Source organism: Chlorobaculum sp. MV4-Y (assembly GCF_025244685.1).
Classification (GTDB): Bacteria; Bacteroidota; Chlorobiia; order Chlorobiales; family Chlorobiaceae; genus Chlorobaculum.
In genome coordinates, this window is the sequence record NZ_CP104202.1 from 2017501 (window position 1) to 2073167 (window position 55667).

The window sequence follows — 55667 nt, forward strand, 5'->3', positions numbered from 1 at the left end:
TCGTTTTCGGCCACGCGGAACGGGTTGACCGCATAGACCATAATCTTGCTCTGATCGACGCCGGAAGCCCGCGCCATCTGGCCGAGATCCTCCTGGAGCAGCGCCGTGCTGCAACTCGGGGCCACCACGATCAGCTCCGGCTTGTAGTGCTTGTCAACCTGCTCGACCGTGCCGGGCAGACGCGAAGTGCCACGCGCCAGGTCCTGGCCGCGAACGACGCTGATGGAGAGCTTCGGGAACTCGGGCGTCCGTTCAAGCATGGTGTAGGTCGCCGTGATATAATCGTCACCCTGCGGGGCATGGTAAACGGTATGGACCCCTTTCATACTGTTGGTCACACGGCTGACACCGTGCAGCGCGGTCCCTTCATACAACCAGAAAGCTAAACGCATGATTCTTCGTTGGTTTTCGTCCTTGAATTTACCGTGAGCTGGGCATTACCCCTTCGAGCCACACCGATTCGTCGAACTCCGGCAGACTCTCGCGGCGCAGGAGTGGCGAAACGAACAGGTTGGCAAGAGTAAAGACACCCGACCAGCTGTGGATCGACATGAGCGTGAACTCCATGCTCCACTTCACAATAAAGCCGTGCCCGACGAACGGGTTGGCCGTCATGAGCGAGGTGACGATCATGTCGGGCCGCGTCTGTTTGATCTCTTCGAGCTGGCGATGGAAGTTGGGCTGCTCGACCACCTTGACACCTTCGAGCGCTTCGAGTTCGCGAGCGTGGAATTTCTTGTTGATATAGGCGCTACTACACTCCACAACCTCCGCGCCAGCGTTTTTGAGGAAGCGGGCCAGCGGCAGCTCCATCATGGTATCGGCGGTGAGGAAGATCTTCTTGCCCTTCAGCAGATCGGTCTGCGGCTTGATCTTCTGCCATGCAGCTTCGGCGCGGTCGGAGAGATCGACCTTGATACCGAACATGGCAGCGAGGTCTTCCCAGAAGGTCTTGGTGCCGTCGGGACCAAACGGAAAGAGCGAGGTGAGCACCTGCGAGCCGCGTTCGCGGTTCAGACGGGAGCAGACGCGCGACAGATAGGGCTGGATCGGCGCGAGCACCGTATCAGGGCCGATGGCCGGGAGCTTGTCGAAGCGGCTCTCAGGCAGGAAGCCACCCACCGGAATGCCGAGCTGTTCGGCTTCGGTGCGAAGATCGTCAGCCGTGATGTCGTTCACTGAACCGACGAACACCACCTTCTTGTCACCCGCCGGAGCTTCGGGGCAGAAGGGCACCAGCGCCTGAAGCACCGAGTCCTCCGCCTGCGTGAAGTTGAAGACGAGGCCGCTGGCCGGAACGAAGAGCACTGGCGTCTTGTCGGTGCTGAGATGGTGGGCCAGCCCCTTGAAGTCCACCTTCATCACCTCGGGAGTGCAGGACGATAGCAGGAAGATCACCGACGGGTTGTGGTCGCGCTTGATCTCCTCGATCACCGCCTCAAGCTGAGGCTCTGCCCTCGAAAGATCAGCCTCCTCGATCAACGCCACGCCGAATCGCGGTTTGGCGAAGATCATCATGCCGAGGGCGTTCTGGAGAAAGTGGGCGCAGGTGTGGGTACCGAGAATGAGGAAAAAGCTGTCCTTGATCTTCTGGTAAAGCCAGCCGACGCAGGCAAGACCGCAAAAACTGTGGGTTACGTTATCCTCTTTGAGAATCTGGCAATCGCTTGAAACCGGCATCATGGCAATATGACTTTATAGGATGGTGCTGGCTGCTCCGAAATGGCTCCGGGCGCGCAACCCTGAATTTTTTGAACCCGAAGATAAAAATATTTTTTCATTTATCCGGCTTAACAGCCTTGCGGGCCTCGACCGACGCCACCTTGTCTCCGATGGCTACCGCTTTATCGCGCCGGTCGTCGATCTTCATCACGGTGTAAACCCTCGCCACCCCCGCGCCGAAGCAGTGCTCATGCAGCTTCCGGGCAATGGCAAACAGCTCGTCCGCCGAACCTTCGACGATGGTTCCCATATCGCTCAACCGGAAAGGCAAGCCGCTCTCTTCAAGCAGCGATTCGAGTCCTGCAATCCAGGCGCTCAAACCGCTGCCCGCCGTACCGAGCGGTATCACCGTAATTTCGAGAAGGGCCATAAGGCAACCGGAATGAGATTGGACTAAAGCCCGTATATACTATAAGTTATCCATAAACCCCGGACTAAAGTCCGGGGCAATTGTTGAAGAGAGTTTAAGAGATTTAATTGCCAAAGTAACAACCCTGCGGACACTCAAACCTCTTCCATTCAATCGCCCCGGCTTTCCCACATTCAGACGGGTTTCAACCCGGCGGACATTCACTCTTACATCCTTATTCTGTTGCCCCGGCTTTCAAGCCGGGGGGGGGGGGGAGAGGGAAACAGAAAGCCAAAAAAATCCAGGCTTCAGCCCAACCTTTTACTTGAAGACCGTTTCGTCGCGCCCTGGCCCTACCGAAATGAAGGTCACTGGAACGCCGGTCGCCTCTTCGAGGAAGTTGACGTATGCCTGAGCGTTGGGATGCATCTCCGCGAAGCTCTTTGCCTTGGCATTCGAAGCCATCCAGCCCTTGAGCGACTTGTAAACCGGCTGCACACGCGACAGGGTCTGGTGCTCGGTCGGGAAGTCGAAAATCTCCTTACCGTCAAGCATGTAGGAGGTGCAGACCTTGATCTCCTCGAAGGTGTCGAGCACATCGAGCTTGGTCAGCGCTAGCTCGGTCACGCCGCTAACGGTGAGCGAATAACGCAGCGCCACCAGGTCGAGCCAGCCGCAGCGACGCTTGCGCCCAGTGGTCGCGCCAAACTCGCAGCCGATCCTGCCGAGCGCTTCGCCAATCTCGTCGTCGAGCTCGGTCGGAAAGTCGCCGTTGCCGACGCGGGTCATGTACGCCTTGCAAACGCCGATGATCTTGCCGACGTGGTTCGGCGCCACGCCGGAACCGGTGCAGGCACCGCCGGAGGTCGGGTTGGAAGAGGTCACAAACGGATAGGTGCCATGATCGACATCGAGCAGACAGCCCTGCGCGCCTTCGAGCAGCACGGTCTTGCCCGCCTTGATCTGGCGGTTCAGGTAGAGCTGGGTGTTGGTCACGTAGGGATCGATCGCCTTGTCGAACTCCTCGTACTCGCGAATGATCGCCTCGACGTCAATCTCCTCCTGCTCGTACACCTTGCTGATCAGCTTGTTCTTGGCAGCGAGGTTCTCACGCAGCTTTTCCTTCAGCACGTCGCGATTGAGCAGATCAACCACCCGGATGCCTTTGCGGGCGAACTTGTCCTCGTAGCTCGGGCCGATGCCGCGACCGGTGGTGCCGATTTTGTTATCGCCGGAGAGGCAGGACTCGCTCAGCGAATCGAGCCGTTTGTGATACGGCATGATCAGGTGCGCGTTGTGGCTGATGAACAAACGGCCTTTCACGTCGTAGCCAAGCTCTTCGACCTTTTTGATCTCATCCATGAGCGCGTTCGGATCGATCACAACGCCATTGCCGATCACACAGATGCAATCCTTGTTGAAGATACCCGAGGGAATGAGGTGCAGCACGACGGTCTTGCCGTCGAAGCAGATGGTGTGACCGGCATTCGCGCCGCCCTGGTAGCGCACCACGATGTCGTATTTGTCCGAAAGGTAATCGACCAGCTTGCCCTTGCCCTCGTCGCCGAACTGCGTGCCCACAAGCACGGTAGCAGACGCTGCCGGCCTGCTGAATGTTTTTTCTTCCACGTCGCTTGTTTTTACTGAGAAAAAGTATCGATCGAAGCCAGAAGCCTGTCCCGGCCACTGCCCGACAAAGACGAGTAATTTACAATAAATCTGGCATTCGATGCACAACTTTCAATCGTGCGCCGGGCCTTCGACTTTTCGGCCTGCTTCAGCTTGTCCCACTTGGTCAAGACGATGCCGAACGGACGCCCGCAATAGTCAAGAAACTCCATCATCTCAAGGTCGGACGCCATCCCCGGATGCCGCGAATCGACAAGCAGTACCACAAGAGCAATCTCATCACGCTTGACGATATAGTCCGTCAGCAGCTTCCCCCAGCTCTCACGCTCGCCCTGCCCGACCTTGGCATACCCGTACCCCGGCAGATCGACGAAGTAGAGATTGTTGTTGATAAGGAAATAGTTGATGAGCCGCGTCTTACCCGGCGTTGAACTGGTCTTCGCCAACCCCTTACGGGCGCAAAGGGAATTCAGCAGCGAAGATTTGCCGACATTCGACCGCCCCACAAACACAATTTCCGGACGACCATCGGACGGCAGCCCGTTCAAGCTGGAATAACTACAGAAAAATTCAGCGCTGGTGATGTTCATGAATGCGGGTGAAAGGTGAGGACGCAGCGGCAAATTCCGGGAGAAATGGCCGAGGCCTCATGCTGGTTGCCAAAAGAGTGAAGCTAAAAAACGTAGCGGTAAATCCCAATGGAATGAGGTTCTCCCCCCGTAGCAAGACAGCTATCGAGAGAAAATAAGTTTGTTCATGTGGCTTCCGAAATCGGTCGTTTATTGGCAGAATAGACTTTTGCCAACCGGACACCATCAAGCGCTTTGTGGCGGCGAACCGTGTTGTAGTCGTTGACCCAATGCTTCAGACCTTTGTAGAGTTCGAAACCATCGGCTGGTGGGTTCAGGTCAATGTACTCATACTTGACGCTCCCCCATTGCCGTTCGATGAAGACGTTGTCAATTGCTCGGCCTTTGCCATCCATGGAGAGTGCAGACTTGGACTCTGTGATGACGGCTTCGGCAAAGACCTCGCTGGTGAACTGGCTGCCCTGATCGGTGGAGAGATAATCGAAATTAGAATCAAATCGTAGAAATCCCGGATCGGAAACAAAATCGTGGTATTTTCGAACTATGCTTCTCATCGCAAAATTTTTTATTAAACAATTAAGGATGGCTCATTTAACTACTCCGCTCCCACCAACCAGCGCCATCAGCTTCCCGAAATCATTCACAACATCATACCTTACCTTATCCCGTTCAACCCGCTTATTGATCTCTTCAAAGAATTTCCGCGCACACTCGATTTTTGTGGCCTCGATGGTCCGCAGTTCCATACTCGAAATTGAACCCTTGGTCTCAGCTACAAAGTAGATGTGCTTGACAGCGCCTTCTCTGAAAGATATCGCCCAGTCCGGATTGTAGTCGCCTAACGGTGTGGGAATGAGAAATCCGCGAGGCAATTTGGCATAGACGACAACCTCGGCGCTGGTGTCCAGCTCTTTCACAAATTCCCGCTCAACCTTGGAGTCGGTGATCACGTAGTCATAGATGTGGTTCTTTAGCTTCTCGCTCGCCTTGGTGAAGTCCTGCTTGCTTTGGCCTGCGGTGAAAATATCGACATTGTGGGTCTCGGCAATGTTGTCGTAGCTCAGCCGCTCGATGATGATCGTGGCCTTCTGTTCATTGATAAGCCGTGAACCTTCGGCAATGAAATGCTCCGGGTTCTGTTTGAATTGCTTGAAAACCGCCGTCTGAACGCCGCTCAATATCTCGGCGACGGTCTTTCTTGTCAGCTGGGTGTTTTCGGCAATTTTCCCAAGCAGGTCATAGGTGACCATGGAATGCGAGGAAGTTCCAAACTCCGTAGATGTTTCTTTGATATCAAATCCTTGGCCTGCCTTTAACTGGTCATAGGTTGCTACCTTAGTCTGTTCCCCTTTTTGAACCGTATAGGTTAATGGGGTTACATGCAGATCTTTATCCAGGGTCTGAATGCTGTTTCGAATGAGTTCACTGGAATCGAACTCGACACGGTAGATCGCCTTCTGATTAATGCGATTCCAGAGCGCCTTGAACTCTTTTTTCTCGAAGTTGGCATTCAGCGGATTGGTCTTCGGCTTGCGATCATCACCCACGTCGGGCAGCTGGGACTCGCTGAAGACGCTGTCGATCAAGCCGAAAATCTGGTCCGCATGAGGGGCGAGCTCGGGCGGAAGCGCCGCCAGGGTCCCGTTGGCTTTTGCCTCGTGGTAGGTTTCGGCAACCTGATCCGTGTCATCGATATAGTCGTTCTTGAGCAGATACTTGTATATCTGCTTGGCCATGACCGGGGTAATTTCCACCGTACCGGTTTCCGTGGTTATGACCTTCCCGGTGAAGTAGGCCTCGTCCGCCTTGCGGGGGCGTGCAGAGAGGGAGTCGCTGATCTCACGCTGAAGATTCCCGACGAAGTCCTTGTAGCTCTCGCTTGCGACTACGGTCAGGATATTCACGTCATGGACCGTTGCCGGGTTGTCCATGCGATCCCCGAGCTGGTTGACGCTGATCCGCAACCCCCGGCCAACTTCCTGGCGGCGCGAGATCGTGTTGTCGCTGTGCTTGAGCATGCACATGACGAAGACATTGGGGTTGTCCCAGCCTTCGCGAAGGGCGGAGTGGGAGAAAATGAACCGGACCGGTTCCGCAAAGGAAAGCAGTCGCTCCTTGTCCTTCAGGATCAGATCATAGGCATCGACGTCATCGGAAAGCCCGGCTTCCTCTCCACGTGTCTTGAAGCTCGGATCGGTGAGCTTCTTGGTTTTCTTGTCGATGGAGAAGTAACCGTTGTGGGTGCGGCCCACTGGAATTTCATTCCAGTAATGATGAAGGCTGAGGGCTGAAGGCTGAATATCCCCTTTTTCATCCTTCAGCCTTCCTAATTCATCCTTCAGAAGCCGCTCGTACTCTTCTTCAAAAATCCTGGCGTATTCTCCCTGTTCATCGGCCTGACTGTAGTCCCGGTATTTGACCACCTCGTCGATGAAGAAAAGGGACAGTACCTTGATGCCCTGGGCAAAGAGAACCTGCTCCTTCTCAAGGTGCGCCCTGATCGCCTCCCGGATCTGAATCCGCCGGATAGCCATTTCCGTGATGTCGCCTGTTGCATCGCCGGCACTCAGCACATGGCCGTTGGTAAACTCCACGGTGTCCTTGTTGGCGTCGATTTGGGCGATGACAAAGCCGCGATATTGGTCCAGCTCGTTTGATTCAACGAACAGGTCTTTGCCGCGCTCCAGGCGTTTGACGATCCGCTTGATGCCGCCACCCTGGCGCACTTCCATCTCGATTCGGGCAACCGGTGCCTTCTTGGAAATTTCAATGGATTCCAGGTAGAGGTAGGCGTTGGTGCCAGCCAGACCTTTGACGTCGATGCCGCGCACCGCAATCTTCTTCACCAGCTTCTGGTTATAGGCGTCAAGGGCATCAAGGCGGTAAATCTTGTTGTGCGTGGTCCGGTGAGTGGCCGAGTAGCGCAGGATCATCAGCGGCTTGAACTTGGCCAGCGCCTCCAGCGTCTTTTGGCCCTCCATTTTCTGTGGTTCATCCAGGATCAGGATGGGGCGGTTGCTGCTGATCACATCGATAGGCTTGCGCGACTGGAAATCGTCCAGTTCATCATAGATGCGGCGGTTATCCTTTCCCGTGGCATTGAACGCCTGGATATTGATGATCATGACGTTGATGCCCGCATCGGAAGAGAAGCTTTCCAGATGGTGAAGCTGCCTGGAGTTGTAGGCAAAGAAGCGGATCTTTTTGCCGTAGCTCTCGGTGAAATGCTCGGCGGTAATCTCCAGCGACTTGAGCACGCCCTCACGGATGGCGATGCTGGGCACCACCACGATGAACTTGGTCCAGCCGTACCGCTTGTTCATCTCGAAGACGGTTTTGACATAGCAGTAGGTCTTGCCGGTCCCGGTTTCCATCTCTACGTCAAGATTGACCTTGCATCCGGCGCTGGACACTAGTTTGTCGGACAAGGGCAGATTCTGCCGCCGCTGCACGGCATGGATATTAGTCAGCAGCTGGGCATCGGTCAGCTGGAGATCGGAGTTTTTGAAGCCAGTCTGCTCAATATCCATTCCCGGCAAAGTCGGTCCCTGTGCCAACAGCTTTTTATTCACGCCCGGGTCAATCCTGTAGGCAATGCCCGAGGTATTCACCTGCCCGGCAAAACAGTCGACCACGGATTCCACCGCGTTGGTCTGATAGGGCTGGACTTTGAACTTCAGTTTCATGCCAAGCCCTCCTTATATCGATTTCACTTCAGTGCCCGGAGACATCTGTTTGAAGATCTGCTCCACGTTGATCTTGACGGCATCGGAGACAAAGCCGGTGTCACGGAACACAACCCGTAGCGGTTCAAACCGGGCCAGCTCCTTGACCAGGTCCTCATTCACGCCGGTATCGAAACAGGCGATTAAAGAATTCTCGTCTACGATGTAGACTTCGAATTCTTCAAAGGATGAAGGATGAGGGCTGAAGGCTGAACTAGTGGAATTTTCATCCTTTATCCTTCCGCCTTCATCCTTTTTGACTCTGACAATTTTCTTTGCAATTGGCAATGTCAAGTCCACGCCCCAGTCCAGCAACACCTGGAAGAGCAGGTCTTCGGGCTTGCGGTCCGGCTTGATGTTGTCGGTGAAAATCTTCAGCTGACCTTGCTCAATGGCGTCCGGCGTATAGTAGACGTCGGCCATGTTGGATGAATCGATCTTGAGGACGCGGAAGCCGATGTCCTTGTTCCACCCTTCATGACATTCGCCTTCAAGAATTTTCTTACCAGCCCGGCGGATACGTTCCTTGCTGATTTCGGCGATGGTTTTATAGCCAGCCTTGAATGCCTCGGACTTTTCGTCGCAGGGCTCGGGGAGCTGAACCATGATGAATTTCCGGTTCCCCCCGTCTTCGGCATTGAGTTGCATCACGGCATGAGCAGTTGAAGATGAACCTGCAAAAAAATCGAGAACAATATCATCTTTCTCTAAATTGGACAAATAAAGAATTCTCAATAGCAATTTTACTGGCTTGGGACCATCAAAGAACCCCTTGCCATCAAATAGCGTTTTGAGTTCTTGTCGCCCAACTTGATTGTGACCGACATCTTTGAAATTCCATATGGTAAGAGGTACGATTCCATCCTTTACATCGGTAAGAAACCTCTTAATCGAGGGGACATTTTCGCCATTTTCACCAAACCAAATACGATTATCTGAAACCATTTCAGCGAATTTTTCTTTTGAAACACGCCAACAGGCTCCATGAGGTGGGTTTACAATTCTTCCTGAAGGCGTTGTGATTGGAAAGTCGTATGCTTCAGAGTATGATTTTACAGACAGATCACTTGATTTCCAAGGACCACGGGGGTCATTGTCACGGTTCGTGTATCGATTATTTTGTTCATCGGTTCGTGGCAATAACTTGGGATACCACTTTTCTTTTACTTTTGCGTATACAAATATATGGTCATGGTTATCGCTAAACCATTTTGCATCGTTGGATGGAGCATACTTTTTTTCCCATATCACATTTGCAACAAAATTATCTGCACCAAAAATTTCATCACAAAGTTCTCTGATACTTCCAGCTTCACCATCATCGATACTAATGAAAATGATTCCATCGTCCCTTAAAAGATTTCTTGCAAGTTTAAGTCTTGGATACATCATCGAAAGCCAATCGGAATGAAATCTTCCATTTGCTTCAGTGTTTGCGACTAAACGATTTCCTGATGCATCTTTCTGATTTGACTTTAGTAAAAACGATTCAGTATTTTCCGCAAAATCATCCTCATAGATAAAGTCATTCCCCGTGTTGTATGGCGGGTCGATATAGATCATCTTAACCTTGCCGAGGTAGGTCTCCTGCAACAGCTTCAGCGCGTCGAGGTTATCGCCCTCGATGAACAGATTCTTCGTGGTATCAAAATCCACGCTCTCTTCCCGGCAGGGACGCAGGGTCTTGGCGATGGGGGTGTTAGCGGTAAGCAAGGCTTCCCGCTTGCCCGGCCAGTTGAGGTGGTAACGCTCCTGTGGGCCTTCGACGATATGCCCCGAAAGCTCCTGGCGAAGCAAGTCGAAGTCGATGGCATATCGTAAGGATGAAGGATGAGGGCTGAAGGCGGAATCTTTTTCATCCTTCATCCTTCCGCTTTCAGCCTTTACTTCCGTCACGCAGCCGGGAAACAGCTCGCGGATACGGGCGATGTTTTCCTGGGTCAGGTTCGGAGAGTGCATTTTCAGTTTTTCCATTTTGATCGTCCTTTAGGGTGTGACTGCCGCCCCGCTGGCAGACAGCGGACGGGTCAGATTTTCAAGTTCTTGTTTCAGGTCACGCAGCTCGGCGTTGATCTCGACCTTGCGGTTAAATTGTTTTTCTTTGCGGAGCCGGGCCTCGCAACGCTCTAGCTCCCGGTGCTTGAGCCGAATGCGCTCCATCCGTTCCACCCGCTTTTGCAGGTCTTCGCCCGGCCGTGCCGGGTACGGCATCAGGGGTAGAAGCAATTGGCCGTAGAGCGCCTCAAGGTCGAAAACCATTGGCAGGGGCTTGCGGGGCGTATCGGTGGCTGTCCAGTCGCTATCGAAATATTCGCTGATGACCCATTTGCTGGCATCCGCTTCACTCGGCCGTTTAAAAGCGGCAATGGGTTTTACTTTCCCGTCGAACCGAAGCTCAAAAATAATCGGGAAGGGAATGGCCAGGTCAATGCAACGCAGCACCTCGGGTTTGAGTTCGTCCCCCTTGAGAGCGATGCTAAAGATCTGGATTTCAGGCACGGCACGGGAAGGCTTCACGTTGATTGTTTCCGGGGCAAGCTTGTGCTGCCAGACAATCTGTTCCACCTGCCGGACAAACATCTGTCTGACTGCAGCGCTGGGGCTTCCGTGCTCGTAGATTTTGTTCTTGGGCAGCACGCGTCCTACAAAGGATGAAGGCGGAAAGATGAAGGATGAATTCACTCTGCCTTCCTCCTTCCGCCTTTATCCTTCAGCTTTACCTTTTTAGAGCAAGCAATCAAGATGGCGATGAGTTGGTTTGCTTCATCCATTAGCTCTGCGAGCTTAGACTCAGGAATAATCCCAGCTTCAACCAGCAATTCCATCCAGTAGCAGCTTTCTTCCAGTTCCTGCAATCCACCTTCAATCTTGCTAATGAACTCCGCATCGGAACGAGCGCGAGTGCCTTCCCGGTAGTGCGCCCCGACTGAAGTGCCAGAACGCAGAAGCTGTTTGCCAATAATCTGTGCTTCCGTGCTTTTAGGCAATGCCGAGTAAAGCCGGATAACTCGCAGGGCAAATTCCTTGGTTCTTGTTCTCAGGTCTTTCATTCCGCCTTCATCCTTCATCCTTCTGAATTACCAAGAAGGCGACGAGCTCGAAATCATCGAGCCCGGCAATGGTGTTCACCAGGGCAGTGGTCTTGCCGCCGGAGAACAGGCTGTCCAGATCCTTTTCCTCCTTGACGTCGATCATCGAACGAATGGCGGCACTTAGCAGATCGGAACAGGCCTTCATGTTCCGGCCTTCGTCCGTCTGCTGATTGAACAGGCGGCAGACGGCCTGAATGGGCTCCGCTTGTCCCTTGCAGCAGGTACGCACCAAGTCCAGCAGACGCTTGACCTCGGTATGGTTGTGAATCACTTCGCCTTCGCGGTTGATGTAGACAAGGTAGTAAGGATGCAGCCGGTTCTGCTGATTGATGTTGACCGCATGGTTGCGGTTGCGCAGGGCGAAGATGACGCCGGGGTGCAATCCCATTGCAGGCCGGGCTGGGACAACCGCATGCATGCCGTTGGGCACGTTGGCAAGGTCGCCATTGGTTTTGACGTAGTTCAGCAGATCCATCCGGAAGTCGTTCAGGCCAAGATCGGTGATGGATACTCCGGTTTTCAGGTCTTCCAGTTCGATCACCTCTTCCTGCAGCCGCCGGAGTTGCTCTTTCCGATACGATATCTCGCTGCTTTTTGCCGTAAGGACGTTATCGTCGCCGGTAGCCGTCACGTCGGCAATGATCATCCGGTTTTCGACCCGTTCCTTCAGGTTGATGTATTCATCCAGGGAAATATCGGGCCAGTAGTTCACCAGCTGGATGGTCTTGTTGATCGAGCCGATGCGGTCGATCCGGCCGAACCGCTGAATGATGCGGACCGGGTTCCAGTGGATGTCATAGTTGACCAGGTAATCGCAGTCCTGAAGGTTCTGCCCTTCGGAGATACAGTCGGTGCCAATCAGCAGGTCCAGTTCAGCTGGTTCATTGGGCAGCACCTGCTCCTTTTCCTTGGCGCGAGGAGAAAAAAGCGTCAGCAGCGACTGGAAATCATAGTTCTTTCTGAGGGTTGATTTCGGCGCATCCTTGCCGGTTACTTTTCCGGTGTGCAGCCTCTGTGTTGTTAGTAGGGTCTCCGCCAGGTTGTTGTAGAGGTAATTGGCTGTATCGGCAAAGGCAGTGAAAACAAGGACTTTTCTATTGCCGTCATTGATAGGGTTTTCAATCTTGCTGAGAATCAGGGCCTTGAGGTGTTGCAGCTTGGCGTCGTCCTCGGGTGTGACTTTTGCCATGGACTCCAGCAAGGCGTTAATGACTTCCAGATCAGCCTTCAAGTCGTGTTCCCACGAAGGAAGATCCATGTCCGCAAGGTTTATCTTCACCTTGCCGCCGATCTCGGCGTCATCCGGAACCGGGATATCGTCCTCTTCGGCTTCGAGGTTTGCCAGGCTATCGGTCCAGTCAGAGACACTGCCAGCATCGCCTGCAACCCTGAATGAATCGATTTTGCTCAGGGTCCGGGTGTGGTTGTCGTGCAGGCTTTTCAGGGTGAGCCGAAAAGCCTCAACCGAGCTTTCCAGGCGCTTGAGCAGATTGGTCGTCATCAATGCCTGCAGGCTTCGCTCGCGGTCTGCCTGCTTCAGCTTCCCTTTGCCACCTTCCACCTGCGTGTCGTACAGGTCTTCATATTTTTTGAGCCGACTGGGCAGGATGTAGCTAATCGGGGCATAGACGGCGAGCTTGAGCAGCGAGAGCTGTTCAAAGATCTCGTTAAAGCTCATGACATCCGTGCGTCCGGTCAGTGGCGAATGGAATGACAGGGGTTTGCGGCGCTCGGGAAACTGGCCTATGTCACTGGTGTCGTAGAAGGTCTGGATATGTTTGCGCGAACGGGCAATGGTGACGCTGTCAAGCAGTTCAAAGAAGTCAAAATCAAGGGCATCCAGAATGGCCCGCGCCGTGCGATCCTCGGGTGCCAGTTTTGACCACTGGTTGAAGATCGTTTGGGCATTGCGGAAGATTTCTTCCACTGATCTGCCCGTGCGCAGCTTCTTGCTGAGATTTTCAGAGTCGCCTTCGTAAGCCAGCGCGAGTTGGTTGCGCAGATCATTGAAGCGGTTATTGACCGGTGTGGCGGACAGCATCAGAACCTTGGTTTTAACGCCCTGGCGGACGACCTGGTTCATCAGTTTCTGATAGCGGGTTTCCCTGTCTTTAACGGCATCGTTGTTTCGGAAATTATGCGATTCATCGATGACGACCAGATCATAATTGCCCCAGTTAACGCGGTTCAGAGGAATGCCGAACGACTCTCCCGAGGTGCGGGACAGGTCGGTGTGGCACAGAACGTCATAATTGAAGCGATCCCTGGAGAAGATGTTGGTCGTCAGGTTGCTGTTGTAGTTCAGCCAGTTGTCAGCGAGTTTCTTGGGGCACAGCACCAGCACCGAGCGGTTGCGCAGTTCGTAATATTTCACAACAGCCAGAGCCGTGAATGTTTTACCAAGCCCCACGCTGTCGGCCAAGATGCAGCCGTTATAGGTTTCCAGCTTGTTGATAATGCCTATGGCGGCATCACGCTGAAAGTTGAAAAGCTTGTTCCAGACCAGCGTGTCCTGATAACCCGTGCGGTCGTTGGGCAGGACATCTTCGTCGATATCATCGAGAAAATCACTAAAGATGTTGTAGAGCATCAAGAAGTAGATGCGCTCCGGTGAGTTTTCCTGATACACTGATGCAATGTGATCACAGATGACTGTCGTAACATCCTCAAGCTTTTCAGGATCATTCCATATCTGCTCGAAAAGTTGCAGGTAAGTTGCCGTACAGTCCGGCTCATCAAACCGGTTCACAAGGTTTGAAATGGCATTTCCTTGCTGGTAACCCAAATCAACTGCGGTGAATCCATGAAGCGGCATGTATGCGGTATCTCCCTCCGATCCCTGAATGCACGCAAACTGCTGCATAGGTGCTTTCGACCTGTTTGATCGGAAAACGGCCTTTCGCCGCATCCACTCGGCGCATTCCCGTGCAATGGCTCGCTGGGTGAGTTTGTTGCGAAGCTGGATTTCAAACTCTGAGCCGTAAAGACTCTTTTCCCGGTTGGATTTGGGTATAAAAAACTCGCGATGCTCCTTCCGGAATTTGTCGGTTACCTCGTTGGGAACAAATGTTGGCGCCGTAAAGATGAACTCCAGCGACTCAATCTTTGAGAACTCAGACTTCAACGCTTCGTAAGCATAGATAGAAAAGCAGGAAGCCGCTATCCTGAGCTTGTCTTTGGGGCGGATTGAAACCTTCAGATCGTCGCCTAACAGGGTGTTGATGTTGTCAATGATCTTCATGAATAGGGGCTCATTTAGTCAACGCTTACAGGTTCCTATATAAGGGCGTCTCTAAAAAGTCGGAACAGATATAAGATGTTGAAAAAAATAGCTTTAACATACTTTCTATCCTGAGATATTCGTCTCTTGACGCCGTTCCTATCAACACGACTGTACTGCGATGAAAAACATCAATCCGCGTGGTCTTTTCGACGACTATTTTCTGCTCGAACGGCTGACAAAACTCAAAGATCCGCTCGTCAAGCTTGAAGCGCATATCGACTGGCAGCTTTTTGCTCCCATTCTCGAAGTGGCTTTCAACAAGCCAGCCAATCGCAAGAACATGGGCCGCCCGCCCCGTTCGAGCGGGTGATGACGTGCCCCGTCTATAAGACCACTTCTTCTTGGTAAAAATCCGTTTGCTGAACCATCAATTCTTCCGGTATCAGCCTTCCTGAAGAGCTGTGCGGGCGGATCGAATTGTCATCCTCCTGCCATTGCCCGATGATCTCTCGAATAGAGGTGTTGTCGACCGGTTTGCCCGGACGATTGAACACCAGTTTAACTCCATAACGATGCGCCCATGCATCAAGAGCTTTCCCGATGAATGCAGGGGCGTTATCGAATTTCCGACGCTTCCGTTCATCGGCCAACTCCCGTAATCGCTGGCGAATCGGTTCATGGGTATCCGGTTTGGGTTTGTCATGCCAACTTGTCTGGCTCAGCCCAATCAGCATACAGAGCTTTCTAAAACGCCGCCCGAAGTGTTCATGCAAGTGCCTTAAGCCGCTTGGCTTCACTGACCGTCATGCTGCCGTACTTCGATTTCCAGTTGTCAATCATCGCATCGCTGAGGCCGTGTTGACGATAAAGATCCTTGACCGGTATGCCGAAATCGGCCTCCTTCAAGGTGCTGATGATCTGTTCTGTACTGTAACGCCTGGTTTTCATGCGCGGAACCTCCTTGGTTGATTTGAATCATTTTTTCCACAACCAAGTGCTCCCGCTTTTTCAGGCTTACGTCCGATATGTGCCACGGAATAATTCGCAGTGTTCCTGACTTCGTACAGACTGATGAAGTAGTGATGCCCGGCAAACAAGTCTTCACAAAACCATGCGATCCCGATCAGCAAAGCTGTGATAACGGCAAACCGAAAGCCAAGATGCCAGGCGGCAAAAGCAATTGGTATAAAATAGAAGGCAAAAAAACTGAGCTCATGGCCAGAAAACCAGTCTAATCCGCTGATCAACACCACACCGGCAATGACGGCACCCTTTAGCGTCCAGGGCGCTATTTCTTTCGCACGGCTGCCCTCATGCCCATCAGACTTCCTGAAGGGGAAAATATAACATACATATAATATTATCACAATAACACACCACAAAATAACGCCATAATTACTGACTCCCACGATACCAGAAACGATTCCCTTACCTTTAATTCAGGCTCATTGGCTGTATTAACCCGCATTTCTCCGGCTTTGGCGAGACAAAATGCCTTACGTACTCACCCTCGAAGCTCATTTGGCAATCCATTGACAGAGCACGCTTACCGGAAAAATTCAGTAACAGCGGCTGGTTAAAAGTCTTGCCTTCCCAAGCCAAAAGTGTAACTTTCAAAACATTTTTCGATCTCTCAACCGGGGTATTCCAACCCATTCAGATCAATCCGGATGTCATCTTCCCTGCATATTTACAATTCGCTCTCCCGCACAAAGGAGCCCTTTGAACCCATCAATCCCGCTCTGGCTACCATCTATGTTTGCGGGCCGACCGTGTACGGCCACGCCCACCTCGGTCACGCCAAGAGCTACGTATCGTTTGACGTCGTGGTTCGCTGGCTGCGTCATGTCGGCGAAAAGCAGGGCTACAAGGTTCGGTACGTGCAGAACATCACCGACGTGGGGCACCTGACCGACGACGCCGACGAGGGAGAGGACAAGATCCAGAAACAGGCGCGGCAGGAGCGCATCGAGCCGATGGAGGTGGCACAGTTCTACACCCGCAGCTTCTACGAAGATATGGACAAACTCGGCGTCGAACGCCCGAACATCGCACCAACCGCGACCGGTCACATTCCGGAGCAGATCGCACTGGCCGAGCGGCTCGTCGAAACCGGCCACGCCTACGAGTCAAACGGCAATGTTTACTTTGATGTCAACTCCTTCACGGGCTATGGCAAGCTCTCGGGCCGCACCGACCAGGAGGCGTTGCAGTCGGGCGGGCGTGCCGCGGAGCGTTCCGACAAGCGCAACCCATCGGACTTCGCGCTGTGGAAAAAGGCCGAACCGGGCCACATCATGAAGTGGCAATCGCCATGGGGTGAAGGCTACCCCGGCTGGCATCTGGAGTGCTCGGCGATGGCGATGAAGTACCTCGGCGACACCATTGACATTCACGGCGGCGGCATGGAGAACAAGTTCCCGCACCACGACTGCGAAATCGCCCAGTCCGAAGCCGCCACCGGCAAGCCCTTCGTGCGCTACTGGATGCACAACAACATGGTGACGGTCGATGGCGTCAAAATGGGCAAGTCACTCAAGAACTTCGTGAACCTCAAGGAGCTGTTCGGGAAATTCGACCCGCTGGTGATCCGTTTCTTCATTCTGCAATCGCACTACCGCTCCCCGCTCGACTTCTCCGAAACGGCAATCAAGGCGTCGCAGTCGGGATTCGAGAAGTTGCAGGAGGTCTGCAAACGATTGCTGAAATCGGCGGAAGGCAACGGGCAGCTCGATGTAGCTGCCTTCGAACAGAAAATCACCGATGCGCTGAACGACGATTTCAACACCCCTGTGGCCATCGCCGTATTGTTCGAGTTCGTCAAGGCGCTCAACGGTGCGCTTGACAAAGGCGGACTTGATGCCGTATCGAAAACCGCCGCGCTGGCGCTTTTCGATACCTACGCGGGTGAGGTGCTCGGCATTCTGAAAAGCCGCGATGAGCTGCTTGCCGGAGAGAGCGGCGAAAGCGCCCAAACCCTCGACGACGTGATGCAGGTGCTGCTCGAACTCCGCAAGGAGGCGCGCGCGAACAAGGATTTCGCCACCAGCGACAAAATCCGCAACCTGCTCTTGCAACGAGGCATCGAAGTCAAGGACACCAAGGACGGCGCCACCTGGTCAAAGAAAAAAGCCTGAACGCAAAAAGCCGGAGCGACAAAACTCCGGCTTTCTTTTTTCTATCCACATCATCCTACAGGAACCCTTCCAGGCCCGGTTCCCGCCTCATCATCTCCACCGCCTTGACCACCTTTTGCGACTCGCCCGCCTTGCAGATAAGCAGCGCATCGGGCGTATCAACCACGATGATGTCATCCACGCCGATGCTCACCACCGCCTTGCCATGGGGCTTCCGGACAAAGACATTTTTCGAGTCGATCATGATCGACTCGCTGCCATCCATGTCGCGTCCTTCAAGGCCGAGACCAATCTTGATCACCTCGTCCCAGCATCCAAGATCGGTCCAGCCAAAATTCCCGGCAAGCATATAGACCTTCTCAGCCTTCTCCATGATGCCGTAGGCAATCGAAACAGGGTGAACCCAGCTGTAGACATCCTCGATGACCGAATCTTGCCGCTCGGTGCCGATAAAGGCGTGAACGTTCTGCATATCCTCATAGAGGTCAGGCAGAGAACGGCGGTATTCTCGGCTGATGTCATCGACGTGCCAAATGAAAACACCGCTGTTCCACCAGAAGTCCTGGCTTTGCAGAAAATGCTCGGCCGTAGCCAGATCGGGTTTCTCGGCAAAGGTTTTCACCCGGAAGAGTGCAATGTCATCGTCATCCGGATCGTCGTTTTCCTCCCCGATCATAACCGATGGTTCGACCTGGATATATCCATATCGCGTCTCAGGCCTGTCGGGATGGATACCGACCGTGATCAGCCCTCGCTGTTTCCGTGCAAGTTTGACGCCTTTGGAGACGGTTTTCAGGAACTGCTCTTCGTCAAGCACGAGATGGTCGGCAGGCAGTACGATGGTGACAGCGTCGGGATCGCGCTTGCGAATGAAGGTAGTGGCCAGCGCAATGCAGGTGGCCGTATCCCTGATGGTGGGTTCGATGATGATATTATCGACATCGAAATCGGGAAGCGACTCGTTAACCAGGCGCCAATGCTGCTTGCCGGTAATAATGAGGATATTCTCCATCCGGACGGCCCCGGCAATTCTTTCAACCGTTTTCCGGATCATCGTTCCACCATCAAAGAAATGAAGGAACTGCTTGGGAGACTTTTTTCTCGAAAGTGGCCAAAGCTTGCTGCCTATTCCTCCCGCCATGACCACGGCATAAACATGATTGTCGGCGATCTGCTTCATTCCATCACTATCTTTCTGAACTTACTATGGTTAAGGCGAGGTCCCCGTAGCCTAATGTACGACATTTTCCACCACTGCCGACGGGCATTTCGCCGGGGCACAGAACATTTGCCATTGGCGTTAAAATGTCGTTTTTTCCTGTTGTACGCGTTTTCATCACCATCGCAGCCGAACTATTCGTCATGCAGAATGACCTGCACCTGCTCGAAGGACTCTGCCGTCAGCACGGCATCCCTGTCACCAAAAATGCTCTGAAGCTTCTGGCTCGCTATGCCGGACTTCTCGAAGCCTGGAACCTCAAGGTAAACCTCGTCAGCCGCAAGGAACATGCGCCGGTCATCGTCAAGCATGTGTTTCATTCGCTGCTCATTGCACGCATCCACGACTTCAAACCCGGCGAAAAGGTGCTCGACCTCGGCACCGGCGGCGGCTTGCCAGGCATTCCGCTGGCCATCCTTTTTCCTGAAGCCTCATTCCTGCTGGTCGATTCTACCGGCAAGAAGATCGCGGCCTGCAAAGCAATGATCAAGGAACTTGGCATCGAAAACGTCATTGCCCTGCATTCAAGAGTCGAGGAGCTGAAAGGTGTGATCTTTGACACAGTGCTCAGCCGTCAGGTTGCGCCACTCGAAGAGTTATGCGCCTACAGCGCCAGGCTGCTCAAACGCGATGGGGTACTCATCTGCCTCAAAGGCGGCAGCCTCAATGAAGAGATTGCCGAAGCGGTGCTGTCAAGGGAGAAGCATCTGGGATTCCCCGCCTCAGTGGATCAGCTTCCGATAGGAGAGATTGATCCGATGTTCTCGGAAAAGCAGATAGTCATCGCCCGCTGGTGATCGAAAAGATCGAGCGAACGATGACTACCGTGTTTTTTGCAATCTGAGAAGGTGTCACCTTTATTCGGCAGCCTCACCACCCTCTTTTTCCTTCGATCCGGCCTCGGCTTTCTTGGAGCCTTTGACGCGCTTTGCGCGATCCTGCCTGGCGGCTACCGGCGCAACGGACGGCACCTCGGCATAATCCACCAGCTCGATGACGGCCATCTTGGCGGCATCGCCACAGCGCGGAGCGAGTTTGATAATGCGGGTGTATCCGCCGTTACGCGAGCCGATTCTGCCCACGATCTCTTCGAAAAGTTCACGGACGGCCTCTTTGTCACGAAGGGCACCGAAAATCTCACGCTGGGCGTGGTGGGTTCCCTTGCGCGCCTTGGTAATGATCTTCTCTACAACCTTGCGGGTTTCCTTGGCTTTCGCCTCGGTGGTTTCGATACGCTTGTGGATCAGCAGCTGCGTCGAAAGGTTCGACAGGGTTGCTTTTCTATGGGCGCTTGTTCTCCCGAGTTTTCTTGCTGGCTTGACTTTACGCATTTCTTGTTTCCGCTCTCATTGATGTTCAATAAAACAAATGGCCTATCTCAACCCTTCATCTGGTAACGGGTGATATCCATCCCGAACTTGAGGTTGAACTTTTCAAGCTGTTCCTTCAGTTCGGTCAGCGACTTCTTGCCGAAATTTTTGTAGTTGAGCAGCTCCTCTTCCCTTCTGGAAACCAGGTCACCAAGCGAATCGATTTCGGCGAGTCTCAGGCAGTTGTGCGAACGAACCGAAAGATCCAGATCCTCGATTTTGGTCTGCAGGAGCTTGCGCATGCTTTCGAACTCGTCGTCGAGCTGCTTGTACTCCTCCTCGGAGAACTCCTCTTCAGTCGGAGAGAAGTTGGCGAAAAAAGAGATATGATCGTTGATGATCTTGCCGGCAAGGCTGATCGCGTCATCGGGAGTAATCGAGCCGTCGGTTTCAACATCAAGAACCATCTTCTCATAGTCAGTACGCTGGCCAACGCGAGTGTTCTCGACGGTCAGCTTGACATTCCTGATCGGAGTGAAGATCGAGTCGATGGCAATAAAGCCGATCGGCATCCCTTCGCTACGATTCTCCTCGGCAGGGACGTAACCGCGTCCCCGTCCGACATAGATGTCGATGGTAACGGTTGCCTCAGAATTGATCGTGGCGATATGCAAGTCCTTGTTGAGCACTTCGAACTCGCCATTCTGGGCTACGATATCTCCGGCAACAAAATCTTTCGGCCCTGCAAGCGTCAGGGTTGTTTTGCAACTGCGCTTGCAGCTTGACCTGAAACGAACCTTCTTCAGGTTCAGCACAATCTCGGGTACATCCTCGCGAACGCCCTCAATCGTTGAAAATTCGTGAAAAACCCCATCGATCTTGATCCCGGTGATTGCCGCTCCGGGAAGAGAGGCCAGCAGAACCCTTCTCATGGCATTGCCCAGCGTAACTCCGTATCCCCTCTCCAGCGGCTGGGCGATGAAACGCCCGAAACTGCCGGTGTGGGTCGCTTCATCCACATCGATCTTTGCAGGCATCTGCATCTGGTATATCATAGTCTTGCTACCTTAAGGATTCAAAAAAATCACTTGGAGTACAACTCAACAACAAGCTGTTCGTTAAAGGGCTCCTGTACATCGACACGCTCGGGAACTGCAAGAAATACAGCTTTTTTGTTGGCTTTGTCCACCTGGATCCATGCGGGAATCCTCGACTCGGACGCCTTGTTCAGCGAATCAGCTACAGCGTCGAGATTGCGGCTTTTCTGGCGGAACTCGATCTGGTCGCCAGGGGCAACGAGATAGGAAGGAATATTGACCTTCTTCCCGTTGATCAGGAGATGACCGTGAGAAACGAGCTGACGGGCACCTGCACGCGACGGAGAAAATCCGCAACGATAAACAACGTTATCGAAACGCCTTTCGAGAAGCTTCACCAGGTTGTCGCCGGTAACACCTCGCTGGGCAACCGCTTTTTTATAATAGTTTCTGAACTGCTTTTCGAGGATACCATAAAGATATTTCATCTTCTGCTTCTCTCGGAGCTGCAGTGCATATTCCGACACTTTGCCCTTGCGGGACTGGCCGTGCTCGCCGGGAGCATACGGACGTCTTTCGAGATATTTTTCCGCCTTGGGAGAAAGCGCTATCCCTAACCTGCGTGATACTTTGGTAATTGAGCCTCTGAATCGTGCCATAGCAATTGCTTCATTGATAATTCTTGATAATAACCGTCAGACCCTTCTGCGCTTGGGCGGCCTGCAACCGTTGTGCGGCAGAGGCGTAATGTCGCGGATAGTCTTAACCTCCAGACCCGCGCCCTGAAGCGCCCTGATGGCGGCATCGCGACCCGCGCCGGGGCCTTTGATGAACACATCAACGTGGCGCATACCAAGGTCAAACGCTTCCTTGGCAGCCGCCTCGGAAGTGACCTGCGATGCGTACGGGGTATTTTTCTTGGAACCCTTGAAGCCGTTCTTGCCGGCGCTCGACCATGAGACCGTATTGCCGAGTGTATCGGTAATCGTCACCATGACGTTATTGAACGAAGCCTTGATATGGACGGTACCTTCTGGGGTAACCTTGACTTTCTTTTTTTCTTGCTCGCTGTTGCCATGAGTCTGTCGGTGTTTTATCTCTCTTGTTGCTTGATTGCTCCGGGCATTACTTCTTGCCTGCCTTCTTCTTGCCGGCAACCGTCTTGCGCTTGCCTTTTCTGGTACGAGCATTGGTACTGGTGCGCTGGCCGCGGACTGGAAGTGAACGGCGGTGGCGAAGACCACGGTAACATCCGATATCCATCAGACGCTTGATGGAGAGCTGCTGCTCAGCGCGAGCTTCACCCTCGACCGTGTACTCGTTACCGATAATTTCCCTGATGGCGTGCGCCTCTTCGTCACTCAGCTCGGAGATTTTCTTTTCAGGAGCGATGCCGGCTTTGGCGAGTATGTTCTTGGCGGATGTTTTCCCGATGCCATAAACATAGGTCAGGCCGATGACCGCATGCTTGTTCAATGGCAAATTAACCCCAGCTAACCTCATATTTTTTTCTCAAATCTGTTGATTGTTCCTGAAGATCACCCCTGGCGCTGCTTGTGGCTCGGATTCACCTTGCAGATCACAAATCGTTTTCCTTTGCGCTTGATAATCCTGCAGTGCTCGCAACGTTTTTTGATAGACGAATATATTTTCATGGTAAACCCCACATGCTATGATTGTCCGGTCTGTCCAAAATATGAAAAGGCATGTAATGTAATAAATACATCCTTAATAATCAACCGGATAAAGGACGATTATTTCTGTTTTTTACTTGTACCGATAGGTAATCCTGCCTTTGCTCAAGTCATAAGGCGAAATCTGAACCTTGACCTTGTCGCCGGGAAGGATTCGGATATAGTGCATCCTGATTTTGCCCGATACGTGAGCAAGCACTTCAAGACCGTTTTCAAGCTTGACCCTGAACTGTGCATTGGGAAGGGCTTCAAGAATTTCGCCTTCCACCTCGATTGATTCTTCCTTGGCCAATGTGTATCTCTCCGCTTTCTGATCGTTATGAATATGATTCTGATGCTTGCCCTGCCTGCGTTACTTCGTCAGGATTTCCGCCTGACCTTTCCCGATGGCGATGGTATGCTCAAAATGGGCTGAATAGCTTCCATCCTCGGTCACCGCGGCCCAGGCACCCCGCTTGCTGACCGCCCAGCGGGAACGCCCGAGCGCGATCATCGGCTCAATGGCCAGCGTCATTCCAGAACGAAGCTTCACCCCGGTATGAGGTCTTCCGTAATTCGGTACGGCCGGCTCTTCATGCAATTCGCTGCCGATGCCATGGCCAACCATATTCTCGATCACACTGTAGCCAAATGAGCGTGCATGCTTTTCAATTGCTGCCGAAATATCATGCAGGCGGTTTCCCTCGACGGCCTGCTCGATGCCAAGCTCCAGACACTCGCGGGTAACATCAACCAGTTGCCGCACCGCAGGATCGACCTCGCCGATGATGTACGTCCGCGCTGAATCTCCATGATAACCGCTCTTGTATACTCCGCAATCGACCGAGACGATTTCTCCTTCGCGAATGATGCGCTTTGCACTCGGCACACCGTGAACAACCTCCTCATCGATTGAAACGCAAAGCGTCGCCGGATAAGGAGTCACGCCAGACTCGCCCTTCGGAACGTAATTCAGAAAACTCGGTACAGCGTTATGATCTCTGATGAACTGCTCGGCAAGCTCGTCAAGGCGCTTGGTTGAAATACCAGGTCCAATCTCGCTCTCCAGCATGTCAAGCACGCGGGCGACCAGTCCTCCAGCCTCCCGCATCAGTTCTATTTCCCGTTCGCTCTTGATGGTGATCATGACCCGCCTCTTGCTTACCGGCGTCCTCGCGCCTTGGCCGTCTTCATGAATCCGTCGTAATGACGCATCATCAAGTGGCTCTCAACCTGCTGAAGCGTATCGAGTCCAACGCTGACGACGATGAGCAGGCTTGTGCCGCCGAAAAAGTGAGCGAACCCGGGAGTCACATTGGCGAACTTGGTCAGGAAGGTCGGCAAAACGGCGATTACTGCAAGGGCGATAGCACCTGGAAGGGTGATCCGGGTCAGAATGTTGTCGATGAACTCTTCGGTGCTCTTGCCGGGACGGACGCCCGGAATGAACCCACCCTGACGGCGCATCGTATCGGCAACCTCTTTCGGGTTGAAGGCGATAGCCGTATAGAAATAGGTGAAAAAGACGATCATCAGACCGAAGACGACTGCGTAAAACCATGAGTCGTAGGCGAACGCGGCCGCAACCTTTTGCATCGCCTCACTCTCGGGGAAAAACGAAAGGAAAGTGCTGGGCAGAAACATGATCGACTGGGCAAAGATGATCGGCATGACGCCCGCCGTGTTGATCTTCATCGGGATGTACTGCGTACCGCCGCCGTAAACCTTGCGGCCAACGACGCGTTTGGCATGCTGTACGGGAATCCTTCTCGTGGCGACGGTCAAGAGTACGACGATAGCCACAATGGCCACCATCACCGCCATAATAACGATCTCGACAATCCAGTTCTTGTTGCCAAACGAAACCGACTGGACTTCAGCAACCAGCGAGGCCGGGAACCTTGCCAAGATACCAATCATGATGATCAGCGATATGCCGTTTCCGATCCCTCGTTCAGTGATCAGCTCGCCAAGCCACATAACGAACACGGTGCTGGCAGTGAGAATAATGACCGCAGTGATGGTAAAGAAAAAACCCGGATCGGGCACAACCACCTTGCCGAACGATGATGGACTCGAAAGGTTGACACTCACGCCCCACGCCTGCAGCAACGCTATAAGAATCGTGCCGTAGCGAGTATACTGGTTGATCTTCTGACGCCCTTCTTCACCCTCTTTCTGGAGCTTCTGCACATAAGGAGTCACCGCGCCAAGCAACTGGATGATGATGGAGGCCGAGATGTACGGCATGATGCCAAGAGAAAAGATCGAGGCGCGAGCAAACGCGCCTCCAACAAACAGGTCAAACAGACCGAACAGGTCGTTTGAATGAGAGGTGGTTGCACTCGCTACCGCAGAGGCGTCAACCCCTGGGATGGTGATATGCGATCCCAGCCTGTAAACAAACAGAAGCAGGAGGGTATACAGTATACGCTGCCTTAACTCCGGGATTTTATTGATATTCCTGATACTCTCAGTAAGCTTCATGGCAGCTCATTCCCTGATTCAAGACTTGACCGATTTCTTCTCTTTCTTGACCTTGACAACTTTGGCTTTAGGAGTCAAAAGAGCCTCTTCAAACGGCAGACCGTTGACCTTGGCAGCCTCTTCGAGGGTGCGGTACGCTTTGACGATCTTGCCGCCAGCCTTGGTGATCTTCTCTTCGGCACTCTTGCTGAAGAAGTGTGCCGTGATGGTCACTGCTGAAGTAAGCTCACCGTTGCCGAGAACCTTGAAATACTCCTGGTTGCTGGCGTTGCACAGGTGCTTGAGATCGAGAACGCTGATCTCTTCGCCAACAAGCCCTTTCTCGATCCACATCTGGATCTGGGCGACGTTGATGCAAGCCACAGCCTTTCTGTTGGGCGGAGTAAAACCGAATTTCGGAAGCCTGCGGTAGATCGGCATCTGACCACCCTCGATGACCGGACGCTGGTAGCCGCTGCGCGACTGTTGGCCTTTGTTGCCCTTGCCCGCTGTCGTACCATTACCTGAACCGGGGCCGCGACCGACCCTTTTTCTTGCCTTGACTGCGCCTTTGGCAGGGCGGAGTGAACTTAAATCCATTGCTTTGATTCCCGACTGTCTTTATTGATTCTGTTAAAGCTCTTCAACCTTGACAAGGTGCTGGACGACGCGAATCTGCCCTCTCGTGCAGGCGTTGTCCTTGATTTCGACCTTGTGGTTCGGCCTTCCCAGACCGAGAGCCTTGATCGTATCTTTCTGCTTCTTGGTGCCGCCGATAACGCTGCGCACCTGGGTAACCTTTATCATTTTCTCGCTCATGATCACCTTGTCTCCTGTTTAGCTTTCAAATACCTCTTTCAGGCTCTTCGAGCGGCGCTCTGCCACATCGTTGGCGTCAGAGATGCTCTGAAGTCCCTTGATAGCTGCCTTGACCACGTTGTGCGGATTGGAGGAGCCGAGAGACTTGGTCAGAATATCATGGATGCCAGCCATTTCAAGCACGGCCCTGACTGCGCCGCCAGCGATCAGTCCGGTACCAGGGGTAGCCGGCTTCATCAGCACTTTGGCCGAACCGTATTTGGCGACAATCGGGTGGGGAATGGTTCCCTTGACGATCGGCACCTTGATGACATTCTTCTTGCCATCCTCTACGCCCTTGGCGATAGCGTCCTGAACTTCGTTCGCTTTTCCGAGTCCGTATCCAACATGACCTTCCTTGTCACCGACAACCACAATAGCGTTGAAACCGAAGCGCTTGCCGCCCTTGACCACCTTGGCGGTCCTGTTGATGTGCACCAGCTTCTCTTTCAGATTCAACTCACCGGGCTTGATATTCCTGTCAGATTTTTTCGACATGTACGTTCTCTCTTTGAAAAGTTTTAAAAGATCAGGCCTGCTTCACGGGCACCGTCGGCCAGGGCCTTGATGCGACCGTGATACCGGAATCCGTTTCTGTCGAAGACGACACTGGAAATACCCTGTGCAAGAGCCTTCTCGGCAATCTGCTTGCCGATCGCTGCACTCACCTCGGATTTGGTACCGGTAAGTCCGGCATTCTCTTTCGACATAGTCGATGCTGCCATGAGGGTCTTGCCGCTCTCGTCGTCGATCAGCTGCGCATAGATCTGTGAAAGACTCCTGAAAACGCACAGTCTTGGCCTTTCCTGGGTGCCACGCACGACAGCCCTGCTGCGTGCCTTGATTTTCTGCCTGCGGGCAGCTTTATCTACTTGGCTCATTATCTCTAACCGTATAAATGTTTTTTACCTGACTTGTTTCGCTCATGCGGCGCAACGGCTTACTTGCCGGCAGCCTTGCCTTCCTTGCGGCGGATGACTTCGCCTTCGTACTTGATACCCTTGCCGCGATATGGCTCCGGTTTCCTGAAGGAGCGAATCTTGGCGGCGATCTGGCCAACCAGAGCCTTGTCGATACCGCTGACAAGAACGGTGGTCGGATCCGGCACCTCAATCTTGATCTCGGCAGGAGCCTGGAAGTAGATCATGTGCGAGTATCCGAGGGTCAGCGCCAAGAGGTCACCCTTGAGCTCAGCGCGGTAACCGACGCCGGACATCTCGAGTTTGCGGGTGAACCCTTTGGTCACACCCTCGACCATGTTGCTCACCAGCATACGGTACAGACCGTGCATGGCACGAGCGCGCTTGCTGTCGTCTTTTCTCTGGACGGTCACGGCGCCATCGGCAACCGAAATGATAACTTCATCGACCAGAGCCTGGGAAAGCGCTCCCTTCGGACCGGTCACGTTGATCATATTCTCCTTGACCTCGACCTTAGCCTGATCAGCGAGCCTGATTGGCATTTTTCCTATTCTTGACATGGTAAACTGATGCTCTTTGGCTTATGAAATTAATAAATACGGAACAGCACCTCGCCACCGACGTTCTGCTCGCGCGCTTCCTTGTCGGTCAGGATGCCTTTCGAGGTCGAAAGGATGAACAGACCAAGCCCGCCGAGGTATCGCTTGATATCCTTGCCCTGATAAACCCTGCGGCCAGGTTTGCTGACCCGGCTAATCTCCTTGATGGCGTGCTGGCCATCCTGCATGTATTTCAGCTCGACACGAATGAAAGGGAACTGCTCGGAGGTGATCACCGTGTAGTTCTTGATGTATCCTTTCTCAAGAAGAAGCTTCGAGAGATTTTCCTTGACTCTGGTATAAGGAATATCGGTCGTCTTGTTTTTTGCACTACCGGCGTTTCTGATCCGGGTGATGAAATCGGCTATGGAATCCGTTACGGGCATGGCTCTAACAGTTGGTTACATTCGTAAATGAACAGACATCTTTCTCTTGGTCTCCGCAGGCGCGCTTACCAGCTCGCTTTTCTGACACCGGGAAGCTTTCCTTCGAGGGCCAGTTTGCGGAACATGTGGCGGCAAAGTCCGAACTTCTGGTAGTTGCCGCGGCCACGTCCGGTCAGGACGCAACGGGTGCGAACCCGCGTAGCTGAGCTGTCTCTCGGAAGCTTGCTCAGCGCCTGGTAATCGCCTGCCGCTTTCAGCTCCTCACGTTTAGCCGCATACTTTTCGACGAGCTTCTTCCTCTTTTCGTTTCGTGCAATGATGCTTTTCCTTGCCATCTTGGTACAGGGCTATGATTTATTGGTTCTTTTTCTTGAACGGCATGCCGAGCAGGCTGAGCAACTCGTAGGCCTCTTCGTCCGTTTTCGCGGAAGTGACGAAGCTGATATCCATACCGTTGATTCTCGGTACCTTGTCGATGTCGATCTCAGGGAAGATAATCTGTTCGCGGATACCTGCATTATAGTTTCCACGGCCATCGAAACTCGTGTCGCTCAGGCCACGGAAATCGCGGATCCTCGGCACAGCGACCGAAATAAAGCGATCCATGAACTCAAACATGATCTTGCGGCGAAGGGTAACGCGGCATCCGATAGCCTGTCCCTCGCGAAGCTTGAAGTTCGAAATAGCCTTTTTGGCCTTGCGAACCTGCGGCTTCTGGCCGGTGATCTGGCCAAGCTCTTGCATGGCGGTTTCGAGCAGCTTCGGCTCCTGTGCGGCTTCACCGACACCAATGTTCACCGAAATCTTCTCAAGGCGGGGCACCATCATGATGCTCTTGTACTTGAATCGCTCCATCAGTTTCGGAACGACGGTCTCACGGTAGTAAACCTCAAGGCGGGCAGGCATTGCAACTTCCTGCTCTACACTCTCTTTTTTTGACATCTTTGCTTGTAATTTTTCACAGGATGGTCTTGGTCATCCTGCCTTTTAACGAAATCTCTCTCAGCTCTTCTTGACGTTCGAGGCATGAATCGGAAACTCGCGCTCGATGATCGATCCCTGGGGCGTTCCCTGGGTCGGACGCATGTGGCGCTTCCGGATGTTGACGCCCTCGACAATCACGCGGCCTTTCTGAGGGAACACTTTCAGGACTTTGCCTGACTTGCCCTTGTCGTTACCGGCAATGACCGTTACCTCATCGTTTTTCCTGACGTGGAGCTTGACCTTTTTGATACCAGTTTTCATGATTGACCTGTATGATAGTAATTCTTGAACGTGAGCGGGAGACGGGACTCGAACCCGCGACCAACAGCTTGGAAGGCTGTGACTCTACCAGCTGAGTTACTCCCGCTGATCGGCTCTCAGAGAACCTCTGGAGCCAGCGAAACGATCTTCATATATTTTTTGTCGCGAAGCTCGCGTGCCACCGGGCCAAAAATACGGGTACCTCTCGGCTCGCCCTGTGCGTTGAGCAGCACGACAGCATTTTCGTCAAACCTGATATAGGAGCCATCCTTTCTTTTCTGCTCCTTGACGCACCTGACCACAACTGCCTTGCAGACATCTTTTTTCTTGACGACGCCACCAGGAACCGCAGCCTTGACCGATACCATGATCTGGTCCCCAAGCGCGGCATAACGCCTGCCGGTACCACCGAAGACATGAATGCACCGTACTTTTTTCGCTCCGCTATTATCGGCGACAACCAGATTAGTTTCTTTCTGGATCATCCTGCATTAACCCCTTTAAATGATAGTGAATCCGTTACTTGGCCTTTTCGACGATTTCAACAAGCCGGCAACTCTTGTTCTTGCTGAGCGGCCTGCATTCGGTGATCCTCACCAGATCGCCGACACCGGCCTCATTGTTCTCGTCGTGAGCCATCAGACGGGTTGTCTTCTTGAAGTACTTCTTGTAGACCGGATGCTGAACCCTGCGCTCGACGGCAACAACGATACCCTTATCCATGCTATCGCTTACAACCTTGCCCAACCAGCTCTTTTTTCTGCCCCTTGTTTCAGCTCTACTTGACATTGCTGCGTTGTCCATTTGTTATTCTTCTTGTTGAAACCGGTTATTGTTTACTGACGCACCCACTTGTCAGGCGTTGCTTTTTTCCTGCCTGTCGATCTGGGTGAGCCTGGTTTTCATCCGGGCGATATCCCGCTTCGAATTACGGAACACCATCGGGTTCTGCGCCGGTTCGATCGCCTGGTAAAAGTTGAGATCGGCCAGTCTGTTTTCGAGCTCTTCAATCTTTGAGAGGAGCTCTTTCTTGTCCATAGCCGCTATTTCATAGTTTTTCATAATACGCTTCTCTGGCGGTTAGATTGCACGTTATCCTTCGTAATCTGGCCTGACGATGAACTTGGTTTTGATCGGCAGCTTCTTTGCAGCAAGCCTGAACGCTTCGACAGCGACTTCGCGCGGCACACCATCAGCCTCGAACATCACGCGGCCCGGCCTGACGACGGCAACCCAGAACTCCGGTGAACCTTTACCGGAACCCATGCGGGTTTCCGCAGGCTTCTTGGAAACCGGCTTGTCAGGGAAAATCCTGATCCAGATTTTTCCGTCCCTCTTCATATAACGGTTCATAGCGATGCGAGCGGCTTCGATCTGGCGGCTGGTGATCCATGCCGGCTCCATAGCCTTCAGGCCGAAGGAGCCAAACGTCACCGCTGTTCCACGCTGGGCGTTGCCCTTCATGCGGCCACGCTGCGTCTTTCTGTATTGAACCCTCTTTGGCATTAACATACCGGCAACTCCATTCTCAGTTTCAAATTATATGGTACTTGTGTCAGGTCAGGCTTTCTTGGCCGGACGGCGGCGGCGCTTGGCTCCACGAGCATCGCCACGTCCACCTCTGCCACGGGAATCACCACGGCGTTCCTGCATTTTCTTCATCTCTTCCTCTTCGATGGCATCGAGCCTCTGAACGAGAACCTCGCCCTTGTAAACCCAAACCTTGATACCGATAGCACCGGCGATGGTGTGAGCGGTCACGCTTGCGTAATCGACATTGGCACGGAGCGTGTGAAGCGGAATCTTGCCCTCTTTGTACTGCTCTGCCCGGGCGATTTCAGCGCCGCCAAGACGGCCTGCGCAACGAATCCTTACGCCTTCAGCGCCTGCCCTCATAGCCTGCTGGATCGCCATCTTCATGGCGCGGCGGAAAGAGACGCGATTTTCGAGCTGGTAAGCGATATTCTCGCCGATGAGCTGCGCTTCGATCTCCGGCTTGATCACCTCGACGACGTCGATCTTGACCTCTTTGCCGGTGATGCGGGTCAGCTCCTGGGAAAGGTTGTTGATCTCTTCACCCTTGCGGCCAACGACAGCACCCGGACGAGCCGCATAGATATTGATCTTGATATGCTTGGTTGTGCGCTCGATAACAATCTTGGCAATACCGGCCTTCTCTTTTTTCAGCCTTGCCTGGACGTAGTTGCGGATAACCTGATCCTGCTTGATCTTTTCGGCGATAACCGGTCCGTCATCGTACCAGCGGGAAGTCCAGTCTTTGATGATTCCCAGTCTGAATCCAGTTGGATTTACTTTCTGACCCAATGCTATCTCCTTGTTTTATTTGGTTACCTTGTTCTCAACCTTGTCCACGACGATGGTCAGGTGATTCGAGCGCTTGCGAATCCTGTAGGCGCGGCCCATCGGAGCCGGCAGGAGCCTCTTGAGCGAAGGACCTTCATCGACGAAGATCGCTTTGACGAACAGCTCGTTATCGCTGAGCCTTTCGTCAGGATTGAGCTGCGACCAGTTCGCCACAGCCGATTTGAGCGTAACCATCACGTTACGGGAAGCGCTTTTGGTGGAGTTGTGCAGGATGGCTTTCGCCTGATCGACCTGCTTGCCACGAACAAGGCCGGCCACGAGCCGCATTTTTCTGGGCGACGTCGGTGTATGCCGTAAAATTGCTTTAGCTTGCATGATATCTCTTACCTTTCCGCGTTATTCAGATTATTTTTTCCTGGGTGCCGAACCGCCCTTTTCAGCCTTGCCGCCCGCATGGCCGCGGAACAACCTGGTTGGAGCAAATTCGCCAAGTTTGTGGCCAACCATGTTTTCGCTGACGTACACCGGCACATGGGTCTTGCCGTTATGAACCGCTACGGTGTGACCGACAAAGTCAGGAGAGATCATCGAGCTTCTCGACCAGGTCTTTACAACCTTCTTCTCACCTTTGCTGTTCATATCAAGGATCCGCTTTTCCAGCTTGAATTCGATGAACGGGCCCTTTTTCAATGATCTTGGCATAATTCTCTCTGCTTGTTGTTTATTACAGCAATGTTACTTGGCTTTTCTGCCGCGAACGATCAGCTTCGTCGAGGCTTTTTTCTTGTTTCTGGTCTTCTGACCCTTTGCAAGCTGACCCCATGGCGACTTCGGATGCTTGCGGCCACCACCGGACTTCGATTTACCTTCACCACCGCCCATCGGGTGATCGACCGGGTTCATGGCCATACCGCGGGTCTGGGGACGAATACCGAGCCAGCGGCTGCGTCCTGCTTTACCGAGGCTGATGTTCTCGTGCTCAGCATTTCCAATAACGCCGATAGTTGCGCGGCACTCGATGCGAACTTTCCTGATTTCACCTGACGGCATCTTCAGGGTTGCGTAGTTGCCTTCACGAGCGGCAAGCACGGCATATGCGCCGGCTGACCTTGCCATCTGTCCGCCTTTTCCGATCTTCAGCTCAATATTGTGTACATCGGAACCGATCGGGATGTTTTTCAGCGGCATGGTATTGCCAACCCTGATATCCACCTTTTCGCCGCTCTCGACTCGGTCGCCGACCTTCAGATTTTTGGGAGCGAGAATATAACGCTTTTCTCCGTCAACATAATGAAGAAGTGCAATCCTTGCTGATCGGTTCGGGTCATATTCGATCGCGGCAACTTTTGCAGGCACGTTGTCCTTGTTGCGCTTGAAATCGATGATACGGTAGAACCTCTTGTGACCGCCGCCCATGTGGCGAGAGGTCACGCGACCGTTGCTGTTGCGTCCTCCGGTCCTCTTGATCGGCACAAGAAGGCTTTTCTCGGGAGCACTCTTGGTGATCTCATCGAAACCTGCATATGAGGCGAACCTCGTGCCCGGAGTAACCGGCGCTAATTTCCTGACTGCCATCGTACTATTTATCTTATCCAGTTGATAATCTTATTTCTCGCTCTTTTCAGCCGGCTTGGCATAGTAATCGATCGTCTGGCCGTCGCCAAGGGTCACGATCGCTTTTTTCCAGTCGCTCTTCTTGCCGGCGATGAGTCCTTTGCGGGTGTACTGACGCTTTGACTTGCCGAGGCAGTTGATGGTGCGGATGGAAACGACATCGACACCGAACTTCTCTTCGACGGCTTTCTTGATATCGAACTTGTCGGCATCCATCTTGACCTGGAACACATACTGGCCTTTTTGCTCGGTAAGTTTCGTGCTCTTTTCAGTCAGCCACGGCCGCAGCAACGGGTTTTTCATTGCAATCTTCTCCTTTTTACTGGCAAACGGTAATTACCCTAATGTTTCTTCTATTTTCTGCAGGGCGGCCTTCTGGAAGAGCACGGCCTGGCTGTTGAGAATATCGTAGGTCGAAGCCTGATCGGCGACCATGATGTTGAGTTTCTCGATGTTTCTGCCGGAGATGCTGACCACATTGTCGTGATGCGGCATCATGAGCAGGGTCTTCTTTTCTGCAAGACCAAGATTTTTAAGCATATCGGCAACCGGACGGGTCTTGATCGCCTCAAAACTGAAATCCTCGACCACAACGATCTGACCGGCAGCGGCCTTGGCACTCAGCGCCGAACGGCGGGCAAGCTGCTTGACCTTGCGGTTGACCTTCTGCTCGTAGGTGCGAGGCTGTGGGCCGAAAATAGTGCCACCGCCGACCATGAGGCCGGAGCGGGTTGAACCCTGGCGAGCATTACCGGTGCCTTTCTGGCGAAACGGTTTCTTGCCGCCACCGCGAACTTCGGCGCGGGTTTTGGCTTTATGGGTGCCCTGGCGGCGATTGGCAAGAATTGCCTTCACATCCAGGTACATAGCATGTTCAGAAACTTCAACGGCGAAAATCTCATCGTTCAGCGTAACCACTTCACCGGTTTCTGCGCCTTTTATATTGAGCACTTTTAATTCCATGTTCTCTGCACTCACCGTTTACTTGGTTTTTGAAACAATCTTGACATAGGAGTTCTTCGGGCCGGGCACAGCGCCTTTGACGACGATGAGATTCGACTCGGGCATCACCTTGACGATCACGAGATTCTGAACCGTCTTGTTCTCTCCACCCATTCTGCCAGCCATTCTGGTGCCCTTGAAGGTTCTCGAAGGATCGGACGAACCGCCAACCGAACCCGGAGCCCTGAGCCTGTCGGACTGACCGTGCGTTCTGGAGCCGCCACCGAAGTTGTGACGCTTGACGACACCGGCAAAACCTTTACCCTTGGTGACACCGAGCACATCAATCTTATCGCCTTCCTTGAAGACATCGACGGGCACGGTAGCGCCAGCTTCGAGTTCCCCGGCAATCAGGCTCTTGCTGACTTCGGACAGAATGTATCCGGGATTCTTGCCAGCTTTTTTGTAGTGGCCTGCCAGAGGCTTGGAGACCTTTTTTTCATCACGCTCGCCAAAGCCGAGCTGATAGGCTTCGTAGCCATCTTTTTCCGTGCTCTTTACCTGAGTCACATAACACGGTCCGGCCTGAATCACCGTACAGGGAACAGCTTCACGTTTATCATTGTATAAACGGGTCATGCCGATTTTTTTCCCGAGAATCGCACCCATATCCGATTAGCTTTTCTATTTACTTTAAAACACTTTATGACTTGATTTCCACATCAACGCCGCTCGGAAGCTCAAGCTTCATGAGCATATCGATCGTTCTTGCCGTCGGGTTGATGATCTCGATCAACCTCTTGTGCGATGAAAATGCGAACTGCTCACGAGATTTCTTGTCCACGTGAGGTGAACGGTTGACCGTATAAACATGAGTTTTCGTGGGCAGCGGAATGGGGCCAAAAATGATGGCATCCGTCTGCTTGACCACATCGATAATCTTTAAAGCCCATTTATCAACGAGGCTATGGTCGTACGACTTGAGCTTGATCCTGATCTTTTGCTGAACAGCCACTGGTCTATCCCTGTTTCGATGGTTTCAATAAAAAAGGGGCGAGTGCGATGGCTCGCCCCGGGATAACAATCAATCGATCACTCGACGATCTTGGTTACCGAACCGGCACCAACCGTACGGCCGCCTTCGCGGATAGCGAACCTGAGGCTCTCTTCCATGGCGATAGGAGCGATCAGCTCGACATCGACGGAGAGGTTGTCACCAGGCATAACCATTTCGACACCCTCAGGAAGGGTCACCGAACCGGTAACGTCGGTAGTTCTGAAGTAGAACTGCGGACGGTAGCCATTGAAGAACGGAGTGTGACGACCACCCTCTTCCTTCTTCAGGATGTAAACCTCAGCCTTGAACTTGGTGTGCGGGGTGATCGAACCTGGCTTAGCAATAACCATGCCGCGCTCAAGCGCATTCTTGTCAACACCGCGGAGAAGCAGACCTGCGTTGTCACCAGCCTGACCTTCATCGAGAGTCTTCTGGAACATTTCGATACCGGTAACAACTGATTTTGCGGTCGGCTTGATACCGACGATCTCGACTTCGTCACCAACCTTGATGCGGCCCCTCTCAATACGGCCAGTACCAACGGTACCGCGACCAGAGATGGAGAACACGTCTTCAACCGGCATCAGGAACGGCTTGTCAACGTCGCGGACAGGCTGCGGAATGTAGCTGTCAACGGCATCCATGAGCTCCATGATCTGCTTCTCGCCTTCGGGATCACCATTGAGAGCAGCAAGAGCGGAACCTTTGATGATCGGAATATCGTCGCCAGGGAAACCGTACTCGGTAAGGAGCTCACGAAGCTCCATCTCGACCAGCTCGAGAAGTTCCGGATCAGCAATATCAACCTTGTTCAGGAAGACGACCAGCGCAGGAACGTTCACCTGACGGGCAAGCAGGATGTGCTCACGGGTCTGGGGCATCGGGCCGTCGGTACCGGCAACGACGAGGATAGCGCCGTCCATCTGGGCAGCACCGGTAATCATGTTTTTGATATAGTCAGCGTGACCGGGGCAGTCGATATGAGCGTAGTGACGGTTTGCGGTCTGATATTCGACGTGTGCCGTCGAGATGGTGATACCGCGCTCTCTCTCTTCCGGAGCCTTGTCGATGTCACCAAACTCACGGAAAGCGGCCATGCCCTGCTTGGCGAGAACGCTGGTGATTGCGGCGGTAAGAGTGGTTTTACCGTGGTCAACGTGACCGATTGTACCAATATTTACGTGGGGTTTATCCCTCTTGTATGACTCTTTAGCCATAACTCTTCTCCCTGTCGGTTATCTGTTTAGTGATGCGGTGATGAAAAACTGTTATTCGGAATCCTTGCCAACCCTCTTCTCTTGCAGTGCTTCGGCGATGTTGCGAGGAACCTCGCGATAGCTCTCGAACTCCATCGAGTAGTTCGCGCGGCCTTGGGTCATGGAACGCAGATCAGTCGAGTAGCCAAACATTTGAGACAGCGGCACTTTTGCGCTGACAAACTGGGCACCAGCACGCTGGCCCATACCTTCGATGTGACCGCGACGTCCCGAGAGATCGCCCATCACATCGCCCAGATACTCTTCCGGAGTGATGACCTCGACCTTCATGATCGGTTCGAGCAGTACCGGATTGGCCTTCTTGGCCGCTCCCTTGAAGCCGATTGAACCTGCGATCTTGAAAGCCATTTCTGAAGAGTCAACCTCGTGGTATTTACCGTCGATCAGCGCGACCTTGATATCCTGCATCGGGAAGCCGGCGACGACACCGTCTTTCATTGCCTGCTGGATACCTGCGTTGACTGCGGGAATATACTCTTTCGGAATCACGCCGCCCTTGATCTCATCGACAAACTCATAGCCTTTGCCCTCTTCGAGCGGCTCAACCCGGAGCACAACCAGACCAAACTGACCTTTACCGCCAGACTGGCGAACAAACTTGCCTTCGTATTCAACCGTACCGCGAATGGTTTCGCGATAGGCAACCTGCGGCTGACCGACGTTGGCCTCGACCTTGAATTCGCGCTTCAGACGGTCAACCAGAATTTCGAGATGAAGCTCACCCATACCCGCGATAAGCGTCTGACCGGTCTCCTCATCAGTTTTCACCCTGAAGGTCGGATCCTCTTCGGCAAGCTTGGCAAGAGAAATGCCGAGCTTGTCATTATCCGCCTTGGTTTTCGGCTCGACCGCGATCTCGATGACGGGCTCAGGGAACACCATTTTTTCGAGTACGATAGGCTTGTTTTCGTCGCAGAGCGTATCACCGGTTCTCACATCCTTGAGACCGACGGCAGCAGCGATGTCACCTGCATACACAGCATCACGCTCTTCACGCTTGTTGGAGTGCATCTGCAGAACGCGACCAACACGCTCTTTTTTGCCGGTAATCGAGTTGAGCACGTAGCTGCCGGCATTGAGCACGCCTGAATAGACACGGAAGAAGGTCAGCTTGCCGACGAAAGGATCGGTCGCAATCTTGAAAGCAAGCGCAGCGAACGGCTCCTCGTCTTTCGGCTGACGGACGATCGGCTCTTCGGTTCTCGGATCGTGGCCCTCCACTTCACCATCATCGACCGGCGAAGCCAGGTAATCGATCACGGCATCAAGCATGAACTGCACGCCCTTGTTCTTGAAGGACGAACCGCAGAGCACCGGAATGATGGTCACGTTCAGGGTCGCCTGGCGAAGCACGGTGCGGATCTCCTCTTCAGTAATCTCCTCACCGTTCAGATATTTTTCAAGAAGGGTTTCGTCGAGCTCGGAGACAGCTTCAAGCATGTTGATGCGCCAGGTGCGAGCTTCGTTTTCAAGATCGTGCGGAATATCAACTTCGGTGTAGGTGCTACCGTCTTCCTTGTCGTAGATAATCCCCTTCATGCGGATCAGATCGACAAAGCCGGCGAAGATCTCGCCCTGGCCGATCGGAATCTGAATCGGTACCGGGTTGGCGCCGAGACGCTCACGAATAGCCTTGACAGTCTCAAAGAAGTTCGCGCCGACGCGATCCATCTTGTTGACATAGGCGATCCTCGGAACACCATACTTGTTAGCCTGACGCCAGACGGTTTCAGACTGAGGCTCAACACCCCCTACAGCGCAGAACAGCGCAACCGCTCCATCGAGCACGCGAAGGGAACGCTCCACCTCGACCGTGAAGTCGACGTGGCCAGGAGTATCGATAATATTGATCCTGTGATTGACACCGGCGTAATTGCCGTATTTCGGAGTCCAGAAACAGGTTGTCGCAGCGGAGGTAATCGTGATACCACGCTCCTTCTCCTGCTCCATCCAGTCCATGGTGGCGCCACCTTCGTGCACCTCACCCATCTTGTGCAGGCGACCCGTGTAATAGAGAATCCTCTCTGTAGTCGTGGTCTTGCCCGCATCGATGTGGGCCATGATACCAATATTCCTGACTTTATCTAACGCAACCTGCCGTGCCATAAATCGATCGTTTTTAAGTAATTCCTTCTTGCCTACAGACTCAGAACCTGAAGTGAGCAAATGCCTTGTTTGCCTCAGCCATACGATGCACCTCGTCGCGCTTCTTTACCGAAGCACCCTGCTCGTTGGAAGCATCGAGCAACTCAGCAGCGAGCTTCTCGGCCATCGAACGACCCCCACGACGAGTGGCAAACTGCTTGATCCAGCGGAAAGCCAGCGCGGTTCTCCTGGAAGCCGGAACCTCCATCGGAATCTGGTAGGTAGCACCACCAACCCTTTTGCTGCGAACCTCGACCAGCGGAGCGACATTGCCCATCGCCTTGCGGAAAACCTCAAGAGCATCGCCACTCTCAACCTTGTTCGCAATAATATCAAAAGCGTCATACACGACTTTGGTCGCCACAACCTTTTTGCCATCAAGCATGATTGCATTGATCAGGCGAGCAACCGTCTCATCATTGTAACGAAAATCGCCGCCGCGCAGTCCGTATCCGGAACTCTTTTTTGCCATTATAATCCGAGTTAAGATTCAGTTTTATTTCTTCTTTGCAGGAGCAGCACCGGGCTTCGGAACCTTGGCTCCGTACTTGGAGCGACTCTGCTTGCGGTCAGCGACGCCCGACGTATCGAGTGAGCCGCGAACGATATGGTAACGGACACCAGGAAGATCCTTCACCCTTCCACCACGGATCAGCACAATGGAGTGCTCCTGGAGGTTATGACCCTCGCCCGGAATGTAAGCCGTCACCTCAATCTTGTTGGACAGCCTGACACGAGCGACCTTGCGAAGCGCGGAGTTCGGCTTTTTTGGGGTAGTCGTGTAGACACGGGTGCAAACACCCCTTTTCTGAGGGCATTTTTCCAGAGCCGGTGAGGCGGTCTTTGACGCCTTCATACTTCTTCCGTGCCTGATAAGCTGCTGAATCGTCGGCATACAGTAAACTCTTTTCTATTTCGTTTGAGACTTTCGATGAAAAATCATTCAGGGAAAACCATAAGGACGACCAAAGTAAAAGAATTACCTCAAAAAACAAAATCTCATCTATCGTTTTTTTGACTTACCGGCCTTTTTTATCCATTTTTATCGGCTGCCAAACCCGAATAAGATTAAATTGAGCACTTCTCATCTGCTGAATACCAGGCAAACCCTGCCATGTGAAGTTTTTTTCTATTGGGACTGAATCCGGTTTGCGCCGTTTCCTGAAATCCATTCTTCCCCCTCACGAGCCTTGTGCAACCAGCGCTCTGGAGCGATCACGCTCCGGGAACGATGCCAGTCAAAAAAAATCGTAGATTGAGCAAAACGGAACGAGGCGCGCGCAATGGGACCACGGCCTTCCGAAACCTGAGACATGAAACGATGATTATTTCGAAAGAGGCCGTCACCCTCATCCATACCGACACGCACATCGCCGGAATACCAGAACCGAAGCTTTTCAAAACCCTTGCCGACGAGGAAAAAAAGAGAGCTGATCGATTCCGTTTCGACAGCGACCGCCACAACTTCGTGCTCCGCAGAGGTCTCCTCCGGCTACTGCTTGGCGAGACCTTCAGCATTGAACCGTCCCTGATCCGGTTCTCCAGCACGCAGGTCGGAAAGCCGTTTATCACCTTCCCCGAAAACACCGGTCTCTACTTCAACCTCTCCCATTCTGGCCGCCAGATTGTCTATGCTTTTTCAAGACACCCCGAAACAGGAATTGATATCGAAAGAATACGGGCGGTGGATGACATCGATCTGCTCGCCCGCAAATACTTCTCCGCCGAGGAGTATGCGATCATCGTCAACCTGCCTACCCGCGAAAAAAACAAGGCGTTCATCCGGATATGGAGCATCAAGGAGGCGCTGATCAAAGCCAGCGGATGGCCTCTCGAACACGGCCTTGCCGCCTTCGATGTCGCCACGCAGTACCGCATGAACCGCTTCAAGGTGCCATTCGGAGCTAACCGGAGCCTCACCTGCATCACGCCCGTGTTCGACTACATGTGTGGCTTTGCCACCGCTCTGGCCATCCAGCTCGACAATAACGAAGCACTGAACCTTCGCCGCTACTCGCTGCAAAACGGCGAGTATATCGAACTGTGAACAGCTTACCGACTGCCCACTACGAGTCAGACCAGCAGCGCATCCGCTCCCGTGGAACTTTTCAAATCACTGACAAAAGAGTACCTTTGAAAAGTAAAGGGAAAAACCCTTACGGGTGTCGCAATACTTTCTGCCACGAGAATTCCTTACGGCACAGGAATGATGAAGCGCAGAAGCCCGCCCCCCCAAACCCCGATCGGGACGATTTTGAATTGACCCCTTGAAGGTGGTGTCCCGAAAAACAGCTCCAGCCATGAGAAAAGCCGTACTCATATGGCATCTTGTCTGCTGGCTTGCCGTGCTGCAAGGTCTTGCGAAAACTGCTGTTGCCGTCCCGAATCCGGCACTGACCGACGCATTGAGCACAGGTCGCATGCCACCCACTTCTGCCACATCCACTCCCCCCCCCCAGATTGAGGGTGCCTCACTGGAGCGCCGGCCCCAAATCGAGGGGCGGCGTCCCATCCTGATCACCGTACCTTTACTAACCGGCTTGTCGTTGGACGATGCCCGGACAACGCTTCTTGATGCTGACTTGCAGGTCGGCCAGATCACCAGCGCCGAATCCAGATATGAACCCGGCACCGTCATCCAACAATCGCCCGAGGCAGCGACAAGAGTTCGACGCAGCACCCCGGTCGCACTGGTCATTGCCAACCCCATCATGATTTTTGTACCTCCGGTAACCAACAGGCCGATGAAGGATGCCCGGTCGATACTCTCGAACGCTGGCTTGCAGATCGGCACAGTCACCGCCGTCGAATCCGACAACGAACCCGGCATCGTGCTCGAACAATCACCTGAAGCCGGTTCGCGAGCCCCGCGCGGTTCATCGGTTTCGCTGGCAGTCTCAACCCCGAGAATGGTCAATGTCCCCCCGGTCGTCGGGCTTGAACTGGCCGCAGCCCGCGAGGTGCTCGAGCGCTCCGGTTTGGTGCCGGTCACCGATGCCATGCACAGCCAGAACGACCAAGCTCTCGTCACCAGCCAGAATCCCGAACCGTCCAGCACTGTCCGGAGAGGCTCGTCGGTTGTACTGACGCTAAGAGCTGTCGCCGAACCGCCAGCAATTGAGCCACCATCTCCACCCGCGCTCACGCCACTTCCATGGACAGCTATCATAACTGGCGCGGCGGCAATCACCATCCTCGCCGGAGCCCTTCTTTTCATGCGAAGCATCCGCACAAAACCGGCTCCACCCGCAAGAGAGCCTCACGTATCCATCCGTGAAAAGCTCGACTACGGAACCCAGCAAGTACAGGCCACCGGAAACCCCGAGAAAGCGCCAACGATTTCGATAACGGTCCGTGCAGACCAGGGCGACCAGGAAATCCGCCCGTCATAACAACGGAAACACCAGATCGATCCGGAGAAAACCATGCAGACACGTACACTCGTCGATTTTTTCGGCAATATGAACCGCGACGCATCCCCGTTCGACACGCTTCAGAAAAAGCGGGTGTTTGAAGAGCTGCGCAAAAACCTGCCCACTCAAGAGCATGCCCTCAACTGGAAGCCTGTCTGGAACAGCGTTGTCGATCATGTCGGCAAACTGCTCGATATCGACCTGGCGGAAATCATGCTGCGAGCCTGGAAAAACTATTTCGATCTCTCAAAATATGCCGATACCGAAACCTACCCGCCAGACCGCTCCTACCTCGAACCGCTGATCGAGCACACTATTTCATCCAGGCACAAACCGGAAATCGAGATCAAAATCGACCAGATCATCTCCAAAACCATCGCCTTCGACATCTCGATTCAGCTGAATCTCAAGGGATTCACGCTTGAGATAACCGGCGGGAAAATCATGAAGATTCACACAGGAGAGTGCAGTGGAAAAGGAAGCGTCAAATGCCTCGACGTAACGCTTCTTGAAAAAGCGCTCGGAACAATAACGTTACCAGGAATTATCGATCTCGGCGAAGGCATTCCGGTGAGGCAAACGTGACCCGGTTGCAGCTTTCCAAACCCTTCACACCACAAGGATGGGTGCACTCAGAGAGACTATGCAATGGGAAAAAAGGCTTGTAAAAACGGGCTCTAGAAGCGAGCCTCTTTTTATCTGAAGCTGCCCCCGGTCTATACCACTGCCTTCTCGATAGCTGCAAAGTCGAGACCTTTGGGCATGACAAAGAGGCACGATCCGCAGCTTCGTTTCGCCCACAGCTCGCCGAGGTCACGTTTCTCGGTCGAATCGTCATTGCTCCATGCGTTTTCGGATTTGTACTCAACCACGAGGAAGCGGCCATCCTTGAGTTTGCAGACGAAATCGGGGTAGAATTTGTCCGTGGCGGTCTGCAACCAGAAGGAGTGCAACGGTCGGCGTTCGATGTTCCGCGCCCAGAACTCCACCTCCGCCATCCGGTCGAGAAACACCGCGCACCGCTCCTCCTCGCCGTTCATCGCGCCGATTTCGTGATAGTAGTGCTTGCTGAACAGGTGCGCTCCCTGATAGCGTGTATTGTAGGGATACTCGTGCGGTTTGAACACAAAACAGGCCTCCGGCGTCACGACGAGAGGCGTTGCGCACTCCGGCAGCAGGAATGTCTGGTACGACTGTAACCACTGGCGCTTGCGCAGGGCATCGATCTTTTCGGCGATTTTCTGCCGAAGCGTGTACTTGTCGCCGATCAGTTGGGCAAGCGTGAAGCCTCGCTGGTCGATGAGGTAGTGAATGACGCCAGTCAGATACGGCCCGCTCTCGGAGGGGAAAATATCCTGCCGATTCGGAAGATTCTTGTCGATCCAGTTAACCAGTTGCGCGACCGATTGCCGCCCCTCGTCAAGGAGCAGGCTCAACTGATGGTGCAGCGTATCGACGAATCGCACCGACAATTGCCCGCGACTGGAAATGTCGATCTCGGCAAGCTTGCCGTCGAAGCGCTTTGCCGAATACTCATTTTCACTCAATTCCGGCAAGCATTTCGACAGCCGCAGCGGCACCTCGCGAAAATGGGTCTCCTCGAACGGCTCGAACAGATTGCCCTGCCAGACGGCAAGTACCGACACCGCAAACGGCTCGAAGCGCTCCGCCGGAGTGGCCGCCTGCTTCTTCAGGTATCTCCGGGATTTCCGGCAGATCGTCTCAACCCCGGCTTTGGCCTCGGAGGAGTCGAAACACTCCTGCAACGCCTTCATCTCCCGGTCATCCATCTCGCCGGTGAAGACGAGCGCTTTCGCTTCGGGATCGAACGACACTTTCTTGCGGACAACCTCCGGCAACTGCTCCAGCTTCGGAGCTTCGCCGACCACTTCGCGCGTCTCGAAGAAGAGATCGAAGCGCCCCTGTTCGTTCGTCGGCATACTCGCGATCAGCTCTTTGGCCTCCTGCCGGTTGAAACCGTTCTGCACGAGCGCGTCCTGCAACGCCCGCACCGCATCGACGAAATCCGCCGAAGCCGCAAAAGCATACGCCATGTTCAGGTCGTCGCGCACCTTCCGCCTCGCCGCTGGCAGACGCATCACCCTGCCAAGAATCTGCTCGACCGCCGTCGATGAGCGCATCTCGGCCACGGAACAAAGCACGTAGGCGAAGGGGCAGTCCCACCCCTCGCGCAATGCCTGCACGGTGATGCTGTAGCGCACCGGGCACGAGGTATCGGCAAGATCGATTCCGTCGATCTCCCGGCCGCTGCCGGTCGCGCGTCGAATCTGCTCTTCAGGAATATCGAAATCTTCGATCAGGCACCGCTCCACCACCTCGACCGTCAGCGTCTCGTGCGTCTGGCTTTTCGGCTGCGCCTGAACGAGCATGATTGGGCGGATATACTCGCCCGTAACCTGCCGCTCCAGAGCCGCCTCCTGTTCGAGATGCCGCCTGAGCGCAATGGCGTCGGCGAGCAACTCCTTCCAGTTCGGACGGGTTTCGAGCTGTATCGGCATTTTTATCATATGATCGGCCTTCAGCTCGGCGGCGGAAACCGAACAGAGCACGTTGCTCGCATTGTTTTCAGCGGCGGGCGTCGCCGTGAACTCGATGATACAGGAGGGGCTGAACCGCGCCAGCGTCTCGAACGAGAGCGACGTGCGGGCGTTGTGCGCCTCATCGACGATCACCACCGGATGGTGCATTTTGAGAAGGTTGGCCAGCGACTGCGCCGGCTGGCCGTTTTCGTAGCAGGCGAGCTGGCTTGCAAGCGCCGGATCGAGCGCGGTGAAGTGACCCATCAGCGCCCCCGACTGCTCATAGACCTTGCGCCCTTCGGTATCGTCCACACGGAACGCCTGCATGGTCGAAACGATGATCGTCGCATTGGCGGCAACTGTCGGGCGGCGGACGACAAGCGCCTCCTGAATCGAGAGCACCTCGACCGAGGGCAGCGCCGCTTCGAGCGCCTGCCGGTAGGGATGCTTGCAATTCCTCAGCGCCTTGAGCGTCTGTTCCTTGATGACATTGGATGGCACGAGCCAGAGCACCACCGGCGCGTCGGTGTGCAGCAAATCCTTCGCCGCCGTGCCAACCGAGTGCGCCGCCAACAATCGTCTTGCCGCCGCCGGTCGGAATGCGCAGGCAGACGTAGGGTAGGCCCGGCAGTTCCGCCACCGCCCGGTAGGGAATCCCGGAACCGAACGACTGGCGCGTAACGCTGTAAAATGCTGTATCGACGTTCTCGTGTTGCTGGCAGGCCACGAAATAGTCGCTCAGCATATCGAGCGCGCGCCGCTGGTAATCCTTGAGGGTCATCATGATTGCCTCACTTCGTAAGGAATCTGCCTGAACACGATGTTCTCGCTCGCGAGCCGCATCGGGCTGAGCAGGCATCCGTTGCCGTAAACGATCTTCAGCCCCTCGTGCGCGGGCAGCCGCGAAAGCACCTCCCGCGTCAGCACGTTGCCACCATCATCCGAAGCATCTCCGAGAATTCCGTTGTAAAGCAGATAAACCGCCGCGCCGTTCGAGACGCCGATGAGCGGCGTCGTCAGTTCAGCTTCAGCCGGAAGCGGCTGGCCGGTTGCGATAAAAAAGATGTGCTGCGCAAGCTCCCTGAACGAAACGTTCCGGTTGATAAACCCATCCGCATCGAACAACGCCTCCCCAAGCTCGCAAAACCTGAACCCGCCACCGAGAGATTCGACGTTCTTGTATCCACTGATACATCGCGTCAAGCGCTGAGCGGTGACATTCCGGCTAATGTTTGGATCCATTTCGGCCAGAATAAATCGACGGTTGCCGCCGTCCTGCTTGTTCAACGTCAGAACCGCCTGCCCGGTGGTGCCACTTCCCGCAAAGGAATCGAGTACAAGCGAATCTTTGCCGGTGGCAATTTCGAGAATTCGTTTGATCAATCGTGTAGGTTTAGGGGTATCGAAAGCTGTCTGCGTGTCGAGCAAAGCACGAATCTCTTTTCGTGCTTCATCGGTATGGCCAACCTCTTCATGCGGCCACCACGTCTAGGGGACAAATCCTTCAACTTCGGACAGATAGCGAATAACGCCAGGCTGTGAATTACCATTTTTTCCGAAATAAATCCGTCCAGCTTCACGAAGCTTGAGAAATTCCGGTTCAATCATTGACCAGCATCGACCTTCAGGCGGATAATGTTTGTCTCCAGAAGGTGCTGTAATTTCATACATCTGGTTTGGTCGATACCCTTGCGCTGTCATCGGAATAGCACGCCATCGACCTTTAGGATCGTTATTCGGATTTTTGTAAACCTTTGCCTGTTCTTCAGTCAAAGGGACTTTTTTCTTACCGCCTTGAACTTCTCTGGATTTGCAGCATACACCAGCAAATATTCATGCGAATCGCCGATAGCTTCGCGGTTTTCGCGTGAGTAACGCTTTTGCCAGACGTTGCAGGCAACAAACCGATCACGTCCGAAGATTTCATCCATCAGGTTCCGCAGATAAGCGATTCCCGAATCATCGATGGAAATCCAGATGGAACCCTCCTCATGCAAAAACTCTTTCAGAAGTGTAAGACGCGGATACATCATGCACAGCCACTTGTCATGGTGCGACAGGTCTTCGGCTTCCGGCCCGACAACCCGGAAAAGCCAGTCCCTGATCTCAGGGCTGCTGACGTTGTCGTTATATACCCAGCCGGATCGCTTGCCGCTCTCTCATCACGCTCGTCAACACCTGTATTGTACGGCGGATCGATGTAGATGCACTTGACCTGACCAGCGTAATGCGGTAACAAAGCCTTCAGGGCGATCAGGTTGTCACCCTGAACCAAAAGGTTTCCGCTCTCCGGCTCGCCCGCCGACAGTTCGGCGTTGCAGCGCAACAGATGAAACGGAACCTCCTTGTGGTAGTTGACGACAGCCTTTTTGCCAGCCCAGTGATGGCATTCGACCACTCCGGGAAAAAGCGTGGTGAAGAGTAACGTTATGCGTTGTAAGCCCTTCAATGGTCGAAAGAAAACGCCCACTCCATTACAGCCGCAATCTGCCAACAAAAAAAAGAGTAGCGTTGCTACGCTTGTCTGCTCTCACCCGAACGGCTCCATTTTACCCATCTATTATCTAAATTATGCGCAGCAACAACAACTTCTTCAATGCATAAACCGATTATGATGCAAAAACTGCTCTCTTCAAGCCGGTACCTTGTGATCATCGCAGTTGCGGGAACGTTCCTTGCCGCACTGACACTGCTTCTGTATGGCGGTATTTCGGTGGTTCAGCTTATCGCCGATACGGTCATGCATGCAGAAGTTTCCGGTAAAACAGGCAAGCTGCTCGCGCTCGGCTTCATTGAGAGCATCGATCTGTTCCTGCTCGGCACGGTCTTTTTCATCATCTCGCTGGGGCTGTACGAGCTGTTCATCGACGATTCGATCGATCTGCCGGACTGGCTGGTCATTCATACCCTCGACGATCTCAAAAACAAGCTGATCGGCGTCATCGTCGTGGTCATGTCGGTCGTCTTTCTCGGCCATGTGGTGCAATGGCACGGCGAACAGGAGCTGATCTGGCTTGGCGGCGCGATTGCGCTCGTCACCGCAGGGCTGACCTGTTTTGTCGGCAGCAAGAAGAAGTAGATGCGGCTGCTGTTTCTCCGGATGATCTTGAGGTCGATGATACCTGCATGTGGCTGGGCCCGATAAGCCATCCCATCAGAACCACTTCCTCGACCGGTAATACTTCATGAAACCCAGAACGATCAACACCATGAGGCCGAGCACGGCGTAGTAGCCCCACCAGAGGTTCAGTTCCGGCATGTTTTTGAAGTTCATGCCATACACGCCCGCGATGAACGACAGCGGCATAAAGATCGTGGCGATCATGGTGAGGAACTTCATGATTTCGTTCATCCGGTTGTTCACCCCCGCCAGCCAGGTTTCGTGCATGCTCGTGACGATCTCGCGGAACATTTCGACCGTATCGATCACGAGAATGACGTGGTCGTACACGTCGCGGAAGTAGTGCTCGACCAGGTCGCCCACCATCGCGAAGTCATCCCGCGCGACGCTGCCGATGATCTCCCGCAGCGGCCAGACCGCTTTGCGGAACATGATCAGCTCCCGCTTGAGCGCGTTCAGCGCGTTGAAGCTCTCCTGGCTGAAGGTGGCCATCAGGTCAGCGTCCAGCATATCGATCCGGTTTTCGATCTCTTCGAGGATGGAGAAGTAGTGATCCACGACCGAATCGACAAGGGCGTAAGCGAGAAAATCGGCTTCGTGCTTTCTGACTTTGGCGCTGCTGCTGCCGATCCGTTGCCGGAGGGCATCGAACGTGTCGCCCGGCTTTTCCTGAAAGGTGATGAGCCAACCGGGGCCGAGCACGATGCTCAGCTGCTCCTGGCCGATTTCGCTGGTCTCGGGGTTGAAGTCGAGCATCTGGAGCGACAGGAAGAGGTAGCGCTCGAAATCCTCAACCTTTGGGCGCTGGCCGGTGTGCAGAATATCCTCCTGCGTCAGCGGATCGATACCGAACAGCTCCCCGAGCTTTTCGATCACAGCGGTTTCGTGCAGGCCATCGACGTTGATCCAGAGCACCTTGAACTTCTCTTTCAGGACGAAGCACTCCGAGGCATCGCTGACGGACATCGTGACCATCTGCTTTTCGTCATAGCCGATGACCGTGATTTCGGCCTTCTCGACCTTCTGTTCGCCAATATGGATGAGCGCGCCCGGCGGCTGGCCGATCGATTTGTGGCGGCTCCTGAAGAGCCGTTTTTCATGCTTCCGCTTGTGGGAATGCCCATAAAGCGGATGTGGCGCAGGCTGCTTGTTCTTCATCGGCAGCTCCTCAATGGTTACCCTTCTTCGTTCATGAACAGACCTGATTTACGGCCCGCTGGCTGGTATTGGCGAGCAGATCGAATCGAAAACCCGAATGATGCCGCATCAATGCAATGGCTGGCTGGCGATCGCTCTGGTCAGCTCGTGCATGACAGTGCCGATAGCGTGCTTCTCCCGGAGCCAGTCAGGTGTGCTTTGCAGGTTCCCGAACGACCAGGCGGAGGCCATTGCACGGAATAGCTCCATGATCGCTCTTGCATCCCCGGCGGGCGCAGACATGCCGCCAGCATCGACCGCCAGCCGCGACGCTTCTCCATCCGGTGCGATGACGCACAAGGGCAGGCCCATACCAAGCGCGTCGGCCAGGCGATCCGGCACAATACTCGCGCTGGCGGCGGAGTTCCCCAGCGCGGCGCAGAAAAACGCTGCCTTCCGGCACTCCTCCAGTTCACTGTCGATTCCGCTGGTTTCATCGATGGTGAAGCGTTTCTGGATCGGTTTCTTCGCGGTGCGACGCAGAAACTCCGGCACGCCATCGCCGAGCAGCACCAGCTCTATTCCTCCGGCAATAATGCCGTCGGCCTGTATCCACGCCTCAAGGCCGGAGACGAGCGCCTTGAGGTCGGCAACAGGCAAGTCGGCCACAAGCAGCGCGATGCGCAGCACTGTACCTGAACGGTTCGGCTCCTGCCGCCTGAATGCCGGATGTGACGGATCGAAGGCTGGGGGCACGATGGTCACGAGGTTGTTGTCGAGCTTTCCGTGGTACTTCTTCAGAAAATACTCCTTGAGAAGGCGGTTTGGCGTCAGGATTGGCACTCCCGAGAGCATGATCTGTTCCTCGGCTTTGGCTGCGGCGGAGGAACGGGAGGCACCGGGCTGGGGCATTGAGGGATCGAGCGGCTCGGTGATGTCGAGCATGATGTTCAGCGAGTGCTTCCGGGCGACGTTAAACGCGAGCAAGAGCGGCTCCAGAGGCGGTCCTTGGGCATAGAGCAGCTCGATCTCCCGATCCTCTTCGAGTAACCGCTCGACCGTGGCCGTAGCGTTTTTCAGCCAGAGCTCGCCGTCAGTAGCGCTTTTGAACTGCCGAGCCTGCTTGCCCTTGAACGGACGGTTCGCGCCAGGGATCTCCCGTCCGTGCAGGAGCGCGCAGCGGGCGGCGGCATCGAGGTCGCCAACATCAAGATCGGGGGCGATGCGGCACACCTCATTGACGGGATTCGCACCGGATTTCACGCCAGCAGCCATGCCTGTGACAGCGGGAGGGGCGACGACGACCGGCTCCCAGCCAATGGTGGTGAAATTTGAAGCGAACTTCCATGCCCTCGATGCACTACCGGTAACGTATGGCGGGAAGTTGCGGGTAAGGATCAGGACTTTTCTCACGGCTTGCCCGAAGGTTTGATGGTTTTCGATGACGTTCGCACGGTAACGATTCCGGCGGCGATGAGGCCAAACGACAGGAGCGTGGCGACGAGCGACACCGTCCGGCCCGTCTCAAAACGGCTCCGGTCATAGACGAACCGCACCTCGTGCTCGCCCGGTGGCACTACTACGCCACGAATGAGGCCATCGATTTTGAGCGTCGGCTGCTCGTAGCCATCGACCGTAAGCCTCCAGCGTTCGGGATAGAACACCTCGCTGAGCACAAGCAAGGCGTCGCCCTCGGCGCGAACCCGCATCGCGATCGACTCGGCGCTCCGCTGCATCGAGAGCACCGTGCCCGGCGAGAAGCGCTTCACGCCCTGCCACCGCGCTCCGGTCACAGTGACGCCGCCGCCGGAACAGCGCCCGGCCATGACTGCCGCGATAGCCTCGTCGTCGCTTTGCGCGGCAATGGCCCACGGCGCGAACCAGGCTCTCGGTATCGCGCCCGCAAGCTCATAGACCGCAACCGGGATTTCGCCGGAGAGAAGGTTCAGCTTTCCGGCGAACACCGGCTTCAGGGCGGGATTACTGATGGGCGAGGGGCTGAGCACGTAGCCGACGTTCAGCATCCGAAGCACATCGAGATTCGCGAGGTTGTCGGTACGGGCGAGCAACTCCTGATACAGGCCGAGCTTGGCGGCGTGGTAGCCGCCAACCGATTCGATGCCGGCAAGGCTGAACTTGTTCTCGGTGAACAGGCGGCCCACCGGGTAGATGCGGAACGCACCCGGGCGGCTGGCGAGAAAGCGAGTGATCTCATCACCTTCGAGCGCCCGGTCGAGCGAGGCGCGTTCCACCAGCGGAGAGGCCCGCAGGGAGTGATCATCGGGAGAGACGACGCGATGGTCGATCCAGACGAGGTCGGCACACGACAGCGCAACCAGTACGATGGCTGCCGACCGCGCCCCGATCATGCCCCGCGCAGCGATCCACAACAGCCCTGCAGTGGCTGCCGCCACGACGATCAGCACGAACAGGCTGCCGCTCCATAGCGTCCAGCGAAGGTTGCCGACCATCGTAACCAGATCGTAGTTGTCGATCTGCACCGGAGGAAACGCGGCGCGAAGCAGTTGTTCGAGTCCCCCTTCAAACGTGAGGAAGAGAACCGCCGCCACGCCAATGATGAGTCCACCCCACTTGAGCACGGGAGACGATTCAGCCAACGGCCTGTCGAGCCACGCCTGAAGGCCATATCCGGAGAGCAAGGCAAGGCAGAGCGCCACGACGATCAGCACCATCGACGGCACCCGAAAGGAGCTGAACTTTGGCGCGAAGTGGTAGAAAAGATCATAGACGGGGCTGAAAAAGTTGCCAAACGAAAGCAGGAGCGCAAGCGCCGTCATGGCAAAAAGGAACAGCACCATCGGCTTTTTGCGACCGGCGATGATCCCTGCGATCGCGAAGCCGAGCACGACAAGGCCCGCATAGTGCGGAAAGTCGGTGAAGGGCATGAAGCCCCAGTAGGTGATGCCGCCGAAGCCGAACGCACCGGGCATCAGGTAGGTGAGCAATTCCAGTGGATGCATCGACCACATGGTGGCATAGCGGTACGCCTCGGCAGCATCGCCAGCTCCCGAACGCGCCGAAAAGGGCAAATAGCCGAGCGCGGGCAAATAGACCTGCAAGGCGATAGCCACGCCGAGCGCCAGCGCCGCGATGGCGAGTCCGCCGCTCTTTATTTTCGAGACGCCCTCCCGCTTTTCAACCAGAATCATCATCACGAGCAGCAGCACGGCAAGCATCCAGGTGTACCACGCGATCTGCACATGGGCGCGCTGGAGCTGCAAGCCGAGCATCAGCGCCAACAGTCCCGCATCGGCAAGGCTGCCCCGTTCAGCGAGGCGGATTGCCGCCCAGAGCACCCACGGCATGTACGCCGCCGTCATGAGCTGGCTGCCGTGACCGTACACGAGCATGGCGGTCATGTAGGGATTAAGCATAAAGGCCGACCCCGAGAGGAACGCCGGAATGCTGCCAAGACCAAGTTGCCGCGCAAGCACGAAGCCGCCCATTCCGGCAAACACGAGGTGCAGAAGCTGAATGTAGATCGGGTCGAGATGCAGGAATCCGAATAGCAGGTTCGGCAGATAGAGGCCGCTGAGGTAGCTGAAGGCCTCCACAGTCGGCATCCCCGAAAATGTCCAGGGCTGCCAGAGCGGATATCGGCCGGATTGCACTTGCAATGCTTCGAGTGCCTTGTCGAGCGCCATCGGCGTGACGCTGTCCGGCGAACCCGGCACAAAGCGCAGGGTAAGAAGCGGCCCGAAGGGCGCGACGAGCAGAAGGGCAAACAGGGCTATGGCGGCCAGGTAGGGCCAAGGGGCTTTTTTCACGGCGCGGCGTTCGTTCTTTGACGTTTCAGAAAAGGCAGAAGCTTTAAAATAACTTCCATCTCCTCCTGTTCCAACCGGAGTGCCCGGATCAGCAGTACATACACGAAACCTCCCGTTACGCCTGCCACTGCAAGCCGCATGAGCGGCGGCAGCGGCGGCGCCGCGTACCTGACAGCAAGCATTACTGCCCCTGCAGCGATGCCCGCCGCGAGTGACTTCCAGAGTTTGCCCGAAAGCGCCGGAATGCCAAGCTGAGAGCGCAATTCAGCCATTCGCACGATGGTCAGCAACGCCATGACAATCAGCGTCGAGCAGGCTGCGCCGTTCAATCCGAATCGAGGGATCAAAAGCCAGTGCAGGAGAACCTGAAGCAGCAGCGCCCCAGCCTGATTCATCATGCTCAGCCGCTCCCCGCCGCTCATGGCAAGCACCGTGTTGCCGAGGCCAAAAGAGGCATACAGAAGCGAGGTGACAGCCAGAAGCACCAATGCTGTCGATCCTGCGCCGAAGCCCTTGCCGAACACGGAGAGCACCTCGCCGGGAAAAAGCACGAGCATCAGGAACGGCACCATGACGAGCATCACAATCCAGCGGTTTACTATCTCGTAGGTCTCCCGAATACCCGCGTTTTCCTGCCGTCCATGGTATCCAGCAATTATGGGGGCGGCGATCCCGGAAAATGCCAGTAGTACAGAGCGCAGTAGCCCGGCCGTGCGTGCGGCGGGCTGGTAGAGGCCAACCGTGCGCACGTCGGTCAGAAAGCCAAGCATCACCACATCGATCCAGTGCGACAGGATCGAGAAAAGTGCCACGGCAAGCAGCGGCAGGGCGAAGCGGTTCAGCTCCCGATTGCTCCCGGCGCTGAGCACATCGTTCAGTTCGACGCCGGTCATCCGCCTGAAGCCCGGCAGAATCCAGGCAAGCGCCGCGAGTGGCGCGATCACGAACGGCAACGCCAGTGCAGCCTCACGCCCCCAGAACGAGCGAGCGACAAGCATGGAGAGCAGAAAGAGTCCGGGCATGATGATCTGGGTCGCCACCATTTTGGGCATGAGGCGTTGATGCGCCTGAATGGCGAACCCGGCCATACTGGTTGTCACCGACAGGGGTAGCGCCACGGCGACCGCAAGCAGCGTCATGCGCAACAGCCCGCCACCATGCAGCAATTCAGTGAGTTGCCCGGAGAAGAGCGCGATCAGCAGCCCTGCAAAGAGGGCCGCGAACGCGGTTCGTTTGATGGCGGCGGCGATGGTCTGCCGCCGCGCCACGCCCTCCTTCTGGTTGACGAAGCGCAAAAGACCCAGATCGTAGCCTCCAATCGCCAGCACTTCGGCAACCTGCTGCACGGCAACCACGAGCGCATAGGCGCCGAGCGCATCCACGCCAAGCAGCCGCGCGGCGGCAAGATTGTAGCCGAACCGCACAGCTTGGCCGAACACGAACCCGGCCATCGAAATACCGGCCTCCCGCGCGATAGTCACCTCCCGCTTCACGACCACCTCCGTTGCATGGCGTCGCGAAGCTCGCACACCATCGTTTCGGCAAGCGTGTCCCAGCTGTGCGCTCTGGCGAACGCCTGCCGCGCCGCTTTTCGCCCGTCGGCAAGCGCCTCCGGCACGAGCCGCACGAACTCCTCGAGCGTCGAGGCCACATGCACCACGCCGCTCGCCTTCCGGACGGCATCACAATAGTCGATGGCAAGAATCGGCAAGCCCGCCGCCGCGTATTCGTAGAGCTTGTTCGGATTGGAAGCTCGCTTCAGTGGACTCCGTTCGAGCGGCATCAACGCCAGATCGAATCGCTGCACCCACGCCGGAAGCTCGTCGTAGCCAACCTTGCCGACCCAGTGCACGTTCGGCAGGTCGAGCAGCGCCGTGTGGTGCTCCACCCAGTCGCAGGCGTACGCCGGGCCGATGAGGACGACGCTGTACTCCGGCCACGCTTTGGCGACCGAGGCGACGAGGTCGGCATCGATCCAGTCCATCGCACCCGCATAGCCGAGGATCGGACGCGGCAATGACCGCAGCTTCTCTGGCGTTTCGGTGCGATGCGTGGCAAAGTGATCGAACTCGACGCCGTTGCCGAGTTCGACGCAGTGCTGCTCCGGACGGGGCCTGAGTTTTTCGAGCAGAAGATCGCTCACGTAAAAGATCAGGTCGGCCTTATCGAGAAATCGGCGCATCGAATCGCGCAGCCACGGTTGGCCGGGCGTGAACCCGAGGTGGTCGTCGTTGGCATCGTAAAAACGCACCCGGCACGGCATCGAAGCCGCCGCCTCGCCCCAGTAAATATTGCTCAATCCGATGATCCGGTCAGTGGATGCAAAGCCGAGCACCTGAAACCAGAATTCAGCGAGCATCCGGCCAGCAAGCGTGACTATCCACAGAAGCAATGGATTGTCGAAAATCTGCGGCTTGCCCGGCGGAACGGTCTTGAGAAACGGCACGGTCACCACCGTCACGCGCCCGCGCTTCACGGGAAGCCAGTGGCTCCGGCGGCCAACGGCGAACGGTTCGACGAAGAGGATGCGCCACTGTTCCGGAAAGCGGGCGAGCAGGCGCTGCTTCCGGGTGGAGAGAAAATCCCACTGGATTTCGGAGAGCCAGACGAGATCAATGTGTTCAGCGCGCCGCAAGCTCGTAAATCCTGATTTTTTCGAAAATGCATCGCAGGAGAGGACGGACGCCGCGCAGGCAGAAGAGCGGTGAGCGGATGCCGAACTCCGCGCTGCGCACCACCTCAAAACCCGAGCGTGACAGAAGCGCGACAAGCGAGCGCTTCGGCATTTCGTGGAAGTGATCGGGGCTTTGCAGAAAACCGGGTTTCCACGCCGGAGTCGAGAGAAACAGGCGCGACGACGGGACGGGATCGAGCGCAGCGCGGATTTCCAGCAGGAGGTGCAGCGGATTGTAGAGATGTTCGATCACCTCGAACGCCGTCACCACCGGATAGCGAGTGGCCGCGTTGAGTGGCTCGGTGTCGAGATCGACCGAGGTCGTGTCGAACCGGCAGCCGAAGTGCGCTTCGAGCATCGCGGTCACGGGCGTGCGGTCGCCGATGTCGAGGCCCGCCTGCGCCGGAAGCGCGATTGCTTCGGAGGCCGCGACGAACGCCAAACTCTTCTCCCA

Annotated in this window: 65 protein-coding genes, 1 tRNA gene and 1 pseudogene (2 of these 67 only partly in view); 7 read left to right on the plus strand and 60 right to left on the minus strand. The window is 54.7% G+C overall.

Annotation, left to right across the window (positions count from 1 at the left end; all coding sequences use genetic code 11):
* From NY406_RS09955 to NY406_RS10005, 11 genes are all read right to left on the minus strand, one after another.
* Positions 1 to 392, minus strand: partial view of a ferredoxin:protochlorophyllide reductase (ATP-dependent) subunit B gene (locus NY406_RS09955; RefSeq protein WP_260534044.1) — the 5' end (the start) only. Its footprint begins 1222 nt before the window's first position; 392 of the gene's 1614 nt are visible here — the first part of the coding sequence; it begins with the start codon at positions 390 to 392; the stop codon falls past the left edge of the window.
* Positions 393 to 420: 28 nt separating this feature from the next.
* Entirely contained in the window at positions 421 to 1683 is a 1263-nt protein-coding gene (gene bchN, locus NY406_RS09960; protein ID WP_260534046.1) for a ferredoxin:protochlorophyllide reductase (ATP-dependent) subunit N, read from the minus strand.
* Positions 1684 to 1777: 94 nt separating this feature from the next.
* Complete coding sequence (locus NY406_RS09965) at positions 1778 to 2092, minus strand: MTH1187 family thiamine-binding protein (protein ID WP_260534048.1); 315 nt, start codon at positions 2090 to 2092, stop codon at positions 1778 to 1780.
* A gap of 300 nt (positions 2093 to 2392) precedes the next feature.
* Positions 2393 to 3700, minus strand: coding sequence for an adenylosuccinate synthase (locus NY406_RS09970; protein ID WP_260534050.1), 1308 nt, complete (start codon positions 3698 to 3700; stop codon positions 2393 to 2395).
* Between the two features lie 11 nt (positions 3701 to 3711).
* The gene (gene yihA / locus NY406_RS09975; protein ID WP_260534052.1) at positions 3712 to 4290 is read right to left on the minus strand and encodes a ribosome biogenesis GTP-binding protein YihA/YsxC; all 579 of its coding nucleotides are present in this window, start codon (positions 4288 to 4290) and stop codon (positions 3712 to 3714) included.
* A gap of 164 nt (positions 4291 to 4454) precedes the next feature.
* Entirely contained in the window at positions 4455 to 4844 is a 390-nt protein-coding gene (locus NY406_RS09980; RefSeq protein ID WP_260534054.1) for an integrase core domain-containing protein, read from the minus strand.
* A 33-nt stretch (positions 4845 to 4877) separates the two neighbouring features.
* Positions 4878 to 7976 (minus strand): type III restriction-modification system endonuclease, encoded by a 3099-nt coding sequence (locus NY406_RS09985; protein ID WP_260534056.1) that lies wholly within the window; start codon positions 7974 to 7976, stop codon positions 4878 to 4880.
* A 12-nt stretch (positions 7977 to 7988) separates the two neighbouring features.
* On the minus strand, positions 7989 to 9989 hold the full coding sequence (locus tag NY406_RS09990) for a site-specific DNA-methyltransferase (protein WP_260534058.1): 2001 nt from the start codon (positions 9987 to 9989) through the stop codon (positions 7989 to 7991).
* 12 nt (positions 9990 to 10001) lie between these two features.
* A complete protein-coding gene (locus tag NY406_RS09995; RefSeq protein WP_260534060.1) occupies positions 10002 to 10697 on the minus strand; it encodes a DUF4391 domain-containing protein in 696 nt (231 codons plus the stop codon).
* Entirely contained in the window at positions 10694 to 11083 is a 390-nt protein-coding gene (locus NY406_RS10000; RefSeq protein ID WP_260534062.1) for a four helix bundle protein, read from the minus strand. Before NY406_RS10000 ends, NY406_RS09995 begins: the two co-directional genes overlap by 4 nt.
* Positions 11073 to 14348, minus strand: a complete 3276-nt coding sequence (locus tag NY406_RS10005; protein WP_260534064.1) for a helicase-related protein — start codon at positions 14346 to 14348, stop codon at positions 11073 to 11075. Before NY406_RS10005 ends, NY406_RS10000 begins: the two co-directional genes overlap by 11 nt.
* Positions 14349 to 14508: 160 nt before the next feature.
* On the opposite strand from NY406_RS10005, the gene NY406_RS10010 reads away from it, so the two are divergent.
* Positions 14509 to 14700 (plus strand): hypothetical protein, encoded by a 192-nt coding sequence (locus NY406_RS10010; RefSeq protein WP_260534066.1) that lies wholly within the window; start codon positions 14509 to 14511, stop codon positions 14698 to 14700.
* Between the two features lie 13 nt (positions 14701 to 14713).
* Here NY406_RS10010 and NY406_RS11340 read toward each other — a convergent pair.
* Together NY406_RS11340 and NY406_RS10025 are read right to left on the minus strand one after the other, a co-directional pair.
* A pseudogene (locus NY406_RS11340) lies at positions 14714 to 15278 on the minus strand (transposase).
* Complete coding sequence (locus NY406_RS10025; RefSeq protein ID WP_260534068.1) at positions 15275 to 15739, minus strand: hypothetical protein; 465 nt, start codon at positions 15737 to 15739, stop codon at positions 15275 to 15277. The pseudogene NY406_RS11340 and the gene NY406_RS10025 overlap by 4 nt, the downstream one beginning before the upstream one ends.
* A 261-nt stretch (positions 15740 to 16000) precedes the next feature.
* On the opposite strand from NY406_RS10025, the gene cysS reads away from it, so the two are divergent.
* Complete coding sequence (gene cysS, locus NY406_RS10030) at positions 16001 to 17467, plus strand: cysteine--tRNA ligase (protein ID WP_260534070.1); 1467 nt, start codon at positions 16001 to 16003, stop codon at positions 17465 to 17467.
* 55 nt (positions 17468 to 17522) lie between these two features.
* Here the strand turns inward: cysS and NY406_RS10035 are convergent, their stop codons facing one another.
* On the minus strand, positions 17523 to 18647 hold the full coding sequence (locus tag NY406_RS10035; protein WP_260534074.1) for a mannose-1-phosphate guanylyltransferase: 1125 nt from the start codon (positions 18645 to 18647) through the stop codon (positions 17523 to 17525).
* Between the two features lie 182 nt (positions 18648 to 18829).
* Here NY406_RS10035 and rsmG point away from each other — a divergent pair, with 182 nt between their 5' ends.
* Complete coding sequence (gene rsmG / locus NY406_RS10040) at positions 18830 to 19483, plus strand: 16S rRNA (guanine(527)-N(7))-methyltransferase RsmG (RefSeq protein ID WP_260534077.1); 654 nt, start codon at positions 18830 to 18832, stop codon at positions 19481 to 19483.
* A 60-nt stretch (positions 19484 to 19543) separates the two neighbouring features.
* Here rsmG and rplQ read toward each other — a convergent pair whose 3' ends face one another.
* The 35 genes from rplQ to rpsL form a co-directional block, all read right to left on the minus strand.
* Positions 19544 to 20017, minus strand: coding sequence for a 50S ribosomal protein L17 (gene rplQ, locus NY406_RS10045; protein WP_260534079.1), 474 nt, complete (start codon positions 20015 to 20017; stop codon positions 19544 to 19546).
* Positions 20018 to 20064: 47 nt separating this feature from the next.
* On the minus strand, positions 20065 to 21051 hold the full coding sequence (locus NY406_RS10050; RefSeq protein ID WP_260534082.1) for a DNA-directed RNA polymerase subunit alpha: 987 nt from the start codon (positions 21049 to 21051) through the stop codon (positions 20065 to 20067).
* A gap of 29 nt (positions 21052 to 21080) precedes the next feature.
* Positions 21081 to 21692 (minus strand): 30S ribosomal protein S4, encoded by a 612-nt coding sequence (gene rpsD, locus NY406_RS10055; RefSeq protein ID WP_260534084.1) that lies wholly within the window; start codon positions 21690 to 21692, stop codon positions 21081 to 21083.
* A gap of 36 nt (positions 21693 to 21728) precedes the next feature.
* Complete coding sequence (rpsK, locus tag NY406_RS10060) at positions 21729 to 22130, minus strand: 30S ribosomal protein S11 (RefSeq protein WP_411267110.1); 402 nt, start codon at positions 22128 to 22130, stop codon at positions 21729 to 21731.
* Between the two features lie 28 nt (positions 22131 to 22158).
* Positions 22159 to 22536 (minus strand): 30S ribosomal protein S13, encoded by a 378-nt coding sequence (gene rpsM / locus NY406_RS10065; RefSeq protein WP_069810989.1) that lies wholly within the window; start codon positions 22534 to 22536, stop codon positions 22159 to 22161.
* 35 nt (positions 22537 to 22571) lie between these two features.
* Entirely contained in the window at positions 22572 to 22688 is a 117-nt protein-coding gene (gene rpmJ / locus NY406_RS10070) for a 50S ribosomal protein L36 (RefSeq protein ID WP_010933819.1), read from the minus strand.
* 112 nt (positions 22689 to 22800) lie between these two features.
* Entirely contained in the window at positions 22801 to 23019 is a 219-nt protein-coding gene (infA, locus tag NY406_RS10075; protein ID WP_010933820.1) for a translation initiation factor IF-1, read from the minus strand.
* 60 nt (positions 23020 to 23079) lie between these two features.
* The gene (map, locus tag NY406_RS10080; protein ID WP_260534090.1) at positions 23080 to 23853 is read right to left on the minus strand and encodes a type I methionyl aminopeptidase; all 774 of its coding nucleotides are present in this window, start codon (positions 23851 to 23853) and stop codon (positions 23080 to 23082) included.
* Positions 23854 to 23867: 14 nt separating this feature from the next.
* The gene (secY, locus tag NY406_RS10085; RefSeq protein WP_260534092.1) at positions 23868 to 25193 is read right to left on the minus strand and encodes a preprotein translocase subunit SecY; all 1326 of its coding nucleotides are present in this window, start codon (positions 25191 to 25193) and stop codon (positions 23868 to 23870) included.
* Between the two features lie 18 nt (positions 25194 to 25211).
* On the minus strand, positions 25212 to 25772 hold the full coding sequence (gene rplO / locus NY406_RS10090) for a 50S ribosomal protein L15 (RefSeq protein WP_260534094.1): 561 nt from the start codon (positions 25770 to 25772) through the stop codon (positions 25212 to 25214).
* A gap of 33 nt (positions 25773 to 25805) precedes the next feature.
* Positions 25806 to 25991 carry a 50S ribosomal protein L30 gene (gene rpmD, locus NY406_RS10095; protein WP_010933824.1) on the minus strand — a complete coding sequence of 62 codons (186 nt, stop codon included), beginning with the start codon at positions 25989 to 25991 and terminating at the stop codon, positions 25806 to 25808.
* A gap of 18 nt (positions 25992 to 26009) precedes the next feature.
* Positions 26010 to 26528, minus strand: coding sequence for a 30S ribosomal protein S5 (gene rpsE / locus NY406_RS10100; protein WP_260534097.1), 519 nt, complete (start codon positions 26526 to 26528; stop codon positions 26010 to 26012).
* 23 nt (positions 26529 to 26551) lie between these two features.
* On the minus strand, positions 26552 to 26911 hold the full coding sequence (rplR, locus tag NY406_RS10105; RefSeq protein WP_317618650.1) for a 50S ribosomal protein L18: 360 nt from the start codon (positions 26909 to 26911) through the stop codon (positions 26552 to 26554).
* 59 nt (positions 26912 to 26970) lie between these two features.
* Positions 26971 to 27510, minus strand: coding sequence for a 50S ribosomal protein L6 (gene rplF / locus NY406_RS10110; RefSeq protein ID WP_260534099.1), 540 nt, complete (start codon positions 27508 to 27510; stop codon positions 26971 to 26973).
* Positions 27511 to 27539: 29 nt separating this feature from the next.
* On the minus strand, positions 27540 to 27935 hold the full coding sequence (gene rpsH, locus NY406_RS10115; RefSeq protein ID WP_260534101.1) for a 30S ribosomal protein S8: 396 nt from the start codon (positions 27933 to 27935) through the stop codon (positions 27540 to 27542).
* Between the two features lie 65 nt (positions 27936 to 28000).
* Positions 28001 to 28270: a 30S ribosomal protein S14 gene (gene rpsN, locus NY406_RS10120; RefSeq protein ID WP_260534103.1), complete on the minus strand. Its 270-nt coding sequence runs from the start codon at positions 28268 to 28270 to the stop codon at positions 28001 to 28003.
* Positions 28271 to 28289: 19 nt separating this feature from the next.
* On the minus strand, positions 28290 to 28877 hold the full coding sequence (gene rplE / locus NY406_RS10125; RefSeq protein WP_317618651.1) for a 50S ribosomal protein L5: 588 nt from the start codon (positions 28875 to 28877) through the stop codon (positions 28290 to 28292).
* 60 nt (positions 28878 to 28937) lie between these two features.
* On the minus strand, positions 28938 to 29180 hold the full coding sequence (gene rplX, locus NY406_RS10130; RefSeq protein WP_260534105.1) for a 50S ribosomal protein L24: 243 nt from the start codon (positions 29178 to 29180) through the stop codon (positions 28938 to 28940).
* Between the two features lie 33 nt (positions 29181 to 29213).
* A tRNA-Gly gene (locus NY406_RS10135) sits at positions 29214 to 29286 on the minus strand.
* A 10-nt stretch (positions 29287 to 29296) separates the two neighbouring features.
* The gene (rplN, locus tag NY406_RS10140) at positions 29297 to 29665 is read right to left on the minus strand and encodes a 50S ribosomal protein L14 (protein WP_260534108.1); all 369 of its coding nucleotides are present in this window, start codon (positions 29663 to 29665) and stop codon (positions 29297 to 29299) included.
* A gap of 34 nt (positions 29666 to 29699) precedes the next feature.
* A complete protein-coding gene (rpsQ, locus tag NY406_RS10145; RefSeq protein ID WP_260633796.1) occupies positions 29700 to 29969 on the minus strand; it encodes a 30S ribosomal protein S17 in 270 nt (89 codons plus the stop codon).
* A 66-nt stretch (positions 29970 to 30035) separates the two neighbouring features.
* Positions 30036 to 30242, minus strand: coding sequence for a 50S ribosomal protein L29 (rpmC, locus tag NY406_RS10150; RefSeq protein WP_260534110.1), 207 nt, complete (start codon positions 30240 to 30242; stop codon positions 30036 to 30038).
* Between the two features lie 30 nt (positions 30243 to 30272).
* Positions 30273 to 30692, minus strand: coding sequence for a 50S ribosomal protein L16 (gene rplP / locus NY406_RS10155; protein WP_260534113.1), 420 nt, complete (start codon positions 30690 to 30692; stop codon positions 30273 to 30275).
* 48 nt (positions 30693 to 30740) lie between these two features.
* A complete protein-coding gene (gene rpsC / locus NY406_RS10160) occupies positions 30741 to 31505 on the minus strand; it encodes a 30S ribosomal protein S3 (protein ID WP_260534115.1) in 765 nt (254 codons plus the stop codon).
* Between the two features lie 15 nt (positions 31506 to 31520).
* Complete coding sequence (rplV, locus tag NY406_RS10165; RefSeq protein ID WP_260534117.1) at positions 31521 to 31880, minus strand: 50S ribosomal protein L22; 360 nt, start codon at positions 31878 to 31880, stop codon at positions 31521 to 31523.
* Between the two features lie 30 nt (positions 31881 to 31910).
* Positions 31911 to 32207: a 30S ribosomal protein S19 gene (rpsS, locus tag NY406_RS10170; RefSeq protein WP_069811004.1), complete on the minus strand. Its 297-nt coding sequence runs from the start codon at positions 32205 to 32207 to the stop codon at positions 31911 to 31913.
* 33 nt (positions 32208 to 32240) lie between these two features.
* Complete coding sequence (gene rplB / locus NY406_RS10175; RefSeq protein ID WP_260534120.1) at positions 32241 to 33080, minus strand: 50S ribosomal protein L2; 840 nt, start codon at positions 33078 to 33080, stop codon at positions 32241 to 32243.
* A 30-nt stretch (positions 33081 to 33110) separates the two neighbouring features.
* Complete coding sequence (rplW, locus tag NY406_RS10180; RefSeq protein ID WP_260534122.1) at positions 33111 to 33422, minus strand: 50S ribosomal protein L23; 312 nt, start codon at positions 33420 to 33422, stop codon at positions 33111 to 33113.
* 33 nt (positions 33423 to 33455) lie between these two features.
* A complete protein-coding gene (gene rplD / locus NY406_RS10185) occupies positions 33456 to 34082 on the minus strand; it encodes a 50S ribosomal protein L4 (RefSeq protein ID WP_260534124.1) in 627 nt (208 codons plus the stop codon).
* An 18-nt stretch (positions 34083 to 34100) separates the two neighbouring features.
* Positions 34101 to 34730, minus strand: a complete 630-nt coding sequence (gene rplC / locus NY406_RS10190) for a 50S ribosomal protein L3 (protein WP_260534126.1) — start codon at positions 34728 to 34730, stop codon at positions 34101 to 34103.
* A 34-nt stretch (positions 34731 to 34764) separates the two neighbouring features.
* Positions 34765 to 35076, minus strand: coding sequence for a 30S ribosomal protein S10 (gene rpsJ / locus NY406_RS10195; protein WP_012501438.1), 312 nt, complete (start codon positions 35074 to 35076; stop codon positions 34765 to 34767).
* A 77-nt stretch (positions 35077 to 35153) separates the two neighbouring features.
* Positions 35154 to 36335, minus strand: a complete 1182-nt coding sequence (tuf, locus tag NY406_RS10200) for an elongation factor Tu (protein WP_260534128.1) — start codon at positions 36333 to 36335, stop codon at positions 35154 to 35156.
* A 51-nt stretch (positions 36336 to 36386) separates the two neighbouring features.
* Entirely contained in the window at positions 36387 to 38501 is a 2115-nt protein-coding gene (fusA, locus tag NY406_RS10205) for an elongation factor G (RefSeq protein WP_260534131.1), read from the minus strand.
* Positions 38502 to 38541: 40 nt separating this feature from the next.
* A complete protein-coding gene (gene rpsG / locus NY406_RS10210) occupies positions 38542 to 39012 on the minus strand; it encodes a 30S ribosomal protein S7 (protein WP_260534133.1) in 471 nt (156 codons plus the stop codon).
* A gap of 24 nt (positions 39013 to 39036) precedes the next feature.
* Positions 39037 to 39435, minus strand: a complete 399-nt coding sequence (gene rpsL / locus NY406_RS10215; RefSeq protein ID WP_069811012.1) for a 30S ribosomal protein S12 — start codon at positions 39433 to 39435, stop codon at positions 39037 to 39039.
* A 426-nt stretch (positions 39436 to 39861) separates the two neighbouring features.
* Here rpsL and NY406_RS10220 point away from each other — a divergent pair, with 426 nt between their 5' ends.
* The 3 genes from NY406_RS10220 to NY406_RS10230 all read left to right on the plus strand — a co-directional run bounded on the left by NY406_RS10220 (position 39862) and on the right by NY406_RS10230 (position 42538).
* Complete coding sequence (locus tag NY406_RS10220) at positions 39862 to 40587, plus strand: 4'-phosphopantetheinyl transferase family protein (RefSeq protein ID WP_260534140.1); 726 nt, start codon at positions 39862 to 39864, stop codon at positions 40585 to 40587.
* A gap of 493 nt (positions 40588 to 41080) precedes the next feature.
* Positions 41081 to 41932, plus strand: a complete 852-nt coding sequence (locus NY406_RS10225; protein ID WP_260534142.1) for a PASTA domain-containing protein — start codon at positions 41081 to 41083, stop codon at positions 41930 to 41932.
* 33 nt (positions 41933 to 41965) lie between these two features.
* Positions 41966 to 42538: a hypothetical protein gene (locus tag NY406_RS10230; RefSeq protein ID WP_260534144.1), complete on the plus strand. Its 573-nt coding sequence runs from the start codon at positions 41966 to 41968 to the stop codon at positions 42536 to 42538.
* Between the two features lie 131 nt (positions 42539 to 42669).
* Here NY406_RS10230 and NY406_RS10235 read toward each other — a convergent pair whose 3' ends face one another.
* The 5 genes from NY406_RS10235 to NY406_RS10255 all read right to left on the minus strand — a co-directional run bounded on the left by NY406_RS10235 (position 42670) and on the right by NY406_RS10255 (position 46942).
* Positions 42670 to 45066, minus strand: a complete 2397-nt coding sequence (locus tag NY406_RS10235; protein ID WP_260534146.1) for a DEAD/DEAH box helicase — start codon at positions 45064 to 45066, stop codon at positions 42670 to 42672.
* A gap of 207 nt (positions 45067 to 45273) precedes the next feature.
* Positions 45274 to 45921 (minus strand): DNA methyltransferase, encoded by a 648-nt coding sequence (locus NY406_RS10240; RefSeq protein ID WP_411267081.1) that lies wholly within the window; start codon positions 45919 to 45921, stop codon positions 45274 to 45276.
* Positions 45922 to 45981: 60 nt separating this feature from the next.
* Positions 45982 to 46266, minus strand: a complete 285-nt coding sequence (locus NY406_RS10245; protein WP_260534148.1) for a hypothetical protein — start codon at positions 46264 to 46266, stop codon at positions 45982 to 45984.
* The gene (locus NY406_RS10250) at positions 46263 to 46526 is read right to left on the minus strand and encodes a DNA methyltransferase (protein ID WP_317618652.1); all 264 of its coding nucleotides are present in this window, start codon (positions 46524 to 46526) and stop codon (positions 46263 to 46265) included. Before NY406_RS10250 ends, NY406_RS10245 begins: the two co-directional genes overlap by 4 nt.
* Positions 46523 to 46942 carry a site-specific DNA-methyltransferase gene (locus NY406_RS10255; protein WP_260534150.1) on the minus strand — a complete coding sequence of 140 codons (420 nt, stop codon included), beginning with the start codon at positions 46940 to 46942 and terminating at the stop codon, positions 46523 to 46525. The genes NY406_RS10250 and NY406_RS10255 overlap by 4 nt, the downstream gene beginning before the upstream one ends.
* A 147-nt stretch (positions 46943 to 47089) precedes the next feature.
* On the opposite strand from NY406_RS10255, the gene NY406_RS10260 reads away from it, so the two are divergent.
* Complete coding sequence (locus NY406_RS10260; protein ID WP_260534152.1) at positions 47090 to 47572, plus strand: YqhA family protein; 483 nt, start codon at positions 47090 to 47092, stop codon at positions 47570 to 47572.
* Positions 47573 to 47647: 75 nt separating this feature from the next.
* On the opposite strand, the gene corA is transcribed toward NY406_RS10260, so the two are convergent.
* From corA to NY406_RS10290, 6 genes are all read right to left on the minus strand, one after another.
* Positions 47648 to 48772, minus strand: a complete 1125-nt coding sequence (corA, locus tag NY406_RS10265) for a magnesium/cobalt transporter CorA (RefSeq protein ID WP_260534154.1) — start codon at positions 48770 to 48772, stop codon at positions 47648 to 47650.
* A gap of 108 nt (positions 48773 to 48880) precedes the next feature.
* Complete coding sequence (locus NY406_RS10270) at positions 48881 to 50164, minus strand: hypothetical protein (RefSeq protein WP_260534156.1); 1284 nt, start codon at positions 50162 to 50164, stop codon at positions 48881 to 48883.
* On the minus strand, positions 50161 to 52539 hold the full coding sequence (locus NY406_RS10275; protein ID WP_260534158.1) for a hypothetical protein: 2379 nt from the start codon (positions 52537 to 52539) through the stop codon (positions 50161 to 50163). The genes NY406_RS10270 and NY406_RS10275 overlap by 4 nt, the downstream gene beginning before the upstream one ends.
* Entirely contained in the window at positions 52536 to 54068 is a 1533-nt protein-coding gene (locus tag NY406_RS10280; protein ID WP_260534160.1) for a polysaccharide biosynthesis C-terminal domain-containing protein, read from the minus strand. The genes NY406_RS10275 and NY406_RS10280 overlap by 4 nt, the downstream gene beginning before the upstream one ends.
* A complete protein-coding gene (locus tag NY406_RS10285) occupies positions 54029 to 55174 on the minus strand; it encodes a glycosyltransferase (protein ID WP_260534162.1) in 1146 nt (381 codons plus the stop codon). Before NY406_RS10285 ends, NY406_RS10280 begins: the two co-directional genes overlap by 40 nt.
* Positions 55161 to 55667 carry the 3' portion of a class I SAM-dependent methyltransferase gene (locus NY406_RS10290; protein WP_260534164.1) on the minus strand. Its footprint extends 72 nt past the window's final position, so the window shows 507 of its 579 coding nt (coding positions 73-579); its start codon lies beyond the right edge, outside the window; the stop codon is at positions 55161 to 55163. The genes NY406_RS10285 and NY406_RS10290 overlap by 14 nt, the downstream gene beginning before the upstream one ends.

Bases quoted from the DNA above. Each gene is read 5' to 3' on its own strand.
- bchN (WP_260534046.1), bottom strand. From the start codon at position 1,683: ATGATGCCGGTTTCAAGCGATTGCCAGATTCTCAAAGAGGATAACGTA.
- NY406_RS09965 (WP_260534048.1), bottom strand. From the start codon at position 2,092: ATGGCCCTTCTCGAAATTACGGTGATACCGCTCGGTACGGCGGGCAGC.
- yihA (WP_260534052.1), bottom strand. From the start codon at position 4,290: ATGAACATCACCAGCGCTGAATTTTTCTGTAGTTATTCCAGCTTGAAC.
- NY406_RS09980 (WP_260534054.1), bottom strand. From the start codon at position 4,844: ATGAGAAGCATAGTTCGAAAATACCACGATTTTGTTTCCGATCCGGGA.
- NY406_RS09985 (WP_260534056.1), bottom strand. From the start codon at position 7,976: ATGAAACTGAAGTTCAAAGTCCAGCCCTATCAGACCAACGCGGTGGAA.
- NY406_RS09990 (WP_260534058.1), bottom strand. From the start codon at position 9,989: ATGGAAAAACTGAAAATGCACTCTCCGAACCTGACCCAGGAAAACATC.
- NY406_RS10000 (WP_260534062.1), bottom strand. From the start codon at position 11,083: ATGAAGGATGAAGGCGGAATGAAAGACCTGAGAACAAGAACCAAGGAA.
- NY406_RS10005 (WP_260534064.1), bottom strand. From the start codon at position 14,348: ATGAAGATCATTGACAACATCAACACCCTGTTAGGCGACGATCTGAAG.
- NY406_RS10010 (WP_260534066.1), top strand. From the start codon at position 14,509: ATGAAAAACATCAATCCGCGTGGTCTTTTCGACGACTATTTTCTGCTC.
- cysS (WP_260534070.1), top strand. From the start codon at position 16,001: ATGTCATCTTCCCTGCATATTTACAATTCGCTCTCCCGCACAAAGGAG.
- NY406_RS10035 (WP_260534074.1), bottom strand. From the start codon at position 18,647: ATGAAGCAGATCGCCGACAATCATGTTTATGCCGTGGTCATGGCGGGA.
- rsmG (WP_260534077.1), top strand. From the start codon at position 18,830: ATGCAGAATGACCTGCACCTGCTCGAAGGACTCTGCCGTCAGCACGGC.
- rplQ (WP_260534079.1), bottom strand. From the start codon at position 20,017: ATGCGTAAAGTCAAGCCAGCAAGAAAACTCGGGAGAACAAGCGCCCAT.
- NY406_RS10050 (WP_260534082.1), bottom strand. From the start codon at position 21,051: ATGATATACCAGATGCAGATGCCTGCAAAGATCGATGTGGATGAAGCG.
- rpsD (WP_260534084.1), bottom strand. From the start codon at position 21,692: ATGGCACGATTCAGAGGCTCAATTACCAAAGTATCACGCAGGTTAGGG.
- rpsM (WP_069810989.1), bottom strand. From the start codon at position 22,536: ATGAGGTTAGCTGGGGTTAATTTGCCATTGAACAAGCATGCGGTCATC.
- rpmJ (WP_010933819.1), bottom strand. From the start codon at position 22,688: ATGAAAATATATTCGTCTATCAAAAAACGTTGCGAGCACTGCAGGATT.
- map (WP_260534090.1), bottom strand. From the start codon at position 23,853: ATGATCACCATCAAGAGCGAACGGGAAATAGAACTGATGCGGGAGGCT.
- secY (WP_260534092.1), bottom strand. From the start codon at position 25,193: ATGAAGCTTACTGAGAGTATCAGGAATATCAATAAAATCCCGGAGTTA.
- rplO (WP_260534094.1), bottom strand. From the start codon at position 25,772: ATGGATTTAAGTTCACTCCGCCCTGCCAAAGGCGCAGTCAAGGCAAGA.
- rpmD (WP_010933824.1), bottom strand. From the start codon at position 25,991: ATGAGCGAGAAAATGATAAAGGTTACCCAGGTGCGCAGCGTTATCGGC.
- rpsE (WP_260534097.1), bottom strand. From the start codon at position 26,528: ATGTCGAAAAAATCTGACAGGAATATCAAGCCCGGTGAGTTGAATCTG.
- rplR (WP_317618650.1), bottom strand. From the start codon at position 26,911: ATGAGCCAAGTAGATAAAGCTGCCCGCAGGCAGAAAATCAAGGCACGC.
- rplF (WP_260534099.1), bottom strand. From the start codon at position 27,510: ATGTCAAGAATAGGAAAAATGCCAATCAGGCTCGCTGATCAGGCTAAG.
- rpsH (WP_260534101.1), bottom strand. From the start codon at position 27,935: ATGCCCGTAACGGATTCCATAGCCGATTTCATCACCCGGATCAGAAAC.
- rpsN (WP_260534103.1), bottom strand. From the start codon at position 28,270: ATGGCAAGGAAAAGCATCATTGCACGAAACGAAAAGAGGAAGAAGCTC.
- rplE (WP_317618651.1), bottom strand. From the start codon at position 28,877: ATGTCAAAAAAAGAGAGTGTAGAGCAGGAAGTTGCAATGCCTGCCCGC.
- rplX (WP_260534105.1), bottom strand. From the start codon at position 29,180: ATGAAAACTGGTATCAAAAAGGTCAAGCTCCACGTCAGGAAAAACGAT.
- rplN (WP_260534108.1), bottom strand. From the start codon at position 29,665: ATGATCCAGAAAGAAACTAATCTGGTTGTCGCCGATAATAGCGGAGCG.
- rpsQ (WP_260633796.1), bottom strand. From the start codon at position 29,969: ATGTCAAGTAGAGCTGAAACAAGGGGCAGAAAAAAGAGCTGGTTGGGC.
- rpmC (WP_260534110.1), bottom strand. From the start codon at position 30,242: ATGAAAAACTATGAAATAGCGGCTATGGACAAGAAAGAGCTCCTCTCA.
- rplP (WP_260534113.1), bottom strand. From the start codon at position 30,692: ATGTTAATGCCAAAGAGGGTTCAATACAGAAAGACGCAGCGTGGCCGC.
- rplV (WP_260534117.1), bottom strand. From the start codon at position 31,880: ATGCAAGCTAAAGCAATTTTACGGCATACACCGACGTCGCCCAGAAAA.
- rpsS (WP_069811004.1), bottom strand. From the start codon at position 32,207: ATGCCAAGATCATTGAAAAAGGGCCCGTTCATCGAATTCAAGCTGGAA.
- rplB (WP_260534120.1), bottom strand. From the start codon at position 33,080: ATGGCAGTCAGGAAATTAGCGCCGGTTACTCCGGGCACGAGGTTCGCC.
- rplW (WP_260534122.1), bottom strand. From the start codon at position 33,422: ATGAAAAACCCGTTGCTGCGGCCGTGGCTGACTGAAAAGAGCACGAAA.
- rplD (WP_260534124.1), bottom strand. From the start codon at position 34,082: ATGGAATTAAAAGTGCTCAATATAAAAGGCGCAGAAACCGGTGAAGTG.
- rplC (WP_260534126.1), bottom strand. From the start codon at position 34,730: ATGGGTGCGATTCTCGGGAAAAAAATCGGCATGACCCGTTTATACAAT.
- tuf (WP_260534128.1), bottom strand. From the start codon at position 36,335: ATGGCTAAAGAGTCATACAAGAGGGATAAACCCCACGTAAATATTGGT.
- fusA (WP_260534131.1), bottom strand. From the start codon at position 38,501: ATGGCACGGCAGGTTGCGTTAGATAAAGTCAGGAATATTGGTATCATG.
- rpsG (WP_260534133.1), bottom strand. From the start codon at position 39,012: ATGGCAAAAAAGAGTTCCGGATACGGACTGCGCGGCGGCGATTTTCGT.
- rpsL (WP_069811012.1), bottom strand. From the start codon at position 39,435: ATGCCGACGATTCAGCAGCTTATCAGGCACGGAAGAAGTATGAAGGCG.
- NY406_RS10220 (WP_260534140.1), top strand. From the start codon at position 39,862: ATGATTATTTCGAAAGAGGCCGTCACCCTCATCCATACCGACACGCAC.
- NY406_RS10230 (WP_260534144.1), top strand. From the start codon at position 41,966: ATGCAGACACGTACACTCGTCGATTTTTTCGGCAATATGAACCGCGAC.
- NY406_RS10250 (WP_317618652.1), bottom strand. From the start codon at position 46,526: ATGATGTATCCGCGTCTTACACTTCTGAAAGAGTTTTTGCATGAGGAG.
- NY406_RS10260 (WP_260534152.1), top strand. From the start codon at position 47,090: ATGCATAAACCGATTATGATGCAAAAACTGCTCTCTTCAAGCCGGTAC.
- corA (WP_260534154.1), bottom strand. From the start codon at position 48,772: ATGAAGAACAAGCAGCCTGCGCCACATCCGCTTTATGGGCATTCCCAC.